This is a genomic window from Pseudomonas sp. 102515, assembly GCF_031085165.1.
Taxonomy (GTDB): domain Bacteria; phylum Pseudomonadota; class Gammaproteobacteria; order Pseudomonadales; family Pseudomonadaceae; genus Chryseomonas.
In genome coordinates this window covers 797,539-853,678 of record NZ_JAVHTY010000002.1, presented here as the reverse complement: position 1 = coordinate 853,678, position 56,140 = coordinate 797,539, and the positions used below count along the sequence as shown (strand labels likewise).

The window sequence follows — 56,140 nt, the reverse complement described above, 5'->3', positions numbered from 1 at the left end:
CTCGCGCTGAGCGGCCTGCAGATGCTCGAGGCCTTCGATCTGGGCCAGCCGGGCCAGGCGCTGCCGCGGCCACCACCAGCTCATGGCCATCTCCAGCAGGGCCATGGCGCTGCTGGCGAAGTTGCGGCGTAGCAGCCGGTCGCGTGCCCGCTCGTCGAGCTGCGGGAAGCAAAGTTCCAGATTGCGGCGAGCGATGGCCCGGCGCTGGCCGGCGATATGATAGAAGATCCAGCCGAGTCCCTGGGCGAGACGCAGCAGCACGGCATAGGGCAATTGCACCAGCAGCCAGAGCACACCCAGTCCCAGCCAGAGCGGCCAATACCGTGGATTGAGAAAGGCGAGGCGGAAAGACGGCCGCTCCATCGGAACTCCTGCATGAAAAGGTCGCGCCATTCTACAGGCCTCGCGCAGATTTCCCGTAGCCTTCACAGTCACGGCCCCCCACACCCGGTGAGGGTTGCGGCACGCGGGGCATCCCGCTATAAGTCCCGCCATCCAAGCACAAGTACCCACCATGACCGCAGCCGATCCTTCCGAAAGCGACTCCGTCTTCCAGCTCAAGGGCAACATGCTCGCCGTGACCGTGCTGGAGCTCCTTCGTAACGACCTGGGGCGCCTGGACCGGCAACTGGCCCAGAAGGTCGCCCAGGCACCCAACTTCTTCCAGGAAACGCCGCTGGTGCTGGGCCTGGACAAGCTCCCCGAGGATGCCGGCCCGCTGGACCTGGGCGCCCTCCTCGACCTTTGCCGCCGCCACGGCCTGCGCACCCTGGCCCTGCGCGCCAGTCGCCACATTGACCTGGCTGCCGCCAACGACTACGACCTGCCGATCCTGCCGCCCAGCTCCGGCGGCCGCGAGCGCCAGGTCGAACCGCGCGACCGTGAGCCGGTCAAGCCAGCGGAACCGGTCAAACCGGCCGTACCGCCCGCCCCCACGATCAATCCGACCAAGATCATCACCGCCCCAGTGCGCGGCGGGGTGCAGCTCTATGCCCCGGCCGGCGACCTGGTGGTGCTGGCACCGGTCAGCCCAGGCGCCGAGTTGCTCGCCGACGGCAACATCCATGTCTACGGACCCATGCGTGGCCGAGCGCTGGCCGGCGTAAAAGGTGATACTAAAGCGCGGATTTTCTGCCAGCAGCTGACCGCGGAACTGCTGTCCATCGCCGGCCAGTACAAGGTCGCCGAGGACCTGCGACGCCATCCACAATGGGGCAATCCGGTACAGGTCAGCCTGGTGGGAGATGTGTTGAACATCACCCGTCTTTAACGGATACTTCCGCGAATTTTTCGCACTTGGCGCCTAAGCCGCCAACGGCAACACGAAGCGCGACACTGCCTGCAATCTCGTCACCGAGGGCACCGAGTCGCTTCAGTTATTACTTTCGATCAAGGTGAATCAGTTTGGCCAAAGTACTCGTAGTCACCTCCGGCAAGGGCGGCGTCGGCAAGACCACCAGCAGCGCCGCCATCGGTACCGGTCTCGCCCTGCGCGGCCACAAGACCGTCATCGTCGACTTCGACGTCGGCCTGCGTAACCTCGACCTGATCATGGGCTGCGAGCGCCGCGTGGTGTACGACTTCGTCAACGTGATCAACAACGAAGCCACCCTGAGCCAGGCCCTGATCAAGGACAAGCGTCTCGAGAACCTGTTCGTGCTGGCCGCCAGCCAGACCCGCGACAAGGACGCCCTGACCCAGGACGGCGTCGAGCGCGTGATCAACGAACTCAAGCAGACCTTCGACTTCATCGTCTGCGACTCCCCGGCCGGGATCGAGAAGGGTGCCCACCTGGCGATGTACTTCGCCGACGAGGCCATCGTGGTGACCAACCCCGAAGTCTCCTCGGTCCGCGACTCCGACCGCATGCTCGGCCTGCTGGCCAGCAAGTCGCGCCGCGCGGAAAAGGGCGAGGAAGCCATCAAGGAACACCTGCTGCTGACCCGCTACAACCCCGAGCGCGTCACCAAGGGCGAAATGCTCGGCGTCGAGGACGTGGAAGAGATCCTCTCCATCCGCCTACTGGGCGTGATCCCCGAATCCCAGGCGGTGCTCAAGGCGTCGAACCAGGGTATCCCGGTAATTCTCGACGAACAGAGCGACGCCGGTCAGGCCTACAGTGATACCGTGGAGCGGCTGCTCGGCAAGGAAGTGGCCTATCGCTTCCTCGACGTGAAGAAGAAAGGCTTCCTGCAACGTCTGTTCGGGGGTGGTAGCGAATGAACATCTTCGACTTCTTTCGCGATCGGAAGAAGCAGAACAGCGCTTCGATAGCCAAGGAGCGGCTGCAGATCATCGTGGCCCACGAACGCGGTCGCCACGAGCAGCCGGACTATCTGCCGCAACTGCAGAAAGACCTGCTGGAAGTGATCCGCAAGTACGTGCCCATCGAGCAGGACCAGATCCAGGTCGAACTGGAAAACCAGGGCAGTTGCTCGATCCTCGAACTCAACATCACCCTGCCCGACCGCTAAGGCGAGCGAAGCAGGACAGCGGCGGCCCCAGGGCCGCCGTTGGCGTTTAAGCCATGGCGAAGCCTCGGCACCTGTCCTGCGCGGTGCCGCGATTCGCCGCCAGGCCCCCAGGAAGCCCATGCCCCTCTCCAACATCCGCATCATTCACCAGGACGCCGCCCTGCTGGTGGTCGACAAGCCCACCCTGCTGCTGTCGGTCCCCGGTCGCGCCGAAGACAACCGCGACTGCCTGGTGACCCGCCTGCAGGAAAACGGCTATCCCGAGGCACGCATCGTCCATCGTCTGGACTGGGAGACCTCTGGCGTCATCGTGCTGGCGCGGGATGCCGACAGCCATCGCGAGCTGTCCCGGCAATTCCATGATCGCGAAACGGAAAAGGCCTACATCGCCCTCTGCTGGGGCGAACCGGAGGCCAACAGCGGCCGCATCGAACTACCGCTGCGCTACGACCCGCCAACCAAGCCGCGCCATGTGGTGGATCACGAACTGGGACGCCATGCGCTGACCTTCTGGCAGGTACTGGAGCGCCATGGCCACTACAGCCGTGTGGAGCTCACGCCCATCACCGGCCGCTCCCATCAGCTGCGCGTCCATCTGCTGAGCATCGGGCATCCGCTGCTGGGCGATCAGCTCTATGCCGAGGGCGAGGCGCTGGCGGCCCAGCCACGCCTCTGCCTGCACGCCAGCCTGCTGACGCTGACCCACCCCCTTTCGGGCGAGCGGATGAGCTTTACCAGTCCCGCGCCTTTCTGAACGTCGGCGCTGGCATACTAAGGCACTCAGCCAGAGGAGTGCTGCTTGTCTCACTGGACGTCCTACTACACCGCTACCGCCGCGGGCGGTCCGCGCGAGACCTTGCTGCAGGCACTCTCATCCCGCTCAGATCCGCCAGGATTGGCGCTGGATCTGGGCTGTGGCACCGGGCGCGACACCCTCGTCTTGCTGGAACGCGGCTGGCAGGTGCTGGCGGTGGATGCCGAGGCCGAGGCGCTGAGCACCCTGCGCGAGCGCACGCCGGTCCTGCTGCAGACACACCTGGAAACCCGCCAGGCACGCTTTGAAACGCTCGAAATCCCTCCCTGCGACCTCGTCAATTCCAGCTTCGCCCTGCCCTTTTGCGAGCCAGCACGCTTCCCGCTGCTCTGGACCGGGATCACCGCGGCGGTGCGCCCGGGTGGCCTGTTCTGCGGCCAGCTGTTCGGCGAGCGGGACAGCTGGGCCAGCAAGGGCGTGACGGTCGTCGACGCCGCGCGCCTGCAGCAGCTGCTCCGGGACTGGCAAGTCCTGCTGCAGCGGGAAGAGGAAGAGGACGGCCATACCGCGGTCGGGCGCCCCAAGCACTGGCACATCCATCACCTGGTGCTGCGGCGGCGCTGAGTCCTGAGCTGCCATCAGGCCTGGGCGCTACGCTCGACTCCCCTCGGTCCAGAACCTAGACTGGACGCCTTGTCGTCCGGAGTCGTCCATGCGTACCGATCAGATCCAAGGCCTCATCGATTTCCTCGCCAGTTCGCCCACCCCCTTCCACGCCACCGCCACCCTCGCCCGCCGTCTCGAAGCCGCCGGCTATCAGCGCCTGGACGAGCGCGAGAGCTGGTCCGTGCAGCCGGGTGGCCGTTACTACGTCACCCGCAACGATTCCTCGCTGATCGCCGTGCGTCTGGGCGCCCAACCGCTGGAACGTGGCCTGCGCCTGGTCGGCGCTCATACCGACAGCCCCTGCCTCAAGGTCAAGCCGCAGCCGGAGCTGCAGCGCCAGGGCTTCTGGCAACTGGGCGTCGAGGTCTACGGCGGCATGCTGATGGCGCCCTGGTTCGACCGCGACCTGTCCCTGGCGGGCCGGGTGACCTTTCGCGCCAGGGGCCGGGTGCAGAGTCGGCTGATCGACTTCCGCAAGCCGCTGGCGATCATTCCCAACCTGGCCATCCACCTCAATCGCGAAGCCAACCAGGGCTGGGCCATCAATGCCCAGAACGAATTGCCGCCGATCCTGGCCCAGGTGCCTGCCGGCGAGCGGCGCGACTTCCGCGCCCTGCTGGCCGCGCGCCTGCAACAGGAGCATGGCATCGGCGAAGCCGAGGTGCTGGATTTCGAACTGAGTTTCTATGACGTCCAGCCGGCTGCCCTGGTCGGCTTGGAAGACGACTTCATCGCCGCCGCCCGCCTGGACAATCTGCTGTCCTGCCATGCCGGCCTGGAAGCCCTGCTGGCCGCCGAGGGTGACGAGAACGCCGTGCTGGTCTGCACCGATCACGAGGAAGTGGGCTCCACCTCCTGCTGCGGCGCCGACGGTCCCTTCCTCGAACAGGTGCTGCAGCGCTTGCTGCCCGCCGGGGATGCCTTCACCCGCACCCTGCAGCGCTCGCTGCTGATCTCGGCCGACAACGCCCATGGCGTGCACCCCAACTATGCCGACAAGCATGACGGCAACCACGGTCCGAAACTGAACGCCGGGCCGGTGGTCAAGGTGAACGCCAACCAGCGCTATGCCACCAGCAGCGAGACCGCGGCCTTCTTCCGCGACCTCTGCCAGCGCGAAGGGGTGCCGGTGCAGAGCTTCGTGGTGCGCAGCGACATGGGTTGCGGCTCCACCATCGGCCCCATCACCGCCGGACAGCTGGGCGTACGCACCGTGGACATCGGCCTGCCCACCTTCGCCATGCACTCCATCCGCGAACTGGCCGGCAGCCACGACCTGGGCCACTTGATCAAGGTGCTGACGGCCTTCTATTCGAGCAGCGAGCTGCCGCTCTGAAGCCGGCCTAGTCCGGCACCTCGACCCTGACCTGGATGGCGTCATGCCGCCAGAATTCCAGGTCGCAGTCGATCAGTCGCCCCTGCTGGTCGTGGTTGATGCGCGCGATGTGCAGCGCCGGACTGCCCTGGGCCACCCGCAGGGCCTGGGCCGCTTCCGGCAGCAGCGCCGTAGGCAGGATCTCGAAGCGCACCTCGCCGTAGCGGATGTCGTAGCGGTCGCGATACAGCTCGGTGAGGGAGCGCTGCAGGTCGTGCTCCAGCAGGCCCGGGAAATAGGCGGCATTGAGGTAGTGCTCGACATAGAGCACCAGTCGGCCGTCCACCCGGCGGACCCGGCGGATCTGATAGACGCTGGACAGCGCCGGCAACTCCAGCAGCCGACAGACCTCCGCCGAGGCCAGCATCTGCCGCGCCGCCAGCACCTCGGTGGCCGGTCGGCGACCCTGGGCTTCCACCATGGCATGGAAATGGGTACGGGCCAGGGGGTTGTAGGCCAGGCGCGGCGGCGCGACGAACCAGCCGCGGCGTTCCTCGCGATAGATCAGGCCCAAGGCTTCCAGCTGCAGCAGGGCTTCGCGCAGGGTGATACGAGTGGTGGCGAAGAGTTCACTCAGCTGGCGCTCGGAGGGCAGGCGCTCCATCGCCGGCAGCAGGCCATGGGCGATCTGCTCCTGCAGCGCCTGGCGAATGGCACCGGCACCCAGTGCACTTCTATGGACTAGACCAGTTTCGGATTGGTGCACCCAGAACGCCTCGGATAGGGTTTGGTTGGAGACTAAGACGGCCAGATGACCGCTTGGTGACGATTGCAGCGGCCGTGCCAGCGGTGAAACAGGGCGTATTGCCATCAAATCGTCATACCCCGGTCCTAGATTGGCCTGTGTCTTGCTGACCTAGACCAAGCCCTAATACCTGGAGCACCCGTATGACCCGTCTGCTTGCTTCCTTGTTGGCCTCTGCCGTTGCGCTACAGGCCGGTACCGCCTTCGCCGATACCGCCGATCTCAAATCCCTCGAAGCCGCCGCCCGCAAGGAAGGCGAGGTGAACAGCGTCGGCATGCCCGATACCTGGGCGAACTGGAAAGGCACCTGGCAGGAACTCGAGCAGAAATACGGGCTCAAGCACCAGGATACCGACATGAGCTCCGCCCAGGAGATCGCCAAGTTCGCCGCCGAAGGCGAGAACGCCTCCGCGGACATCGGTGACGTCGGTGCTTCCTTCGGCCCCATCGCCGTGCAGAAGGGCGTTACCCAGCCCTACAAGCCGAGCACCTGGGACCAGGTACCGAGCTGGGCCAAGGACAGCGACGGTCACTGGGCGCTGGCCTACACCGGCACCATCGCCTTCATCGTCAACAAGCAGACCGTCAAGGACGTGCCCCACTCCTGGGCCGACCTGCTCAAGGGCAACTACAAGGTCACCATCGGCGACGTCAGCGCCGCCTCCCAGGCGGTGAGTGGCGTGCTGGCAGCGGCCTATGCCAACGGCGGCGACGAGAAGAACATCAAGCCGGCGCTGGACTTCTTCGCCAAGCTGGCCAAGCAGGGTCGCCTGGCCTTCACCAACCCGGTGGTGGCCAACCTCGAGAAGGGTGAAGTGGAAGTCGGGGTGGTGTGGGACTTCAACGCCCTGAGCTATCGCGACCAGATCGATCGCTCGCGCTTCGAGGTGCTGATCCCCTCCGATGGCTCGGTGACCTCCGGCTACACCACCCTCATCAACAAGTATGCCAAGCACCCCAACGCCGCCAAGCTGGCCCGCGAGTACATCTTCTCCGACGCCGGCCAGATCAACCTGGCCCAGGGCTATGCCCGGCCGATCCGCGCCGAGCACCTGACCCTGCCGGCCGAGGTCCAGGCCAAGCTGCTGCCCCAGGCGCAATACGCCAAGGCCCGCCCCATCGCCGATGCCAAGGCCTGGGAAGAAACATCCAAGCGCCTGCCGCGGCTCTGGCAGGAACACGTCCTGATCAACATGCAGCAGTGACGTCATGAAGGTCATCCTGGTCGTGCTGGACGGACTCGCCCTGAGGGTCGCCGAACACGGACTCGGCTTCCTCCAGGCGCTGTGCCTGGCCGGCCGGGGTCGCCTCTACCGCCTGGAATGTGAGCTACCCTCGCTCTCCCGGCCACTCTACGAATGCCTGCTCACCGGGGTGCCCCCGGTGCGCAGCGGCATCGTCCACAACGGTGTCAACCGACTCTCGACCGAGACCAGCCTGTTCCATCTGGCCCGGGCCGCTGGTCTCACCACCGCGGCGGCCGCCTATCACTGGGTCAGCGAACTCTACAACCGCAGCCCCTTCGAGCCGGGCCGAGACAGGCATGTCAGCGATACCAGCCTGCCGATCCAGCACGGCCACTTCTATTACGCCGACCACTACCCGGATTCCCACCTGTTCGACGACGCCGAGCACCTGCGCCTGGCCCATGCCCCGGACATCCTGCTGGTGCATCCGATGAACATCGACGACGCGGGTCACAGGCACGGGCTCTCCAGCCCCGAATACCACAACGCCGCGCGACGGGCCGACGGCCTGCTGTCCCACTACCTGCCCGCCTGGCTGGACGCCGGCTACCAGGTGCTGGTGACCGCCGATCACGGCATGAACGACGACCGTAGCCATGGCGGGACGCTCCCGGAAGAACGCGAGGTTCCGCTGTTGGTGTTCGGCGAAGGCTTCTCCCTGGATGAGGCTACGCCGCACCAGGTGGAGATCTGCGGTACGGTCTGCAGCCTGCTGGGGCTGGCCCACGACAAACCCCTGTGCCGGGAGTTGCTCGCATGAGGCGGTCCTGGCTCGCCCTGCTGCTGATCCTGCCTTTCCTGCTGGTGTTCGGCGCCTTCCAGCTGGCGCCCCTGGCCTGGATCGCCTTCAACAGCTTCAACTCCAGCGACAGCGGCTGGGGCCTGGGCAACTACGCCGAGATCCTCGGCTCGCCCTTCTACCTGCAGGCCATCCGCTTCTCCCTGGAGATCTCGCTCTGGTCCAGCGTCTATGGCCTGCTGATCGCACTGCCCGGCGCCTATTCGCTGACCCGGGTGGACTCGCGACTGCGCGGCTTCGTGGTGGCCTTCACCAACATGACCAGCAACTTCGCCGGGGTGCCGCTGGCCTTCGCCTTCATCATCCTGTTGGGCATCAACGGCTGCCTGACCCTGGCGCTGAAGCAATTCGGGCTGATCGAAGGCTTCAACCTCTATACCAAGGGCGGCCTGATCCTCATCTACACCTACTTCCAGATTCCCCTGGGCGTGCTGCTGCTGTTCCCGGCCTTCGAAGCCTTGAAGCAGGACTGGCGTGACGCGGCGGCGCTGCTTGGCGCCGGCACCTGGCAATACTGGCGGCACATCGGCCTGCCGGTGCTCAGTCCGGCACTGGTCGGCACCTTCATCATCCTGCTGGCCAACGCCCTGGGCGCCTACGCCACGGTCTATGCGCTCACCACCGGCAACTTCAACGTGGTGCCGGTGCGCATTGCCGCCCTGGTTTCCGGCGACATCTACCTGGAGCCCAACCTGGCCGCGGCGCTGGCGATGCTGCTGGTGGCCTTCATGACCCTGATCACCCTCGTCCATCAATGGCTGCTGCGGCGGAGTCGTCATGTCCAGAGCTGAGCGCCTCTACCATCGGCTGGTGGTCTGGGGCCTGTTCCTGATCCTGTTCACGCCCCTGGCCGCTACCCTGGTCTATTCCGTGGCCACCCAGTGGTCGGCGACCCTGCTGCCGGCCGGTTTCACCTTCAAGTGGTACCTGCAGCTGTGGAGCGATCCGCGCTTTCTCGCCGCCTTCGGCCGCTCCCTGGCGATCTGCTTTGGCGCCCTGGCGCTGTCCTGCGTGCTGATCCTGCCGGCCATGTTCGCCGTCGCCTATCACTTCCCGCGGCTGGATGCGCTGATGAACGTGCTGATCCTCCTGCCCTTCGCCGTGCCACCGGTGGTCTCGGCAGTGGGCCTGTTGCAGCTCTACGCGAGCGGCCCGCTGCCGCTGACCGGCACGCCCTGGATCCTGGTGTTCTGCTACTTCACCATCGCCCTGCCCTTCATGTACCGCGCCATCAGCAACAACCTCCAGGCGCTGAATCTGCGTGACCTGATGGACGCCGCCCACCTGCTCGGCGCCAGCTCCTGGCGCGCCGCCCTGCTGGTGGTACTGCCCAATCTGCGCACCGGGCTGATGGTGGCGCTGTTCCTATCCTTCTCCTTCCTCATCGGCGAATTCGTCTTCGCCAATCTGCTGGTGGGGACCCGCTACGAGACGCTGCAGATCTATCTCTACAACCTGCGCAACGGCAGCGGCCACCTGACCAGCGCCCTGGTGATCTCCTACTTTTTCGCGGTCCTGCTGCTGACCTGGATCGCCAATCGCCTGAATCGGGAGCGGACATGAGCTATCTCGCGGTCAAGGGACTGCACAAGCGCTACGGCGCCAACACCCTGTTCGCCGACATCGAATTCCACGCCGGCCAGGGCGAACTGGTCACCCTGCTCGGCCCCTCGGGCTGCGGCAAGTCCACCCTGCTGCGCTGCCTGGCCGGCCTCACCGAGGTCGATCGCGGCGCCATCGTGCTGGCCGGCCAGGACATCACCCAGCTGCCACCGCAGCGCCGCGGCATCGCCATGGTGTTCCAGAGCTACGCGCTGTTTCCCAACATGACGGTGGAGCAGAACGTCGCCTTCGGCCTGCGCATGCAGCGCCTGGCACGGGACGAGGTGCAGCAGCGCGTGCAGGAGGTCCTGACGCTGGTGGAACTGCTAGGCTTCGCGGCACGCTATCCTCATCAGCTCTCCGGCGGCCAGTGCCAGCGCGTGGCCCTGGCGCGCTCGCTGATCGTGCGGCCACGCCTGCTGCTGCTGGACGAACCCCTCTCGGCGCTGGATGCCCGCATCCGTCGCCACCTGCGCGAGCAGATCCGCGCCATCCAGCAGGAGCTGGGCCTGACCACGGTGTTCGTTACCCACGACCAGGAAGAAGCCCTCACCCTGTCCGATCGCATCGTGCTGATGCGCGAGGGCCGCATCGTCCAGAGCGGCGATGCCGAGACCCTCTACACCGCGCCGGTAGACGCCTTCGCCGCCGGCTTCATCGGCAACTACAACCTGCTCAGCGCCGACCAGGCCAGTCGGCTCTTCGGCCAGACCTTCCAGGGGCAGGTGGCGATACGCCCGGAAGCCATACGGCTCGGCGTTGCCGGCGGGTTCGGCGGACGCATCGTCAGCCACAGCCTGCTGGGCAACGTGATCCGCTACCGGATCGCCACCGAAGCCTGCGAACTCAATGTCGACGTTCTCAACCATGGGCCGACGGCCTTGCAGCCGAACGGCACAGCCGTCACCCTGGCCGTCGATTCCGACAGCCTGAGAGAAGTGGCATGACCCTGGCGATTTTCGATCTCGACGAAACCCTTATCGACGGTGACTGTTCCAGCCTGTGGAGCCAGCAGATGGGCGTGCTCGGCTGGGTCGACCGCGAGTCCTTCGTGCGGCGCGACAGCGAGCTGATGGCGGCCTACGCCCAGGGCGAACTGGCCATGGAAGACTACATGGCCTTCCACCTCGAACCCCTGGTGGGCCGGACGCCCGAGGAAGTGGATTTCGAGGTCGGCCCCTGGGTCGAGGACGTCATCGAGCCCCTGATCTTCAGCGACGCCATGAAGTGCATCGCCGCCCACCGTGCGGTCGGCGACCGGGTGATCATCGTCTCGGCCTCCGGGGTGCATCTGGTGGCGCCCATCGCCGAACGACTTGGCGTGGAAGAGGTATTGGCCATCGACCTGCAGGTCAGCCACGGCGTCTACAGCGGCCAGGTGGAGGGCGTAATGACCTTTCGCGAAGGCAAGTTGACCCGCCTGCTGGAACGGCTCGGCGGCGACCGCAGCTGGCTGGCGACCGCCAGCTTCTACTCCGACTCGCGCAACGACCTGCCGCTGCTCGAAGCGGTGGGCAAGCCGCACGTGGTCAATCCGGACCCAGTGCTACGCGAACGTGCCACACAGGCCAGCTGGCCGATCCTCAGCTGGCGGTAACTCGCATCGCGGACGCTCCCACGGGTTGCCGATGTTTTCGTAGGTTGGGTCGAGACGGCTCCATCGTCGAAGCCCAGCATCGCCGGCTCCGAGCAAGCCCTGTCGGGCTTCGCTGCGCTCGACCCAACCTACGCCCAACCTAGGGCGGCGATCAGCAGACGCTTGCTGGCATCACTCCAGCCCTTCGTCCAGCACCAGCACCACCTTGCCGTTCACCTCGTTGCTTTCCAGAGCGGCAAAGGCGGCTTCGGCGTTCTGGGCGGCGAAGCGACGTTCCAGGTTGACGTGCAACTTGCCTTCGGCGAACAGCGGCCAGACCCTGGCTTCCAGGGATCTCATGGTCTTGGCCTTGAACTCCACGGATCGGTTGCGCAAGGTCGAGCCGATGATGCGGATGCGCTTGCCAAGCACCTTGCCCATGTCCAGCTCGGCCTGACGACCGCCCATGAGACCGATCAGCACCCAGCGGCCATCCTGGCCCAGCAGGTCCAGGTTGAGCGACGCATAGTTCGCCCCGACCGGATCGAGGATGACGTGGAAGGGGGCGAAATCGCGCAGGCCTTCCAGGTCGGTCTTGCGCAGCACCCCACCCTCGGCGCCGAGACGCTCGCAGTGGGCCAGGCGGTCCTGGGAACCGACGCTGACCCAGCAGGGATTGCCGAAGGCCTTGCACAGCTGGATGGCGGCCGAGCCGACGCCGCTGGCACCGGCGTGCAGCAATACCTTTTCGCCCGGCTGCAGCGCGGCCAGGTCGAACAGGTTGCTCCAGGCGGTCGCCCAGACCTCGGGCAGCGCCGCGGCCTCGATCAGCGACAGGCCGTCCGGTACGGACGCCGCCTGGCGTCCATCCACCACCACCTCGCTGGCCATGCCACCGCCGGCCAGGAGCGCGCAGACGCGATCACCCACCTGCCAGCGCGAGTCCGCGGTGGTCTCGCTGACCACCCCGGCGCATTCGAGGCCCAGGGTGGCCGGCGCGCCGGGCGGCGGCGGATAGTTGCCGGCCAGCTGCAGCAGGTCGGCGCGGTTGAGACCGGCGGCCGCCACCTTGATGCGAATTTCCCCGGGCGCCAGCGCGCGAGCGCTCAGTGACTGCCATTCCAGTTGCCCTTCGATACCTTGCAATGCGTTCACGGTGCCTCCATAGTGGCCCAGGCTTTGACGAAAAGCGCCTGCGCCGGCGGGTTCTGCGGGAGTCGAGCGGACCGGAAGACGCGGGGCTGTCACAGCCTTACCCTCCGATCGCCGCTACCCTTCAGACCGCCGTCAGACGACTTTCGTCAGCGCCCGTCATACTTCCCCTGGCCGCGGAACCGCCCGGGCCGGGAAGGGCCTATAGCCTATTCCTTTCCGTGCATTAGTCGAATACACATGAAGCAGCTCTTGTCCCGTACCGCCCTCGTTGTCCTGCTTGGCGTCAGCGCAACGCCCCTCTTCGCCAAGCCCAACGCGCCGGTAGGCGCCGAGAAACTGCAACCCGACCGTGACCAGGTCATCGCCAGCCTCAACATCGTCGAGCTGCTCAAGCGACACCATTACAGCAAGCCGCCGCTCAACGATGCCCAGTCGATCAAGATCTACGACAGCTATCTGAAGATGCTTGATCCCGGCCGGCTGTATTTCAATGCCGCCGACATCCGCGAATTCGATGCCTCGCGCACCCGCTTCGACGACTACCTCAAGCAGGGCAACCTCGAACCGGGCTTCGCCATCTACCGCCGTTATGCCCAGCGCATGACCGAGCGGCTGAACTATGGCCTGGGCCTGCTCAACACCGGCATCGGCAAGCTCGACTTCACTGTCGACGAATCCTTCGACACCAATCGCGAGAAGGCGGCCTGGCCGGCGGACACCGCCGCGCTGGAGGATCTCTGGCACCGCAAGCTCAAGGACGAGGTCCTGCGCCTGCGCCTGTCCGGCAAGACCGACCCGCAGATCCAGCAGCAGCTGACCAAGAGGTATAGGAATCAGCTGGCGCGCCTCAACCAGACCCGTGGCGAAGACGTCTTCCAGACCTACATCAACGCCTTCGCCGAGTCCTACGACCCGCACACCCAGTATCTCTCGCCGGAGAGCGCGGAGAACTTCGACATCAACATGAGCCTGTCGCTGGAAGGCATCGGCGCGGTGCTGCAAAACGACAACGACTACGTGCAGATCCTGCGCCTGGTCCCGGCCGGTCCTGCCGACAAGTCCAAGCAGATCGCCCCGGCGGACAAGATCGTCGGCGTCGCCCAGGGCGATGGCGAGATGGTCGATGTCATCGGCTGGCGCCTGGACGAGGTGGTCAAGCTGATCCGTGGACCCAAGGGCTCCAAGGTGCGCCTGGAGGTCATCCCGGCGAGCAATGCGCCGAACGACCAGAAGACCAAGATCGTCACCATCACCCGCGAAGCGGTCAAGCTCGAAGAGCAGGCGGCGCAGAAGCACGTGATCGACGTGCCCCACGAGGGCAAGCACTACAAGCTCGGCGTGATCGACGTGCCGGCGTTCTATCTGGACTTCAAGGCCTATCGCGCGGGCGATCCGAACTACAAGAGCACCACGCGTGACGTGAAGAAGCTCATCGGCGAGTTGCAGAAGGACAAGGTCGACGGCATCGTGCTGGACCTGCGCAACAACGGCGGTGGTTCGCTGCAGGAGGCTACCGAGCTGACCGGGTTGTTCATCGACCAGGGGCCCACGGTGCTGGTGCGCAACGGCGACGGCAAGGTCGAGGTGCTGGCCGACGACGAAGGTGGCGCCTTCTACAAGGGCCCCCTGACCGTGCTGGTCAATCGCCTGTCCGCTTCGGCCTCGGAGATCTTCGCCGGCGCCATGCAGGACTATCACCGGGCGCTGATCGTCGGGGGCCAGACCTTCGGCAAGGGCACCGTCCAGACCATTCAGCCGCTCAACCATGGCGAGCTGAAGCTGACCATCGCCAAGTTCTATCGCGTCTCCGGCCAGAGCACCCAGCATCAGGGCGTACTGCCGGACATTGACTACCCGGCGGTGGTGGACACCAAGCAGATCGGCGAGAGCGCCCTGCCCGACTCCATGCCCTGGGACACCATCGCCCCAGCGGTGACCGGTCTGAGCAATCCCTTCGCCAACTACCTGCCGGAACTGGTCAAGCGCCACGACGTGCGGGTGCAGAAGGATCCCGACTTCATCTTCGCTCGCGAGCGCCTGAAGCTGGCCCAGGAACTGGCGGCGGACACCACCGTCAGCCTCAACGAGCAGAAGCGCCGGGCCGAGCAGACCGCCCTGGACAATCGCCAGCTGGCCATGGAAAACCAGCGGCGCCAGGGCAAGGGTGAAGCCCCGCTCAAGGAGCTGAAGAAGATCGACGAAGACAACCCGGCGATCGACGACGACAAGACCAAGCCACAGGACGACGCCTACCTGATGGAGTCGGGTCATGTGCTGCTGGACTATCTCGACCTGAGCCAGACGCCACCCAAGCGCTGACATCAAAGCGTCATAGCTCTGTCGTGAAATGCCCGGGGGTCGCCAAGTGCGACCCCCGGGCATTTTCGTTTCTAGGTTCCTGCAGGCTTACCATGACGCTTAACGACCAGGCTGGGGTGTTGGATCGCATTCTCGCCAACCGCGAGTTGCATTCGCTCTTTCAGCCCATCGTTTCGCTGAGCGAGCGACGCATCCTGGGCTACGAGGCCCTCATTCGTGGCGCCTCCAATAGTCCGCTGCACTCCCCGCTGCCCCTCTATGCCACCGCGCGCCAGGCCGGTCGCCTGTCCGAACTGGAAATCGCCGCCCGCCAGCAGTCCTGTCAGACCTTTCGCGAACTGGCCCTGGATGGCCTGCTGTTTCTCAATGTCTGCCCGGAAACCCTGCTGGAGCCGGCGCATCAGTCGGGCCAGACCCTCAAGCTGTTGCAGCGTCTGGGGCTCTCGCCAGCCCAGGTGGTGATCGAGCTGACCGAGCAGGCGCCCATCGATGACTTCGCGCTGCTGGCCACCGCCCTGCACCACTACCGCGCCATGGGCTTTTCCATCGCCCTCGACGACCTGGGCGCCGGCTATTCCAGTCTCAGGCGCTGGTCGGAATTGCGCCCGGACTTCGTCAAGATCGATCGTCACTTCATCGAGTCCATCCACCGCGATGCGGTGAAGCGCGAATTCGTCGGCTCCATCCTGAAGATGGCCGAAGCCTCCCGCGCCCAGGTGATCGCCGAAGGCATCGAGACCCACGAAGAGCTCTCGACCCTGGCGAGCATGGGGGTGGATCTGGTCCAGGGCTATCTGCTGGGCCGTCCGACAGCCGCGCCGCCCCGCGAGATCCAGACCCTGCTGCCGGTGATGGAGGTCCGCAGTTCCGACCTTGCCGAAGAGTCGACCACCGTCGCCAGTCTCAGGGTGGAGCAGGTCGCGGTTGGCCAGGACATGCTCATTCCCGAGGTGCTGGAGCGTTTCCGTCTGCAGCCGAGCCTCAATACCCTGGCGGTGGTGGACGAAGATGATCGCCCGGTGGGCATCGTTCACCACCACGAGCTGAGTTCGGCGCTGCTCAAGCCCTTCGCCCACGAGGTGTTCGCGCGCAAGCCCATCGCCCGACTGATGAGCCAGGACTTCCTGGCGACCGAATCCGGCCAGTCGCTGCAACAGGTCAGCCGCCTGCTCACCGCCCGGGCACGCCAGCGCATCGAAGAAGACTTCATCATCACCGAAGGCGGTCGCTATGTCGGCGTCGGACGGGTGATGGACGTGCTGCGCCTGATCACCGAGCAGCGCATCCAGCAGGCCAAGCATGCCAACCCCCTCACCCAGCTGCCCGGCAACGTCCCCATCCAGCAGTGCCTGACCCGGCTGCTGGATCAGCAGCGCGAAGCGGTGGTGTGCTACGTCGACATCGACGGCTTCAAGCCCTTCAATGACCTCTATGGCTACGCCAAGGGCGACGAGGTGCTGCTCTCGCTGGCGCAGACGCTTTCCGAGCGCGTGGATCCGCAGCAGGACTTCGTCGGCCACATCGGTGGCGACGACTTCCTGGTGGTGCTGGGTTCAGCGGACTGGCGGCAGCGACTCAACGGCCTGATGGCGGGCTTCCAGGAGCGCTGCCGGCATTTCTATCGCAGCGAGCACCTGGAGGCCGGCTGCTTTCTGGCCTACGACAGAGACGGCCGCCGCCGCGAGTATCCGCTGTTGTCACTGTCCCTGGGAGTGGTGGAACTGGACCGGGAGGCCGGCCAGCGGGTGGATGCCAGCGGTGTGGCGGCCCTGGCCTCGGAAGCCAAGCGCAACGCGAAAATGGTGCCCGGCTACAGCCTGCACCTGATGCGCGCCTGACGCCTATTCCTGGCGATGGTCGGGATAGTGGTGATCGAACACCCGGGTCACCTCGGCCGCATGCCAACTGATGGCGTCGGTGACGGGTGGCGAGCCTTCCAGGGCACCCAGGCGCAAGGCACAGTCGAAGAAGCCTTCACGCGGGATACGGGTGCCACTCTGGCTGACCACCAGGGCACTACGCAGCGGCCGCCCCGCGCGCCGATCGAGGGCGGCCAGGTATTCCAGCGCCGTGGTCAGGGTCACCATGGCCGGCTGGGGCAGCCCCAGCCGTTCGATCACCGAGCGGTAGGTCAGCAGGCTGCGGCTGCGCCGCGCGCTCTCCAGTTCATCCAGCAAGGCCAGCCAGTGCTGCCGACTGATGCGTACGCTCAAATCGCTCAATCCCGCAATTGATCGAGGACCACGCCGGGCGCCGGCCGCTCGTGCTTGTCGGGCAGCGCGGCCAGGGCCGCCTGCTGACTCGCGGTGCGGTTGGCGCGCCAGGCCCGAAAGCCGTCCAGTTCATCGCTGCAGGCCTTGCCGACCCAGGCCAGGACCGCAAGGTCGTCGAGCAGACCGAACATGGGCACCCAGTCGGGAATGAGATCGATGGGCAGGAGGAAGTACACCAGGCCACCGGCCACGGTCAACAGCGTCTTGCGGCTCACCCCGCGGTACTGGCCGCGCCACCAGGCCAGGAGTAGCTGGTGAAACAGACCGAGGGTCTCGCGGGCCTCGCCCAGCTTGAGCCCGCGCTTGCTGGTCTTGCGTGCTACACCCAGCAACAGGGCTGGCAGTCGCCCACGGATCAGCAGCCGCTGGGCGATACCAAGGTAGCGATCAAAATTCTTCGGCGGCTTCATGGGTACCTCATGCAGGAGAGGACAGAATGCAGGGACCCGTTTGGCACAGGTCTTTGCGCCCTAACTTGGATCGCACCGCTGCGTCAGGGTTTCCCGCGGCCCAATGTAAAACGCCCTGCAAGGCAGGGCGTCTGGCACAGCGGGAGCAGCTTACTTCTTGGCCGGGGCCTTTTCGGCAGCGGCCGGCGCCTCGGCGGCGGGAGCGGCCGGAGCGTCTTCGGCGTCCGCGGCAGCGGCGTCCTTGATGCCGAGCAGTTCCAGGTCGAACACGAGCACGGAGTTGGCCGGGATCGCCGGGCTCGGGCTCTGGGCACCGTAGGCCAGCTCGGAGGGGATGTACAGCTTGATCTTCTCGCCGACGTGCATCAGTTGCAGCGCCTCGACCCAACCCGGAATCACGCCGTTGACCGGCAGGTCGATCGGGGTGCCACGCTTGATGGAGCTGTCGAACACGGTGCCGTCGACCAGCTTGCCCTCGTAGTGCACGGTGACCACATCGGTGGGCTTGGGCTGCGGGCCGTCTGCCTTCTTGACCACTTCGTACTGCAGGCCGGAGGCGGTTGTGATCACGCCAGGCTTCTTGCCGTTCTCTTCGAGAAACTTCTTGCCGGCCTTGGCGTTGTCTTCGCTGACCTTGGTCATCTTCTCTTCGGCGCGCTTCTGCAGGGCGGCGAAGGCTTCGGTCAGCTGCTGATCGGTCAGCTTCTGGTCCTTCTTGCCGACGGCGTCCTCGATACCCAGGGCGACGGCCTTGGGATCCAGGTCGTCGATGCCTTCCTGGGCCAGGCTCTTGCCCATGTTCAGGCCGATGCCGTAGGACGCCTTCTGGGCCGGGCTTTCCAGCTCGACCTTGGGCTTGGAGTCGCAGCCGCTCAGAACCAGACCCACCAGGGCCACCGCTGCTGCCAACCGATACTGTTTCATGTTGATTCCTTATCCGTGCGCATTGTGCGCGTTCAAATAACTGATCGAGCTTACAAGGAGACCTGCTCGCTTGCCATCGTCAGGCCTCTAAATGGCTGCAAAGGATAAGATTTCAAGCTTATGTCTGCCTGAACATCGCGTGAACGAGCGGCGGGCGACCCCTGCGACGTCTTGTCCGACGTGCCCGAGCAGTGGCGACCGGCGCGAGTCCAGGCGCTAGACTAGCGCCTTCTTCAGTGCCTGCCAGAGACCTCCATGTTCGAGCCCAACGATCTGAATCGCCCGCCCCTCGACCTCGCCCGCGAATCGCGCAAGGCCGGCGGCTACGGCCTGCTGTACTCGGTGCTGCTGGCGATCGGCATTCTGCTCTATCACCATTGGGTGCCCAGCGCCTTCCCCGGCAGCCTGCTGGAGATGTCCCTGGCACTGCCCATCATCCTGTTCGCCGGCAGCGCCGTGTACTATCTGACCATGGTGCGCAAGTGCGAGCGCCTGCAGCGCGAGGAAGACGAAAAAGCCGGCAAGGGCAAGGCCAAGCGCCGCTGACCGCGCTGAACGTCGCCGCCCGCGCCCGGTCGATTGCAGACCACGACCGGCGCTGGAGGCGCGATGCTGACCATCACCGATCTGCACAAGAGTTATCCGACGCCCCAGGGCCCGCTGCCGGTCCTGTGCGGCCTGGACCTCAGCCTGGCGCGGGGCGAGAGTCTGGCGCTCATGGGCGAATCCGGCAGTGGCAAGAGCACCCTGCTGCACCTAGTCGCCGGTCTCGACCGACCTGACCGAGGCCATATCCAGGCCGCCGGCCAGGCACTCGGCAACCTCAACGAGCGGGCCCTGGCCGCCTGGCGCCGCGAGGGCATCGGGCTGATCTTTCAGCAATTCAATCTGATCGCCAGTCTGACGGTGGCGGACAATCTCGCCTTCCAGGCACGACTGGCCGGGCGCCATGATCCGCGCTGGCAAGCCGAGCTGGCCGAGCGCCTGGGCCTGACCGCCGTGCTGGAACGCTATCCGGAACAGCTCTCCGGCGGCCAGCAGCAGCGCGTGGCCCTGGGACGTGCCCTCGCCTCCCGCCCACCCCTGCTGCTCGCCGACGAACCCACCGGCAATCTCGACGAGGCCAGTGGCGACCAGGCCCTGGCCCTGTTGCTGGAACTGGTCGCCGAGACCGGCAGCAGCCTGCTGATGGTGACCCACAGCGCGCGCATCGCCAGTCATCTCGATCGCACCCTGCAGCTGGAGCGCGGACGCCTCGGCGGCGCAGCCGTGGGCCAGCCATGAGGCTGCTTTACTGGAGTCTGCACAGCCTGGTCAGTCATTGGCGGCGGCATCCCCTGCAGCTGGCCGGCCTGGTCGCCGGCCTGTGGCTGGCGACCGCGCTGCTGACCGGGGTGCTGGCGCTCAATGCCCAGGCCCGCCAGAGCTATGCCCAGGCCAGCGCCCTCTTCGGCGCCGACCAGTCGAGTCTGGAAGCCCGTGACGGCAAGCACTTTCCCCAGGCGCTGTTCGTCGAGCTGCGCCGCCAGGGCTGGCCGGTGTCGCCCGTCCTGCAGGGGCGCCTGACCCTGGCCGAGCGCGAGGGCGCCCTGCCGCTGCTGGGCATCGAACCGGTCAGTCTGCCCAGTGATCGGGGCGTGGCGGCCAGCGCACCGCCTGAGGCCCTGTTCGACTTTCTCAGTCCGGCCGGGACCACCTGGATCGCGCCGGAAACGCTGCGTGAATGGCGGCTCCGGGCCGGTGAGGTGCTGCATCGCGCCGATGGCCTGGCGCTGCCACCGCTACAGCCGCGACCCGGCCTGGCGCCTGGCACCCTGGTGATGGACATCGGCCAGGCCCAGCGTCTGCTGGATGCGCCAGACCAGCTCTCCCGGCTGATCCTGCCAAGGACCTTCCAGCGTGCCCTGCCCACCTTTGACGGTGTCAGCCTGCAACGGGTGGAGAACGACCAAGGCGCCGAGCTGGACCGCCTGACCGACAGCTTCCATCTCAACCTGCTGGCGCTCGGCCTGCTGGCCTTTGCCGTCGGCCTGTTCATCGTCCATGCCGCGACCGGTCTGGCGCTGGAACAGCGCCGTGCGCTGCTGCGTACCCTGCGCGCCGGTGGTCTGTCGGCGGCGACCCTGGTGCTGGCGCTGACCCTGGAACTGGCGCTGATCGCCCTGGTGGCGGGTGCCCTGGGGGTTGCCAGTGGCTATCTTCTGGCAGCGCTGTTGCTGCCCGATGTGGCGGCCAGCCTGCGCGGCCTCTATGGGGCCGAGATCGCCGGCAACCTGACCCTGCGTCCAGCCTGGTGGCTGGCCGGACTCGGCCTCAGCCTGGGCGGTGCGCTGCTGGCCGGTGCCGACGGTCTGTGGCGCGCGGCGCGGCTACCGCTGCTGGCACTGGCCCAGGGCGAGGCCTGGCGCGCCGCCCATGGCCGTTGGCTCCGTCGCCAGGCGGTGGGTGCCTTTTTGGTGGGCCTGGCGGCGTTGGCCCTATGGCTGGGTGGCAACAGCCTGGCCAGCGGCCTGGCGTTGCTCGGCTGTCTGCTGCTGGCGGCGGCCCTGGCGCTGCCACCGCTGCTGAGCGCCTTGCTGGATCTGCTCCTCAGGCAGGCCCGGCGCCCCCTTTCGCGCTGGTTCCTGGCCGACGCTCGCCAGCAGCTGCCCGGGCTGTCCCAGGCGCTGATGGCGCTGCTGCTGGCGCTGGCGGCCAATGTCGGCGCCGGCAGCATGACCGAGGGTTTTCGCCGCACCTTCGATGGCTGGCTCGACCAGCGCCTGGCCGCCGAACTCTACGTGCGCCCGCAGGATGCCACCCAGGCCCCGGCCCTGCTCGACTGGCTGCCCCGACAACCCAGCGTGCGCGCGGTACTGCCGGTGTACGAACTGGAGACGGGGATTCAAGGCCAGCCGTCCACCCTGAGCGGTATCCTGGACGCTGATCTCTATCGTCGACACTGGCCGCTGCTCGATGCCGGTGACGAGGCCTGGACGCCGTTCTTCGCCGGTGATGGCCTGATGCTCAGCGAGCAACTGGCCCGTCGCCTGGGGGTGGTCAAGGGGCAACGGGTGGAGCTGCGGGGCAGCCAGGGTCGCTGGTCCGCCCCGGTGCTCGCCACCTATGCCGACTATGGCAATCCGCGTGGCCACCTGCTGTTGTCCCAGGCGCGGCTACGGGCGCTATGGCCGGAAGCCACCCCGGTGCGCCTCGTCATCCGCATGGCGCCTGCGCAGGTAGAGGCCCTGCGCAGCGAACTGCAGCAGCGCTTCGGGCTGGACGCCAGTCACTCCATCGACCAGGGTCAGCTGCGGCGCTACGCCGATCAGGTCTTCGAGCGCACCTTCAGCGCCACCGCGGCGCTCAATGCCCTGACCCTGGCGGTGGCCGGTCTCGCCCTGTTCATCGCCCTGCTCGGCCAGGCGCAACGACGTCTCGGCCAGCTCGCGCCGCTCTGGGCGCTGGGCATCGAACGGCCGCGGCTGATCCTGCTCAGTCTGGGCCAGTTGCTGGGGCTCGCCCTGCTGACCCTGGCGCTGGCCATCCCGCTGGGTATCCTGCTCGCCTGGTGCCTGGTGGCGGTGGTGAACGTCCAGGCCTTCGGCTGGCGACTGCCACTGCAGGTCTTTCCGGGCCAGTTGCTGGCACTCTCCGTCATTGCCCTGCTGGCGGCCCTGCTGGCCGCCGCCTGGCCCCTGATTCGGCTGCAGCGCAGTCAACCGCTGGATCTGCTGCGAGAACTCAGTAATGAACGCTAGGGTCCTGCTGGTCGCACTCCTGCTGCTCACCGGTTGCGATCAGCAGCCGCCGTCCGAGGGCTTCGCCGGGCTCGGCCAGGGCAGCGAGAACTTCGCTCCGGTCGTGCCGGGCAAGGTCTTCAGCTTTCCGGCCGATCACGGCGCCCACCCGGATTTCCGCATCGAATGGTGGTACGTCACCGCCAATCTCAGCGATGCCGAGGGCCACCGCTACGGCGTGCAATGGACGCTGTTCCGCAACGCCCTGCGACCCGGCGCCGACCAACCCGGCTGGAGCAACGGCAACCTGTGGCTGGGCCATGCCGGTCTCACCAGCGAGACCCGCCAGTTCTCCGCCCAGACCCAGGGCCGCGGCGGGATCGGCCAGGCCGGGGTCACGGCCGCGCCCTTCGCCGCCTGGATCGACGACTGGCGCCTCGCCGGTGACCTGGCCGGTCGGGCGCAGGTCCAGGCGCAAGGCCCGGGCTTCGCCTATCGGCTGGAACTCGCCGCCAACGGCCCGCTGGTGCTCCAGGGGGAAGGCGGGGTCAGCCGCAAATCCGCCAGCGGCCAGGCGTCCTACTACTACAGCCAGCCCTTCTTCCAGGCCCAGGGCGAACTGCAGATCGAAGGCCGGCGCGTGCCGGTCAAGGGCCTGGCCTGGCTGGATCGCGAATGGAGTAGCCAGCACCTGGCCACGAACCAGCTCGGCTGGGACTGGTTTTCCCTGCACCTGGACGATGGTCGCCAGCTGATGCTCTATCGCCTGCGCCAGGCCGACGGCCAGCACTATCTGTTCGGCAACCTGATCGGCGCCGACGGCCACAACCAGCCCCTGCATCCCGGCGATATCCGCCTGGCACCGGAGTCCACCCACAGGGTCGCCGGACGCGAGGTGCCGGTACGCTGGTCCATCACCCTGCCGGGGCAGCAGCTGGATCTGCATATCACGGCGATCAACCCCGATGCCTGGATGGCCCTGGGCACGCCCTACTGGGAAGGTCCGGTCAGGGTGGAGGGCAGCGCCAAAGGAGTGGGCTACCTGGAAATGACGGGGTACTAGTGCAGCACGTTGGCAAGGAACTGTCGGGTGCGTGGCTCCTGTGGCGCGCCGAACAGCTGCGCCGGTGCGCCGCTCTCCAGGATGCGTCCACCGTCGAAGAACAGCACCCGGTCCGCCACCTCACGGGCGAAACCCATCTCGTGGGTCACCACGATCATGGTCATGCCCTCGCGCGCCAGATCCTTCATGATCGCCAACACCTCGTTGACGGTCTCCGGATCCAGTGCCGAGGTTGGTTCGTCAAACAGCAGAAGTTGCGGCTGCAGGGCCAATGCCCGAACGATGGCTACTCGCTGTTGTTGGCCGCCGGACAGCTCCGCCGGATAGGCATCGGCCTTATGCGCCAGTCCTACCCGTTCCAGCAACGCCCGCGCCTGGCGATCGGCCTCGGCGGCGCTGAGGCGCCCCAGCTTGACGGGCGCCAGGGTCAGGTTGCGTAGCACCGAAAGGTGCGGGAACAGGGTGTAGTCCTGGAATACCATTCCCACCTTCTGGCGAAGGGTCGCCAGGGCGCGACGGTCGCCGGCATGCACCGGTACACCGTCCAGCTCCACGGTACCGGCCGAGGGCTCCTCCAGGCTGTTGAGGCAACGGATGAGCGTCGACTTGCCCGAGCCGCTGGGACCTATTACTACCACCACCTCACCGGCCGTGACGTCGAGGTCCACGCCGCGGACGATCTGCTGCTCGCCAAAGCTCTTGGTCAACCCCCGTACTTTCAGCAGCGTGCTCACTGGGTCAGCGCCCGCAGGCTGGCATCCAGGCGCGCCTGACTCTGCGCCTGCCGCGTACGCCGGGCCTCCTGCCGCTCCCGCTCCAGGGTAAGACGTGCCCGCGCAGCCGCCAGGGTCCGCATGAGCGCAGGCTCGGCGGGACCTCCCGGCGATTGCCGCGAGGCGACGTTGGCAGTGGGGTCCAGGCTTTCGCTGACCCGGGCAGCATCCAGCCCCAGGGGCCGCCCAATCACCGCCTGGGCAGCCTGGTCCAGCATGGCGCCGTCGATAGCGCGAGCCGGCAGACCTGCATCCAGCGCCTGCCGCACCACGGCTCCAACGACATGATGCGCCTCGCGAAACGACAGCCTGCCGTCGCGCACGATGAGGTCGGCCAGACCCGTGGCCGTGGAGAAATCCAGGGCGCTGCGCTCCAGCCCACGCACGGCATCCGGTTCAGCCGTGCGCAGCACCAGGTCCAGGAGCCGCAAGCAACGCAGGGTTTCTTCCGCGGCCTCCCAGAATCCGCGGGTGCCTTCGCGATTGGCGTCACCGCTGTGGCTGAAGTGGGTGCCCTTGACCGTCATGGTGGCAGCCATCAGCAGTCCGGCGATATGGCCACTGCGGCCCTTGAGGTATTCCAACACGACCGGATTCTTCTTCTGCGGCATGATGCTGGAGGTGCCGGCGACGCTGTCGGGAAATTCCACCAGACCGAATTCATGGGTAGCCCAGACGAAATAATCCTGGGCTACCCGACTCCAGAACACCGCCAGCAGGCTCAGATGGGACAGGCCTTCGAGGATGAAATCCCGCGAGGCCACAGCGTCCAAGGCGTTGTCCAGGTAGCCGTCGAAACCCAGCAGATCGGCGGTGCGCGCCCGGTCGATGGCGAAGGGGGTGCCGGCGAAGGCCGCTGCCCCCAGCGGACTCTGATTCATGCTGTCGAGGGTTGCGGCCAGGCGCAGGCTGTCCCGCTCCAGCGCCTGGGCCACGCCGGCCAGATAGAAGCCATAGGTGATCGGCTGCGCCGGCTGCAAATGGGTATGTCCCGGCATCACCGTGGTGGCATGGCGCTCCGCGCCCTCCAGGGCAGTCGTACGGACCTGTTGCAGCGTCTCCAGCACCTCGGCGAGAACATCCCGCGCCCGCAGGCGGTCGAGGGTGGCGAGGATGTCGTTGCGGCTGCGACCGATGTGCAGGCGACCGCCGATATCCGCGCCCAGGCGCTCGATCAGCGCGGCCTCGTAATTGAAGTAGGCATCCTCGCGCAGCGGATCCAGGGGCACCGCCCCCGGGCCTGCCGTCTCCAGTTCGAGGATACCGCGGGCCAGGGCTGCAGCCTGGGCGCGGTCGATGAGTCCCTGCTCGGCAAGCATCACCACATGGGCCTTGTTGACGTCGCCCAGATAGGGAAAGCCTTCGGCGAAACCGGCGAGGCGCGGCGCGTAGATGAAGTCGCAGACCTCGGGCGCGGTGGCCTCTCGGAGCCGACGGCTGACCTTGGATTCTTGCATGGGATGCCTCTCTAGGATGGATTACGGGTCAGCGGACGACCCAGGCGCCGCTCGAGGTAGCGGCTGAGCCAGCTGAGCAGCGAGCAGATGACGAAATAGACGAGCAGCACCGTGCCGTAGACGGTGAAGGCGGGACTGGCGCCGGTCATCATGGTGGTGCGCTCGATCAGGGTCTGACCGGTCTTGAGGAACTCGCCCACTCCGACCAGCGCGCCCAGGGAGGTGGCCTGGACCAGCAGGGTGAGCAGCCCGGTGTAGGCCGGCAGGATGGCTTTGAGCGACTGCGGCCCCAGGATATGCAGGTAGATACGCCAACGCGGCAGACCCAGTGCCCAGGCACTCTTCCACTGGTGCCGGGGTACTGACAGCAAGCCACCACGGACGATTTCAATACCGTTGGCGCTGCCCCAGAGGGTCAGGCCAGTGGTGACCGCGGCGAAGGGCGACAGATCCAGCCCGAGCAGGGGCGCGCCAAAGAAGATGAAGAAGACGTTGACGATCAACGGGATCGAGCGGAACAGCTCCACATAGCCATGGATCAACCAGCCCAGCCAGCGCTGGGGCAAGGTAGCCAGCACCCCGAACACCACCGAAACCAGAGTGGTGAAGAGCAGCACGACCAGCGCCAGCTGCAGGGTCATCAGCAGGCCCTTGACCACGAAATTCCAGTTTTCCAGAAAGAAACTCATGGGCGCCTCACTGCCGGAACGGCCGTTGCAAATGAGCCGACAACCGCTGGGTTGCCAGCGCGAGCACCGCTACCAGCCCCAGGTAGAGCACACAGATGGCGCTGAACATCTCCAGGGCGCGGAAATCCGTGGCAATGCGATCCACCGCGACAAAGGTCAGCTCGGTCAACCCGATCGCCTGCAGGTAGGAAGAGTTCTTCAGCAGCGAGATGGCGGTATTGAGCACCGCCGGCAAGGCCGTGCGCACGGCGATGGGCAAGGCGATCAGGCAGAAGTACTGCCAGGGTTTGAGATTGAGCGCCAGACTCGCCTCGCGCATGCCCCGCTCCACCGTCGCCAGGCCGCCACGCAGATTCTCGACCTGATAGGCACCGGCCCAGAGCGACAGACAAAGCACTCCCGACCAGAACAGTGACAGGCCCAGACCTACCGCAGGCAGGCCGTAGAAGATGAAAAACAGCTGTACCAGGATCGGCGTATTGCGGATCACCTCGACATAGAGGGTGGTCAGCTGTGCCAGCAGCGGGACGCGAAACAGCCGCACCGCGCCGCCGACGACGCCTATCACCAGAGACAGTCCGATCGCCAGCAGCGAAACCTTGAGCGTCATCATCAGGCCGTCGAGCAACGCCGGCCACTGGGCCATGAGATAGTCGAGGTCGAAGTCCATGGCCGCGCTCCTAGTGGCTCTCTGCGGGACGCGGCTCTTCGAATACGCTCAGGTAGTAGCTGCGAATGTTTTCCGGGACCAGTCGCTCCACCCAAGGGCGAAACAGGTGTTCCTCGTGCATCCGCGCCACGGCGGCGCTGAGATAGTCACGCCATTGCGCCTCGTTCTTGCGCACGCCAATGGCCGCATCGGAAATCTGGAAAGGCTCACCCACCAGCCGGACGCTATCGTCATGGGCGGTCACCACCACCAGGGTCGCGCCATCATGGGTATAGGCATCGACCCGGCCCTGGCGAAAGGTCTGCAAGGCGTCGGCGGCGCTGTTCATGCGCAGCGTCTTGACCTCCGGCTCATGGTCCTCGAACCACTTGGCCTGTACCGAGCCTTTGAGCGTCGCCAGGGTCTTGCCCCGGAGGGCGGCGATAGAATCGATGCCGCTGTCCTTGCGCACCAGTACATCGCTGGCACCCCAGCGGTAGGGGGTGGAGAAATCGATTACCCGCTGCCGCTCCGGGGTCAACCCGAGGGTAGCGATCAACATGTCTACCTTGCGGCCGAGCAGCTGCGGCACGCGATTCTCGGCGGTCACACAGGTAAAGCTCACCTTGTCCCGCGAACCCAGGGCCCACTCGGCAATCTGCCGGGACATCTCCACCTCCACGCCGGCGAAATCGCCGTTGGTGTCCTGATAGCCATAGGGAGGCTGATCGCAGCGTACCCCGGCGCGCAGCAGGCCGGCCTCGGTGAGCGCGGCGGGCACGGTCGGCAAGGGGGCAGCCTGAGCGAAGCTGAAAACGCCGAGCGCCAGAACGGCCGCGAAAGACGCGCGATACGACATGTTGCCTCCTAGAAGAAAGGTGACTACCGCCGGCAGCAGCCGGAGACAGAACTATGAGGGCAGATCGGAAGATGCAGCGTGGGTCGTCGGTGCCTGGCGTTCATCGCGCCTTGGTTCTTTTGTAAGACTTATGGCGCCATGCTGGCAAATGCCAATACGCTAGGCAGCCATACGGATCTGATATGGGGTAGGCGAATGAACATGAAACAGGTGGAGGCTTTTCGCGCGACCATGCTGTCTGGCTCCATGACCGCAGCGGCCGAGGCCCTGCATACCTCGCAACCCAATAGCAGCCGGCTGATTGCCCAGCTGGAACGCAGCTGCAGTTTCCGCTTGTTCGAGCGTATCGCCGGCCGCCTGCTGCCCACCGAAGAAGGCACGGCGCTGTTCCGCGATGTCGAGCGCGCCTTCGTCGGTCTGGACAGCCTGCAAGCCTCGGCGCGTGCCATCGCCCAGGGCGGTACCGGGCGCCTGCGCCTGGCCGCGGTACCCTCGCTGTCACTCACCCTGCTACCTCGGGTCGTGCAGCGCTTTCGCGAGCGTTATCCACACGCCGCCATCACCATCCACACCAGCGATTCGCCGACGGTGGCGCACTGGGCAGCCTCGCAGTTCTGTGATCTGGGACTTGCATCCTATGTAGGCGAACAATTGCCGGGGATCACGGCGGAGCTGCTCAGCGACGTGCCTGGCGTCTGCGTCTTCCCGCGTGGCCATGGCCTGGGCCAGCTGGAGCGGGTGACGCCCGCGGATCTGGCCGGCGAGGAATTTATCTCGCTGGTTCCGGGCGACAGCGCTCGCACGCGCATCGACCGCCATTTTCAAGAGCCCGTGGAGCGACGCCGATTGAATCTGGAGACGCCCTATGCCGCCACCATCTGTGCCATGGTCGGCCTTGGTCTGGGCGTCAGCATCGTCAGCCCGCTGGTGGCTCAGGACTATCTCCATGCCGGTCTGGACTGGCGGCCTTTCCAGCCGGCGATCCGCTTCACCAGCTACCTGCTGCTGGCGGATCACCGCCCGGCGGGCACCCTGGCTCTGGCTTTCGCTGAGGAAATGCGCGCCACCCTTCACGAGGCGGTACGGCAATGGCAGTGACCGGAACTCCCAGCCCCGCTCCCGCCTCGAATCCCTATCTCCCCCTGCCGCTGCGCAGGGCTCGTTAGCGTGATAACCGAGGTGTGTCGATGAATGTCAAAGAGCTGAATCAGCAGATCAAGGCCGGCGCGGTAGAGGAAGTCAACCTGGTGTCCATGGAAGGCGGCTCCTACGTCATCCATGCGCTGGTGGAAGGCACCTCGGTACCTGTCGCCGATGACAAGGGCGCGACCCTGCACGTGGCCTCGGTGGAAGAAGCCCGGCGTATCCTCGACGACGTCAAGGATGTGCGCCTGTTCATCGCCCAGCCAGCGGTCTATGAAGAGATGGTCGGCCAGCCGGTGAGCCAGACCGACTCCCGCGAAGAGATACCGCTGCGCTCGAAGATCGAGAATCGCTGAGTAGTCCGCCTCTGCCGTCGCCGGCTGCCGACGGCGACGCCTCCCGTCAGGACCCGGACCACCTCGGCCGGCATCATCCTCTAGCGGTCTGGCCATGCCACGTACCTGCTCAGTGGCATTGTTATATTATAACAATGCCATGTTCGCTCGAGGATAACGCTATGTCCGTTGCCTGTCCTGCCCATGCGCCTGCTCGCTCCAATGAAGGGATCGCCTGCCTGGCCGGAGCCAAGGCCGCCCTGTACACCTGGGCGGCGACCGTCGGCACCCGCGACGTGGAAGCCATTCTGGCCCTCTATGCAGCGGACGCCATCCTGGTGCCTACGCTTTCCAACGAGGTACGGGACAACGAGGAAAGCCGCCGGGAGTACTTTCGCAACTTCTTCGCCAACGACGGGCTGGTGTGCGATGTGCAGATCTTCAAGAAGAGGGTCAGCAGCAAGCTAAGCACCGTGGTGGTCGGCGGTCTCTATGTCTTCCACTATCGCGACGGCGAACAGGTCATCAACGTGCCCGCGCGCTTCCTCTTCACCTTCGAACAGATCGAGGGCCGCTGGCTGATCACCGGCCATCATTCCTCCCGAGAGGCCTGAGCCAGAGCGGTTGCATTTTGTAAAACTGCAGTCCTTGCCGAACGTGCGCGAGTTCGAAATCCTGTGCTGGTGACCCGGGCCCCTCTGACGGTATGTGCCGCCATGTCGAGTCATAGTCTTGCAACTTGACTAAGGAGGGGCTCATGAACGCCCTGCATGCATTCTTCTTCGCCGACTTCCTCGGCACCGCCACCTGGATGTGGCTGACCTTCTTCGCCGTCGTCATCGCCCTGCTGGCCTTCGACCTGGGTGTCCTCCACAAGGAGAACAAGCCCATCGCGGTCAAGGAGAGCCTGCTGCTGTCCGCGGGCTACATCACCGCGGGCCTGCTATTCGCCCTCTTCGTCTGGCAACTCAAGGGCGCCGACGCCAGTCTCGACTACGTCACCGGTTTCCTCATCGAGAAGTCGCTGTCCATGGACAACGTCTTCCTCATGGCGGTGATCTTCGGCTTCTTCGCCATCCCGCGGGAATACCAGCACCGGGTGCTGTTCTGGGGCATTCTCGGGGTGATCGTGCTGCGCGCCATCATGATCGGCCTGGGCGCCGCCCTGATCCATCGGTTCGACTGGATCCTCTATGTCTTTGGCGCCTTCCTGGTGATCACCGGGGTCAAGATGCTGTTCGCCAAGGTGGACGAGGAGCCCAAGCTCGACGACAACGTCTTCATCAAATTCCTGCGCAAGAAGCTGCGGGTGACCGATGAGTTGCACGGCCAGCACTTCTTCGTGCGCCAGCCCGATCCCAGCGGCAAGACGGTGCTCTGGGTGACCCCGATGTTCCTGGCGCTGATCGTGATCGAGTGCGCCGACCTGGTGTTCGCGGTGGACAGCGTGCCGGCGATCTTCGCCATCACCCAGGACCCCTTCATCGTCTACACCTCCAACGTTTTCGCCATCCTGGGCCTGCGCGCGCTGTACTTCGCCCTCGCCGCGATGATCCACCGCTTCGCTTACCTCAAGTACGCCCTGGCGCTGGTGCTGGTGTTCATCGGCTGCAAGATCTTCCTGGTGGGCATCATCGGCAAGATCCCGCCGGCGATTTCCCTGAGCGTGACCCTGGGTCTGCTGGCTGGTGGCGTGCTGGTGTCGCTGTACAAGACCCGCAGCGAGGCCAAGCCCACCGCTGCCGGTCATGAGCCGCGCGGCCCCTTGAACAAGCCTTCGTGAAGGAGCGGACGATCATGACTACCAAAGCCATCCTCGGTCTTACCGGCATCCTCCTGCTGCTCGGCCTCGGCGGCTGCGACAGCGCCGAGAAGGCAGCAGACAGCTTCGCCACCAAGGTGGAAGAAGCCGCCCGCGAACAGGCGAGGGAAACCCTGGGCGGGACCCTCGACGAGCTGAACAAGAAGGTCGACGAGGCCCAGAACCAAGGCCGCGCCTGGCTGGATCAGCATCGGCCCGAGCAGGAAAAGCAAGAGGCAGCACCGCCCAGGGCCAACCGGTCGGTGGAGGGCGTTGAAGCCTGAGCCTCTGGTCGCAGAGGATCGTAGGTTGGGTTGAGACGGCTCCATCGTCGAAGACCAACAGGAGCAGCACCGAAGCCAGGCCTGTTGGGCTTCGCTGTGCTCAACCCAACCTACGGTGGTCCCTGGAGCAGCCTGACGTTCAAATCACCGCCAGGATCTCCTGCCGGTGCACCTTGCCGTCCACCGTCACCGCCACCTCATCCCCCTCCTCCCGGCCCAGCAATGCCTGGCCCAGGGGCGCGCGCGGCGAGATCACCAGCACCTCCTGGCCATCCAGCCTGACCTTGAGTCCTGCCGCATCCGGGCCGAGGAACAGCCAGCGATTGGCCGTCGCGGTGGTCAACTCGACCAGGGCGCCGACGCGAATGCCGTCATTCATGGCCCCGGGTGTCAGCGCCCGGTAGGCCGCCAGGGCCAGCTCGATCTCGTGCAGGCGACGGCGTTGACCATCCGCCAGATAGGCCGCTTCCAGGCCGCGGGTGTCGTACTTGTTCTCGGCCTTGCTTTCGCTGTGGGTGGCCGCCTCGTGGCTGGCCGCGAGCTGCTGGCTGATGACCTCGCGGTCGGCTTCCAGTGCCTGAAGAATGAGAATGAGCAGTCGAGTCTTGTCCATGAACCGGTCGCCGGGGCAAAGGGTGCGAGCCTAAGCCCTAACGCAGTGTCCCGCCAGCACCCCGGTGCGCCTGTCCGCCCGCGAGAACCCGCACGCGAACCGCCGGTCAGTACAGGGCAGGATGTAACAGGACATAACAGATGCGCACCCGTACCGGACTCACCCTCCTGGCCCGCGGCGGCTATGCCGCCCGTGGTCTCGTCTATCTCATCATCGGCGTCCTGGCGCTGCTGGCCGCGCGCGGCTCCGGCCAGCCGGCGGACAGCCATGACAGCCTGCAGGCCCTGCTCGCCCAGCCCTTCGGGCATTTCCTGGTCGGCCTGGTGGTGGTCGGCCTGGTGGCCTTCGCGGCCTGGCGCATCCTCCAGGCCGTGCGCGATGTCGATGACCATGGCCGCAAACCCAAGGGCCTGGTGATCCGCGCCGGCCTGCTGGTGGGCGGCATCACCTACGGCGCCCTGGCCTTCTTCGCCCTGGGCCTGCTGGTCAGCGGTCTGCGCCAGGGCGGTGGTTCGGGTGGGGAAACCAACGATCTGCTGCAGACGATCCTCGGCTGGCGCTATTCCAATCTGCTGGTCTACGTCGCCGCGCTGATCCCCCTGGGCGTAGGCCTCGCCCATTTCGTGAAGGGCTGGAAGGCCAGCTTCGAGCGTTATCTGGAAGCCAGTCCGGAACAGCTGCGACTGTTCCGGCCCATCGGTCGCTTCGGCCTGATCGCCCGGGGCGTGGCTTTCGTCGAGATCGCCGTCCTGCTGGTGATCAGCGGCTCACGCTACCAGGCACTGCATCCGCCGGGCATGAAGGACGCCCTGAACGGCCTGCAGAATCTGCCCTTCGGCGGACTGGTCCTGTCGGTGGTAGGCCTGGGCCTGATCGCCTTCGCCCTCTACAGCTTCGCGGAAGCCTGGTGGCGGCGTATCGAGATGGACCTGCCGGATGTGGGCGGATCGCTGCGCCAGGTGCTGCCGCCCTAGACCCGCGCCAGACGTTCACGCATCGCGCGCCAGTGACTGCCTTCCCAGAACAGCTTGTCGCAGTGCGGACGGTGCAGAAAATGCCGGTGGCGTTCCCGTACGCGCGGGGGCAGCCGGTCGGCAACCTCCGCCAGAGTGACCGCCTGTAGACTCGAGTTGCAGGCCAGGCAGCGGGAAAAGGGCAACGCCCAAGGGCGCAGACCCAGGCGCTGGTAGAGCTCCTGCAGTTGCGCCTCCGGGTGCACGGCATGGATATAGCAGCCGTAGAGCACCTGCCGCCGCTTGAGCAATCCGCGATCCCGGGTCAGCAGGACACGCGCCTCGCGCCGGGCGAGATCGGCCAGGGCAGGATCGGCATAGGCGTTGTCGTAAAGCGTATCGAAACCCGCCATGCGCAGGCGCCGCGCCAAAGCGCCGAGGTGCGCATCGGCGACGAAGCGCGGACGCGCTGATCCCGGATGGCCGGGAGCGGATTCACCGGAAAGGTTGGCCTGGGCAGGATGGACGACGACTTGGTCACCGTCTGCCAGACGCTGCGTCAGCGCAGCGGGCTGCCCATTGATCAGCAGCCGACCCACCTCGGTATGGGGCACGCCGAGCGCTTCGATCTGGTGTTTGACGCTCGCCACTGCGGCGCACTCGACCCGGATCACCCCGCCTCTATGGATCGGGGCCAGGAAGCGTTCGAGGGCGCCGTGGAAGCGAAAACTGGCCTGGGTCATGGCTCACTATGCCAGCGGCCGGCCCCGACCTGGAGTGGTTCCGATGGATGACCGTGCTAGGCCTCTACCTGACTCCACTGCTTGTTCAGCCGCTTGTCCGACACCGGCATCCGCGTGCCCAGCTGCTGGGCCCAGAGCGATACCCGATACTCTTCCAGCATCCAGCGATAGAGCTCCAGATTGGCGTCGCGCTTGCCCTCCTGGCCGTGCTTGGCGGCGCGGGCGCGGTACTGCTCCCAGAGCCCGGCCAGTTCGCCGCTCCAGACGCGATCGCGCTGCACCTGGCTGCCGAGCTTGTCGAAGCGCTGCTCGATGGCCTTCAGGTAGCGTGGATACTCCTTGAGCCATTCCAGCGGCGTATCCCGGACGAAACCGGGATGGACCAGGCTGGCCAGTTGCGCCTTGATGTCGTTCAGGGCCACTGCCTGGGCCAGGTCAATGCGACCCTTGAATTTCTTCTGCAGGCCATGCCAGAGCTTGAGGATCTCCAGGGCCAGGCGCGCGATCCGTTCGGCCTGTTCGGTCCAGCCGGCCTTGCGCCGCTCGGCCAACGAGGCCAGACCGGCGCCATCGCGGGGCAGTTCGGTCTCGTCGGCGAGGATGGCGGCGTCCAGGCTGGCCAGCAGGATGTCCTCCACCAATGCTTCCGGACGTCCCAATTCGCGGTGCAGCAGGCCCAGCTCGGTGAGCCCGGGCAACTTGCCGCGCAGGAACTTGGCCTGTTCCGCCAGTTGCTGCAGCAGCAGTCGCTGCAGGGCGCGGCGGTGCTGATAGCGGGCTTCGGCCTGGGTGGCGAAGCGGCCTTCGCGCACCGTACCCTGCTCGTCCACCAGCGCCGGATAGACCGTCATCGACAGCCCGGCCACCTGCTGCTGGGTCTTGGCCGCCACCTCGGCGAAGGCCTTGGCCTCCACCGGGCGCTGCTCCTGGCGTTTCTGCGTCGGCAGGGCCAGGGCCGCCTGGCTTTCCTGGGCGAAGCGCGCCGTCACCTCGGCCAGGTCACGCCCCTCGCCCAGCGGCTTGCCCTGGGCATCGACCACCTCGAGATTCATGCGCAGGTGCGGATCCAGGCCGGCTTCGGCCTGCGGCCAGGCCTCGTCGGGAATACGGGCGCCGGTCATGCGCTGCAGTTCGCGCCCCAGGGCCTCGTGCAGCGAGCCCTCGCCGAAGGGGATCTTGTCCAGCGCCGCACGAACGAAATCCGGCACCGGCACGAAGTTCTTGCGCAAGGCCTTGGGCAGGTTGCGCACCAGGGCCACGCAGCGATCATAGAGGAGTCCCGGCACCAGCCAGTCGAGGCGCTGGGGCGGCAGCTGCGGCAACAGCGGCGCCGGCACTCGCAGGGTGACGCCGTCACGCGGATGGGTCGGGTCGAATTCATAGGACAGCGGCAGGGTCAGCTCGCCCAGGCGCAGCGTGTCCGGGTATTGGGCAGCGGTGACCTCGCTGGCTTCGCGGGCGAGGACGTCTTCCTCACGCATGATCAGCAGCTCGGGCCGCTTGGCGCTCTCGCGGCGGTACCAGCTGTCGAAGGTGGCGGTCTGGTAGACGTCCGCCGGCAGGCGCGCGGCGTAGTAGTCGAACAGCGTCTCCTCGTCGGCGAGGATGTCGCGGCGCCGCGCCTTGGCTTCCAGCTCGTCCAGCCGCTCCAGCAGCGCCCGGTTGGCGGCCAGGCATTTGGCGCGGCTGTTGATCTCGCCGCGCACCAGGCCTTCGCGGATGAAGAGCTCGCGAGCGGCGGGCGGATCTATGGGGCCGAAATGCACCGGGCGGCGGCCGACCACGATCAGGCCATAGAGGGTGACCTGTTCATAGGCCACCACCTGGCCGCGCTTCTTCTCCCAATGCGGCTCCAGATGGGTCTTCTTGACCAGGTGGCCCGCCACCGGCTCGATCCAGTCCGGTTCGATCTTGGCCACCATGCGGGCGAACAGCTTGGTGGTCTCCATCAGCTCCGCGGCCATGATCCAGGTGGGTTTCTTGCGGCCGATGACGCTGCTGGGATGGATCCAGAAGCGCCGCTGGCGAGCGCCCAGGTAGTCGCCATCCTCGCTCTTCTGGCCGATCTGGCTGAGCAGGCCGGCGAGAATGGCCTTGTGCAGCGCCGCGTAGCCGCGGGCACGCACCGCCGCCTCGCTGGCCTCGGCCTGTTGCTGCGCCTTGGCATTGACGTGCTTGTCGGTGGTCGGCGCGGGTTTGTTACCGACGTCCGCCGGTGCCGGCGCCGGGCTGTCGGCCTTGCGCGCCTGGAGCCCCAGTTCGCGGCACAACAGGGTCAGCTGGCGATGGGCATCGCGCCATTCGCGCAGGCGCAGGTAGTTGAGGAAGTGCTTGCGGCACCAGCTGCGCAGGGCATTGGAACCCAGCGCCTGGCGCTGCTCTTCGAAACCATGCCAGAGATTGACCAGGGCGGCGAAGTCCGAATCCGGGTCCTTCCACTGGGCATGGGCCTGATCGGCCTGGGTCTGGCGATCCGCCGGACGCTCGCGCGGGTCCTGCACCGACAGCGCGCTGGTGACGATCAGCACCTCGGCGAGACTGCCCTGCTCGGTCGCCTCCAGCAGCATGCGCCCCAGGCGCGGATCGACGGGCAGGCGCGCCAGCTGCCGGCCCAGGGGCAGCAGCCGGCCTTCGACATCGACCGCCGAGAGCTCCTGCAACAGGGTGAAGCCGTCCTTGATCGCCTTGCCATCCGGCGGCTCGATGAAGGGGAAGTCTTCGATGCGACCCAGGCGCAGATGCAGCATCTGCAGGATCACCGCCGCCAGGTTGGTGCGCAGGATCTCCGGATCGGTAAAGGTCGGTCGACCGAGGAAGTCTTCTTCACTGAAGAGGCGAATGCAGATGCCCGGCTCGACCCGCCCGCAACGACCCTTGCGCTGGTTGGCGCTGGCCTGGGAAATGGCTTCGATGGGCAGCCGCTGGACCTTGGCGCGATAGCTGTAGCGACTGATGCGCGCGGTCCCGCTGTCGATCACGTAGCGGATACCCGGCACGGTCAGCGAGGTCTCGGCGACGTTGGTCGCCAGCACGATCTTGCGCCCGGGGCGCGGCTGGAAGATCTTCTGCTGCTCGGTCGGCGTCAGTCGCGCATAGAGTGGCAGCACCTCGGTGAATTTCAGCTGGGCCTTGCGCAGGACCTCGGCGCAATCGCGGATCTCGCGCTCGCCGGGGAGGAACACCAGCACATCGCCCGGGCGCTGACCGACGCTGCGCTCGTGCGCCTCGATCTCGTCCAGCGCCTGGAGGATGCCCTGGTCCACCGAGAGATCGTCCACCAGCCGTTCGCCGTCTTCGTCCACCTCGGCGCTGAGCGGGCGGTACCAGGTCTCCACCGGATAGGTCCGCCCGGACACCTCGACGATGGGCGCGCCGTCGAAGTGCCGGGCGAAGCGCTCCAGGTCGATGGTGGCCGAGGTGATGATCAGCTTGAGATCGGGGCGACGCGGCAGCAGGGTCTTGAGGAAGCCCAGCAGGAAATCGATGTTGAGACTGCGCTCGTGGGCCTCGTCGACGATGATCGTATCGTAGCGCTCGAGAAAGCGGTCGTGCTGGGTCTCGGCCAGCAGGATGCCGTCGGTCATCAGCTTGATCAGGGTGGCATCGGTGCTCTGATCCTCGAACCGCACCTGATAGCCCACCAGTTCACCCAACGGCGAACCCAGTTCCTCCGCCACCCGGGCGCCCACGCTGCGCGCCGCCAGCCGGCGGGGCTGGGTATGGCCGATCAGCCCCTGCACGCCCCTGCCCAGTTCCAGACAGATCTTGGGCAGCTGGGTGGTCTTGCCCGAGCCGGTCTCGCCGGCGATCACCACCACCTGATGGCCGGCGATGGCGCGCTTGATCTCCTCGCGCTTGGCGGCGATCGGCAGGGCGTCGTCGTAACGGATGCGTGGCACACTGGCACGTCGCGCCTCGACCTTGGCGCAGGACGCCTGGAAACGCTCCAGCCACTGGGCTTCGCGGACCGGATCGGGTTGTTTCTGCAGGGCCTGGAGCTGGCGCCTCAGGCGATGGCGATCGGCGTTGAAGGCCTGATCCAGGTTGGCGGCGAGACGGGCAACGGAGGGGGTATCGGTCATGAAACTCTTTCGACGGCGGTCGCTTGGACCGGTAAGTGTAAAAGAGTTGGGGGGTGCGGCGGGGCTTTACAAGAACGGCGGGCGGAAAACAGCCGGGTTGCCTGCCCCTGCGCGACACCTGGTCGCGCAGGGGCGGTCCCGCATCAGCGCTTGGCCTGGACGCTGGCTACGTTCAGCTTGGCCGGCGGCGTGCGCAGGGCCATGTCGAGGGACTGCAGGGCCTTCCAGGCGTCCTGTTGCAGATCGGCGGGGTCGGCGTGATCGAACTTGATCTTCTCGCTGGCGGCCGGCAGCGGCGGACGGGTGCCGTAGATCAGCGCATAGAACACCGAGGCGGTCAGGTAGGTGCCGGTGAAGGACGGGTGGCTGCCGTCGGGCAGGAACAGCCCGGGCGGCGGCTGATCGGCCAGGGCCTTCTGCCAGGCCTGGCCCACCGGGGCCAGCAGCGCGCCGGTCTCCTTGGCCAGGGGGGTGTAGACGCTGTCCAGCTGCGCCTGCATCGTCGGGTTGTTCTGCCGGGCCCAGGTCAGGTAAAGGATCGGCTGGGCGCCGTCCTTGCGCGCCAGGTCGGCGATCAGGCGCACGTACTGACGGGTGAGATCCGGATTCTTCACCGGCATCATGCTGTGATCCTGGATCACCACGTAGTCGTAGTTGGCCTTGGCCAACTCGTCCTGCACGTCGTGGCGCTTCCAGTGCTCCTCGAGGCTGGCACCACTGAAGGTCACATGCTTGACGTCCAGCGGGCGCGGCTGGCCGGCGTCGACAGACATTTGACGGACCATCGCCGGCAGGTCGTTGACGAAGGTGTAGCTGTTGCCCACGAACAGGACGCGGATGGGTTCACCGGCCTGGACCTGACCGAGCACGCTGGAGCCCAGCAGGAGGAGGCCCAGCACGGCCTGGCGTACGCTAATTCGCATGGTGTGTCCTCAAGGAAAGAGGTCGGAAAGATGACGGCAAAATGCCGCCTGCGGTTTATACCCGAACCTCTTGCGAAAACCATGCTTGAAGACCAGCGGCACCGCTACCAATCGACGAGAGGTAGCGGCGCAGGGGCCGTAGTGCGTCCTGTTACGCCTTCTTGAGTTCGGCGTCACGCAGTTCGCGACGCAGGATCTTGCCGACGTTGGTGGTCGGCAGGCTGTCGCGGAATTCCACCAGCTTGGGTCGCTTGTAGCCGGTGACGTTGTCGTGCATGTGCTTGAGCACCTGCTCGGTGGTGAGGGACGCACCGGGTTTGGGCACCACGAACACCTTGATCTTCTCGCCCGCCACCTCGTCGGGAATACCGATGGCCGCGCACTGCATCACCCCGGGCAGCTGGGAGAGCACCTCTTCCAGCTCGTTGGGATAGACGTTGAAGCCGGACACCAGAATCATGTCCTTCTTGCGATCGACAATGCGCAGATAGCCGTCCGGCTCGATCACGGCGATGTCGCCGGTACGCAGCCAGCCCTCGGCATCCAGTACCTCGGCAGTGGCCTCGGGGCGCCGCCAGTAGCCCTTCATGACCTGGGGGCCCTTGACGCACAACTCGCCGGGGGTGTCGAAGCCCTGGGCCACGCCATCGGCATCCACCACCTTGCAGTCGGTGCCCGGTACCGGCATGCCGATGGTACCCAGCCGACGACGCTCCAGCGGATTGAAGCTCACCACCGGACTGGTCTCGGTCATGCCGTAGCCTTCGCAGATGCCGCAGCCGGTGACCTCTTCCCAGCGTAGGGCCACGGATTGCTGCAGTGCCATGCCACCGGAGAAGGTCACCTTGAGCTGGGAAAAATCCAGCTGGCGGAAATCCTCGCTGTTGCACAGGGCGGCGAACAGAGTGTTGAGACCGACGAAGCCGTTGAAGCGCCACTGCCTGAGTTCCTTGACCAGCGCCGGCAGATCGCGGGGATTGGTGATCAGGACGTTGTGGTTGCCCTGGATCAGCATGGCCATGCAGTGGATGGTGAAGGCATAGATGTGGTAGAGCGGCAGCGGCGCGATCATGACCTGGGCACCGCCGCCCAGGTACTTGGTCATCAGCACCTGGCACTGCAGCATGTTGGCCACCAGATTGCGGTGGGTCAGCATGGCGCCCTTGGCGATGCCGGTGGTGCCGCCGGTGTACTGCAGCACGGCGACGTCTTCCGCCGCCGGGTCGGCGTCGACGAAATCGACGTGCTCGCCCTTGGTCATGGCATCGACGAAGCGGATGGACTGGGGAATGCGATAGGCCGGCACCATCTTCTTGACGTGGCGGACCACGGCGTTGACCAGCAGGCGCTTGAAGGTCGGCAGCAGGTCGCCGACCTCGGTGATGATGACGTGCCGGATATCGGTCTGTGGCAGCACCTGTTCGGCCAGGTGCGCCATGTTGGCCAGGCAGACCAGCGCCCGGGCGCCGGAATCCTTGAACTGGTGCTGCATCTCGCGGGCGGTGTAGAGGGGGTTGGTGTTGACCACCACCAGGCCGGCGCGCATGGCGCCGAAGACCACCACCGGGTACTGCAGCACATTGGGCATCTGCACGGCGATGCGATCGCCGGGCTGCAGGTCGGTGTGCTTTTGCAGATAGGCGGCGAACTGTCCGGACAATTCATAGAGTTCGCGGTAGCTCAGCGTGCGACCCAGATTGCTGAACGCCGGGCGCTCGGCGTAGGTCTGGCAGGCCTCGCGGAACACCGCCAGGACGTTGCGATAACGGTCCAGGTCTATGTCTGTCTGGATGCCCTCGGGATATTTGTCACTCCAGAAATTCGGCATCATGCAGCCCGCTCCCGCTCTATGGTTATTGTTCGTTGGCGTGCCGTGATCAGCGCTGAACCGGCCCTGCGAGCCTAGCAGCTTTGCCTAGCCCGCAACAGCATCAATATCCGCCCTTTACGTCACTTAATGACCGAAAATTCATTTATGGTCACGCTCTCTGCCGGCTTTTCCGGGAGGCGATTAGCCTCCGGCGGCGAGGCTGGGTAGAATGCCCGGCTTCGCGGCGTCCGCCGCCTTGTCACAGCTGCCGGAGCGCTTCATGAGCCTGACCGAAAACATCCCTTATGAAGCCCTCGAAATCGGCCAGAAGGTGACCGTGACCCGCACCATCGAGGAGCGCGATGTGCTGTTGTTCGCCGCTGTCTCCGGCGACTGCAACCCGCTGCACCTGGACGCCGATTTCGCCGCCAAGACGCTGTTTCGCGAGCCCATCGCCCACGGCATGCTCAGTGGCGCCCTGATCAGCGCCGCGGTGGCCTGCAACCTGCCGGGACCGGGCACCCTCTATGTCGACCAGACCATGACCTTCGAAAAGCCGGTCAAGCTGGGCGATACCCTGACGGTGGAAATCGAGGTGCTGGAAAAGCTGCCGAAGTTTCGCGTGAACCTGGCTACCCGGGTGTTCAACCAGCACGGTGACAAGGTCGTCGACGGCGTCGCCAAGGTGGTCGCGCCGCGCAAGTCGGTGCAGGTGCAGCAGGTCGAACTGCCCCCCGTCACCGTCGGCTGAGCCAGCCTCTCCGCGTCAACTCAGATCGGCCAGGCCTCGCTGCAGCGGGGCTCGCAGACTGAACTCGCTGAACGCCACTTCCATGCCACCCCGCTCCGGGGTGCCGCACACCGGGCCGACACGGTATTCCGCGGCCGCGGGCAGGCTGGCCAGGCGCAGCAGCGGCCAGCGCTGACCGTCGAACGAGGACTGGACCCGCAGGGTGCCCTGGGTCAGGGTGATCCTCAGCCACAGCTCCTCCCGCTCGCCCAGCGGTGCGCCCACGGCCAGATCCGAGCGCCCCAGGGTCAGGACGCTGAGCAACTGCGGGGTATCGTCGAAGTAGCCGATGCCGACGCGCAGCCACTGCTGCTCATCGATCCGCACCATCAGCCCGGCGTGGTCGCCCTGGTTCTTGCAGCGCGCCGCCACCCGCAGCTGGGCGGTGAAGCCGCTGGTGACCCGGGCGCCGAAGAAGTGGCCGCTGTGGCGCTCGGCGCCGTCGTGGGTCTGACGCCAGAAGTCACTGTGGCGATCGGTGATGACCCGGAGCCGCTCGGGCTCGGCCAGCCAGGTCTCGGGTTCATTGATCCAGTGGCAGATGTCGAACATGGGGCTCTCCTCGCGTGCTCGCGCTTGGAGTCCCGCCCGCCCCGCAAGTTCGTCTAGACCCCGCCCTTGAGAATGGCGGCGGCGATCTGGTTAAGGCCGATTTCCTGCTCCACCGCGCCGAGCTTCATGGCTTCCTTGGGCATGCCGTAGACCACGCAGCTGTCTTCGTCCTGGCCGAGGGTGCGGCCGCCGACGTCACGCAATTCCTTGAGGCCGCGGGCGCCGTCGTCGCCCATGCCGGTCATGATGATACCGAGGGCATTGCTGCCGGCGGCCCGCGCCACCGAGCGAAACAGCACGTCCACCGAAGGTCGATGGCGACTGACCGGCGGGCCATCGACCACGTCCACCTGATACTGGGCACCACTGCGCTTGAGCAGCATGTGACGACCACCCGGCGCGATCAGCACCCGCCCCGGCAGGACCCGATCGCCGTGCCGGGCTTCGCGCACCTCGAGTTCGCAAAGGCGATCCAGGCGCTCGGCGAAGGCGGCGGTGAAGCGCTCGGGCATGTGCTGGACCACCACGATGCCGGGACAGACCCGCGGCAGCGAGGTCAGCACCGCCTCCAGGGCCTGGGTACCGCCGGTGGAGGTGCCGAGGGCGACGATGCGCTCGGTGGTGCGCGCCATGGCCGGGCTGCCGCCGGCCGGCAGGATGGCGTCGGCGCTGAGCTTGGGTGTCGGCACCACCGGCACGCCACGGGGCGCCAGGCGCTTGAGGTTGGCCCGGGCGGCAGCCTTTACCGCGCTGGTGAGGTCATCCGAGGCGTCCTTGAGGAACTGCTTGAGGTTGGCCTGGGGCTTGGTGACGATGCTGACCGCCCCGGCGGCCATGGCCTGCAGGGTGGTGGCGGCGCCCTTTTCGGTCAGGGTCGAGCAGATCACCACCGGGGTCGGGCGCTCGGCCATGATCTTCTTGAGAAAGGTGATGCCGTCCATGCGCGGCATCTCCACGTCCAGGACGATGACGTCGGGCCACTGCTTGCGCATCTTGTCCTGGGCGAACACCGGGTCGGCGGCGACCCCCAGCACCTCGATGGCCGGATCCTCCGCGAGACTCTGGGCGAGCACCTGCCGCACCACGGCGGAGTCGTCGACGATAAGGACCTTGATCTTGTTCATGGAGTAAGTCTCGTAAGCGGCGGAACATAGGGTAGCTCCACCTGTTGCATGAGCACCCGGCCGTCGACGAGGTCCAGGGACAGTTTGCGATGGCCGGCGCCCCGGACATGGGTCCGCGCCGAGTGGATACCGGCTTTGGCCAGCTGCGCCAGCGCCGCCTCGACGTTGACGTCGCCGATGTTGCGGACGCGATCGCGCAGGAGCTGGGGAAACATGTTGCCGCCGCCGTAGAGGTGCACCTGGTAGCCGGGCAGATCACCGCCGTGGCGGGCGATCGCCCCCAGCAGCAACTGCAGGGACTCGTCGACATAGTGACCGTCGCCGGGCGCGCCGGGCGCGCCGGGCGCGGCGCGCTGGCGCGTGGGCAACAGCGCATGGGTCATGCCGCCGAGGCGCCGCCGCGGATGCCAGAAGACGAAGGACACGCAGGAACCCAGAATGGTCCGGATCCGCAACTCGCCCTGGCCGAAATACCATTCGCCTGGACGCAGAAACAGCTCCGGCGTGGCTGCCATGGCTAGAGCGGACGTTGATAGATGGATGGACTGACCATTTTCAGGACGTCGGTCACCCCGTTGAGGCTCTCGGAATGGCTGACGAAGAAGTAGCCGCCGGGCCGCAGGTGGCGGACCAGACGGGCCACCACCTGGCGCTTGGTGGGCACGTCGAAGTAGATCATCACGTTGCGCAGGAAGATGATGTCGAAGGTGCCCAGCTCCGGTAGCGAGTTGTTCAGATTGATCTGGCGAAAGGCGATCCGCGCGGTCAGGCGCGGATCCACCAGAAAGGTGCCGTCGTTGTCGCCCACGCCCTTGAAGCAGTAGCGCCGCAACAGCGCTGGCGGGATGTTCTCGGCTTCGGCGAGCGGATACTGGGCATTGCGCGCCTTGGCCAGCACCCGGCTGCTGAGGTCGGAGGCGACGATTTCCCAGGCGCGCTCGCCCAGCCCTTCAGCCAGGGTCATGGCCAGGGTATAGGGTTCCTCACCCGAGGAGCAGGCGCCGCTCCACAACCGCAACGGCTGGCGTCTTTCCCAGTTCGGCAGCACCTGCTCGCGCAGGAAGTCGAAGTGCTTGGGCTCGCGGAAGAAGTAGGTTTCATTGGTGGTCAGCAGATCGACCGCCATCTGACATTCCGCCTGGTCGCGCTGGATCAGCTGGAAATAGGCGTCATAGCTGGGCGTGCCGCGCTGGCGCACGCGTTTGGCCAGGCGACCGCTCACCAGCGGGCGCTTGGCATCGGACATGCTGATGCCAGCGACCCGGAAGATGAAGCTGCGGAACTGGCGGAATTCGCTGTCGGTCAGCGCGGGGAGTTCCATGGTCTAAGACTCAGGCAGCCGTCATGGCGGCGAGCTGGGCGAGATCGTCTGCGCCCAGGACCCGATCCATGTCGAGCAGGATGACGAAACCCGCACCCTGCTTGGCCATGCCGAGGATGAAGTCGGTGCGGATCGAGGCGCCGAAGCGCGGCGCCGGCTCGATGCCGTCGGCGGCGATCTCCAGCACCTCGCAGACCGCGTCCACCACGATGCCGAACACCTGGGGGCCACCGTCGACCTGGATCTCCAGCACCACGATGCAGCTGCGGCGGGAGGTCTCGGTCACCTCGTTGCGAAAGCGCACGCCGAGGTCCATGACCGGCACGGCGGCACCGCGCAGGTTGATGACGCCACGGATCGCCGGCGGCAGCATGGGCACCGTGGTGACCGCGCCGTACTCGATGATCTCCCGCACGCAGCCGGTGTTCACGCCGTAGAGATCACCGGCGAGCTGAAAGGTCAGAAACTGGCGCAATAGCATCAGGCTTGCTCCTCGAAACGGGCGAAACCGGCCGGCACGCTGCCACGGGGCGCGCGACGGGGCGAGTCGATCAGCACCGAGGCGCGCTCCGCCAGGCTCGGACCCGAGCGCTTGGTGCCGGGACGGGCGACCTGCTGCGCCACCGGCGAACCGCTCAGGGTGAAGTATTCCATCATCTGCTGGAGCTGCTCGGCCTGGCCGCTCATCTCTTCCGCGGTGGCGGCCAGCTCTTCGGACGCCGAGGCGTTCTGCTGAGTGATCTGGCTCAGTTGCAGCATGGCGCCGTTGATCTGCTCGACCCCAGCGCTCTGCTCTTCGGAGGCCGCGGTGATCTCCTGCACCAGGTCGGAGGTCTTGTTGATGGAAGGCACCATCTCGCCCAGCAGCGAGCCGGCGCGCTCGGCGAGGGCCACGCTGCTCTTGGCCACGGTGCCGATTTCCTGGGCGGCGACCTGGCTGCGTTCGGCCAGCTTGCGCACCTCGGCGGCCACCACGGCGAAGCCCTTGCCGTGCTCGCCGGCGCGGGCGGCTTCGATGGCGGCGTTGAGCGCCAGCAGGTTGGTCTGGTAGGCGATGTCGTCGACGATGCCGATCTTGTCGGCGATGGTCTTCATCGCCACCAGCGTCTCGCGCACGGCCTGGCCGCCCTCGTCCGCTTCTCGCGCGGCCTTGCCGGCCATGCCGTCGGTGACCTTGGCGTTCTCGGTGTTCTGGGCGATGGAGGCCGACATCTCCTCGATGCTGGCGCTGGTTTCCTCGACGGAGGCTGCCTGTTCGGTGCTGGCCTGGCTCATGCTCTGGGCGGTGGCCGAGACCTCTTCGGAGGCGCTGGCCAGGCCATCGGCCGAGCTGCGCACGTCGCTGATGATCTGCGCCAGGGTGGTGGTCATGGTGCGCACGGAAGCCAGCATGCTGGTGGTATCGCCCTCGCGGGTCACCACCTCGACGCTCAGGTCACCGCGGGCGACGCGCTGCACCACCTCGGCGGCATAGGCCGGTTCGCCACCCAGCTGCCGGATCAGGCTGCGGGTGATCAGGTAGCCGAGCAGGACGGCGATCAGGGTCGCCACCGCACCGATCACCAGCATCAGGTTGCGCGCGTCCACATAGGCAGCGGTCGCCGCTTCGCCGGCTTCCTGCATACGCTGGGCCTGCAGGTCGTTCAGGGCGCCGAGGGCGGCGACCAGCTCGTTGTTATTGGGGGCGAAGACGTTCAACAGGTAGTCCCGGGCCTGGCCGCGGTCGGTATCGAGCAGGCGGAAGAATTCACCGTACTTGTCCTGCAGACGCTGGCGCGCGTCCGTGGCAGCGGCCAGCTTCTGCTTGCCATCCTCGCTGGTGATCTTCTTTTGCAGATCGGCGAGGATCTCTGCGTTGCCGGAGCGAACCTTGGCGATGTCTTCCCTGGTCTTGGCCAGGACGCGCTCATCGTCCAGCAGCAGCAGGTTGCGCATCAGGCGGCCGCTGTCCAGGGTGTTGCGTACCAGGGTGTTGGCCTGGACGGTCATGGGGAAGCGGAACTTCGACATGTTGTCGGCCGAGTCCTTCATGGTGCCCATGTTCAGCAGGGCGACGCCCATGACCAGCAGCAGCATCAGGATGGCGGCCCCGAAACCGATCGCCAGCTTGGTCGAGACGCGAAGTTTATTCAGCATGGTGAAAGCGCCTCCGGCGCCGGTTACGACTGTATCGATTAGGAGGCGCCGGTTACCGTCGCCCGTGCAATGCGGGGTCTTTCAGCTGGCGGCCTGGGCCAGACTCGCCAGTTCGTGTACGTCCAGTACCCGGGCCACGTCGAGCAGGGTCACGAAGCCCCCCTCGGACTTGACCATGCCGGCGATGAAATGCGGCGCCAGGCGACTGCCAAAGGCCGGCGCCGGGCGGATGTCCGCCGCGGCGATCTCCAGCACCTCGCTCACCGCGTTAACCACCACGCCCAGCACCTGGGTGTCTTCGCCATCGCACACCTCCAGGATCACGATGCAGGTGCGCGGGCCGACCCGGGTCGGCTGGCCACCGAAGCGGGCCTCCAGATCGACCACCGGGACCACGGCGCCGCGTAGGTTGATCACGCCGCGGATGCAGGCCGGCATCAGCGGGACCTGGGTCAGCTGGCCGAACTCGATGATCTCGCGCACCGCGAGGGTATCCACCGCATAGGTCTCACCATCCACCACGAAGGTCAGGTGCTGATGGCCGTGGTGCTCGTGGGCGATGTCGCCAAGGGTCAGGGCAGTCATGAGGACACTACTCCGGGAAGCGGACGTAACCGTCCGGCAGGCCGCCCGCGGCCATCTGCGGACGACGCGGGGCCGGCTGGGACGCGCGGGTCGCGGCCGGACGCGTCTGCTCGATGGCACGCTCCAGGTCCTGGACCGCACGACCGTCGCCGGTGTGGAAGAAGCCCATCAGGCGCTGCAGCTGCTCGGCCTGACCGCTCATTTCCTCGGCGGTCGCGGCCAGCTCTTCCGAGGCCGAGGCGTTCTGTTGGGTGATCTGGTTGAGTTGCAGCATGGCGCTATTGATCTGAGTGACTCCGCTACTCTGTTCTTCGGACGCCGCAGCGATTTCCTGTACCAGATCGGAGGTCTTGCTGATGGACGGTACCATTTCGTCGAGCAGTGACCCGGCGCGCTCGGCCAAGGCCACGCTGCTCTTGGCCACGGTGCCGATTTCCTGGGCGGCGACCTGGCTGCGTTCGGCCAGCTTGCGCACCTCGGCGGCCACCACCGCGAAGCCCTTGCCATGCTCGCCGGCGCGGGCAGCCTCGATGGCGGCGTTGAGCGCCAGCAGGTTGGTCTGGTAGGCGATGTCGTCGACGATGCCGATCTTCTCGGCGATGGTCTTCATGGCCACCAGGGTCTCACCCACCGCTTCGCCGCCTTCGTTGGCCTCGCGCGCGGCCTTGCCGGCCATGCCGTCGGTGACCTTGGCATTCTCGGTGTTCTGGGCGATGGAGGCCGACATCTGCTCGACGCTGGCGCTGGTCTCCTCGACCGAGGCCGCCTGTTCGGTGCTGGCCTGGCTCATGCTCTGGGCGGTGGCGGAGATCTCTTCCGAGGCACTGGCCAGGGCATCGGCCGACAGGCGCACGTCGCCGATGATCTGGTTCAGCTTGCCGACGGTGCCGTTGATCGACTCCTTGAGTTCCAGCAACTGCCCCTGGTAGTCACCGCGCACGGTGCGGCTCAGGTCGCCCTGGGAGAGGCCGGCCATCACGCCCATGGCTTCGTTGACCGGCGCGACGATGGCATCGAGGGTGCCGTTGATGCCGGCGACGATGCGGCGGAAATCGCCCTGGTGGGCACTGGCATCGGCACGGGTATCGAGACGTCCGGCCATGGCGGCCTGGCTCAGCTGGTTGGCGTCTTCGACCAGGCGCTGGATATTGCCACGCACCTGTTCGAGGTTGTCGTTGATCACCGCCTTCTGTCCGGGGAAACGCTCCAGCTGTACCGAAAGATCGCCTTCGCCAAAGCTCTTGACGCAGGCCATGGCCTTGCTGGAATCGCTCAGGTGCCCGGCGACCATGCCGTTGACCCCTTCGGCCATGCTGCGATACGCACCCTGGAAGCGCTCGGCCGGAATGCGCACCACGGTTTCGCCGCGGTCGTGGGCAGCCGACATGCTGCTCATTTCGCTGATCAGACCGCGCAGGGTGGTGACCATGTTCTGCATGGCCGCCATCAGGCTGGTCTTGTCGTCGCTGCGCAGCTTGATGTCGTCGGGCAGATCGCCGGCGGCCACGCGACCGGCCAGGGTCGCCACGGCCGCGGGCTCACCGCCCAGCTGACGCAGCAGATTGCGGGTGATGAAGAAGCCCAGCAAGGCCACCGCCAGCAGGGTCGCCAGGGCGATAGAGAGGGCCAGCCAGGTGGCCTCGACCTTGGTCGTCTGGGCGACCTGCACGCCTTGCAGTGCCAGGGTCTGGTTGTAGCTGACGTGCTCGTCGAGGGCCTTGTTGATGGCGAGCATCACGTCGGTGCGGCTGCGCATCAGGGTCTGGGCCTCGTCGTTGCGATTCTGCCGTGACAGAGCAACAACCTGCTCGCCCAAGGCGAACAGGGCATTGAAGGCGGTCCGATCGGTCGCCAGCAGTCCGCGATCCCGATCATCCGAGACCAGCGCCTCGTACTTGACGAGGCTCTGGCCGATACGCTCCTTCGCGGCAGCGATATCCTGCTCCACCGTGGTCATGGCCTCGGAGCTGGTCGACAAGACGTGGCGATAGATGCCCACCACGTAGTCGGAGCGGCTGTCGTTGACCTCACCGAGCGCCTTGAGGCTGGGAACGGTGTTGTCGTTGCCGTAGTTGGCCGCCTGGAACACCTGGTCGATTTCGTATTGCCCGGTGCCGGCCAGCACGAGGATGCCCAATAGCGCGGACAGCACCAGCAGCAGCATTTTCTTGATGACGGTCATGTCGATGGTCTCAAAAAGGCCACCCGCAGGTGGCCATTGGATAAGGGTCAGGATTCGAAGGGGACGTAGCCGTCAGGTACGCCGCCCGAGGTGCCATTGCGTAACGCTTTGCCCGGGACCCGCATGGCCTTGGGCCGCGAAGCCTCCAGCGCGCGCTCCAGGTCCTGGACCACCCGGCCTTCGCCGGTATTGAAGAAGCCCATCAACCGCTGCAGCTGCTCCGCCTGGGTACTCATTTCCTCGGCGGTGGCGGCCAGCTCTTCGGACGCCGAGGCGTTCTGCTGGGTGATCTGGCTCAGTTGCAGCATGGCGCCGTTGATCTGGCTCACCCCGCTGCTCTGCTCTTCGCTGGCGGCGGCGATTTCCTGCACCAGGTCGGAGGTCTTGCTGATGGACGGCACCATCTGGTCCAGCAGGGTGCCGGCGCGCTCGGCGAGGGCCACGCTGCTCTTGGCCACGGTGCCGATTTCCTGGGCGGCGACCTGGCTGCGTTCGGCCAGCTTGCGTACCTCGGCGGCCACCACCGCGAAGCCCTTGCCATGCTCGCCGGCGCGGGCAGCCTCGATGGCGGCGTTGAGCGCCAGCAGGTTGGTCTGGTAGGCGATGTCGTCGACGATGCCGATCTTGTCGGCGATGGTCTTCATCGCCACCAGGGTCTCGCCGACCGCCTGACCGCCCTCGCCGGCTTCACGGGCGGCCTTGCCGGCCATGCCGTCGGTGATCTTGGCGTTCTCGGTGTTCTGGGCGATGGAGGACGACATCTGCTCGACGCTGGCGCTGGTCTCCTCGACCGAAGCGGCCTGCTCGGTGCTGGCCTCGCTCATGCTCTGGGCGGTGGCCGATATCTCTTCCGAGGCGCTGGCCAGGGAGTCGGCCGACAGGCGCACGTCGCCGATGATCTGGTTCAGCTTGCCGACGGTGCCGTTGATCGACTCCTTGAGTTCCAGCAACTGCCCCTGGTAGTCACCGCGCACGGTGCGGCTCAGGTCGCCCTGGGAGAGGCCGGCCATCACGCCCATGGCTTCGTTGACCGGCGCGACGATGGCATCGAGGGTGCCGTTGATGCCGGCGACGATGCGGCGGAAATCGCCCTGGTGGGCACTGGCATCGGCGCGACTGTCCAGGCGACCCGCCATGGCCGCCTGGCTCAGCTGGTTGGCGTCTTCGACCAGGCGTTGGATGTTGCCGCGGACCTGTTCGAGGCTGTCGTTGATCACCGCCTTCTGCCCGGGGAAGCGTTCCAGCTGCACCGACAGATCGCCTTCGCCGAAGCGCTTGACGCAGGCCATGGCCTTGGCGGAATCGCTGAGGTGACCGGCGACCATGGCGTTGACCCCTTCGGCCATGCCACGGAAGGTGCCCTGGAAGCGCTCCACGGGGATGCGGGCATCGGTGTCGCCGCGATCATGAGCCGCAGACAGCTGCACCATCTCCGCCACCAGCAGCTGGATGTTGTCACGGACCTGTTCGAGGTTGTCGTTGATCACCGCCTTCTTGCCGGGGAAACGTTCCAGCGGCGCGGCCAGATCGCCCTCACCGAAGCGCTTGACGCAGGCCATGGCCTTGGCGGAATCGCTGAGGTGGCCAGCGACCATGGCGTTGACGCCATCGGCGACGTTGCGGAAGGCGCCCTGGAAGCGCTCCAGCGGAATGCGTGCCTCGGTCTCGCCGCGATCGTGCTCGCTGGCCATGGTGCTCAGTTCCTGCACCAGACCGCGCAGGGTCACCACCATACGCTGCATGGCCGCCATCAGGCTGGAGTCGTCGCCCGCGCGCAGCTGCAGATCGTCGGGCAGGTCGCCCGCGGCGGTGCGGTTGGCGACCTTGGCCACCTCGGCCGGCTCGCCACCCAGCTGACGCAGCAGATTGCGGGTGATGAAGAAGCCGAGCAGGCCGACCACAAGCAGGGTCGCCAGGGCGATGCCGATGGAGAGGACGGTGGCCCGGCCCATGGTATGGCCGGCGATCTGCGCCTGCTCGCTGCCCAGTTTCTGGTTGTAGGCGCGGTGCGCGTCGAGGGTATCGCCGACGTGGTCGATGACCTTGCGCTTCTCGCCGAGAATGCGTTTGACGTCCTCGTCCTGACTGGCGCGGGACAGCGGCACCACGATGGCCACGAGATCGTTCAGCTGGGCGATCGCCTCGCGATCGTCCTGCAGCATGCGCCGATCGGTGTCGTCGGAAATGAGCGGCTCATAGTCCTTGAGCGCCTTCTCGGTCAGCTGTTGGGCCTGGGTCAGCTCCTTCTCGGCATCACGGGTGGCTGCTTCGCCATCCGCAGCCAGATGGCGGTAGATGCCGGTGATGATGTCGGCGGAGTGGGCGTCGATGGCATCGATACCCAGAATCGAAGGGACGGTATTGTCGTTGCCGTAGTTGGCGCGCTCATACACCTGGCTCAGTTGCTGGTAGGCGATGCCGGCCAGCAGGATGATGCCCAGTAGCGCGGAAAGGACCAGCAGGAACATGCGTTTGGTAACGGTCATGGGATCGAATTCTCCAGTCGATCAGGCCAGCACGGGAGCGGCCACGGGCGCGGATGATGCCTCGCCAATCAGGCCGGGCACGTTGAGGATCAGCGCCACGGCGCCGGTACCCAGGATGGTGAAACCACCAAGGCTGCGGTTGTGGCCGAACAACGGACCGAGCGGCTTGATCACGGTCTGGAATTCGCCGAGCAGTTGATCGACCACCAGGCCGGCGCGCTGGCCGGCATAGCGCACCACCACCACGTTCTGCCGCCGCGGCGGCGCTTCCTCGATGGCGAACAACTGGCGCAGGCGCAGCACCGGCAGCACCTCGCCGCGCAGGTCGAGGTAGTCGTTGCCGTTGGCCTGGACACTGGCCGTCTCGGTCAACTCGATGCACTCCTCCACCGCTTCCAGCGGCACCACATAGGTGGCCTTGCCGACACCGATGAGGAAGCCGTCGATGATCGCCAGGGTCAGCGGCAGGCGGATGGTCACGGTGGTGCCGCGGCCTTCCTCGCTGGTGAGATCGACGCTGCCGCGCAGGGCGGTGATGTTCTTCTTCACCACGTCCATGCCGACGCCGCGGCCGGACAGGTTGCTGATCTGCTCGGCGGTGGAGAAACCCGGTTCGAAGATCAGGTTGAACACGTCCTTGTCGGCCAGCACCTGGCCTTCGGCGATCAGGCCGCGCTCGGTCGCCTTGCGCAGGATGCGCTCGCGCGACAGACCGCCGCCGTCGTCGGTGACCTGGATGACGATGCTGCTCGCCTCGTGATAGGCGTTCAGCCCCACGGTACCCTGGGCCGGCTTGCCGCGCGCCAGGCGCAGCTCGGCGGACTCGATGCCGTGGTCCATCGCGTTGCGGATCAGGTGGGTCAGCGGATCGCCGATTTTTTCCACCACGGTCTTGTCCAGCTCGGTCTCGCCACCGCTGATGCGCAGGGCGATGTCCTTGCCGATTTCCTTGGAGACGTCGCGGACCACGCGCTGGAAGCGATTGAAGGTGGTACCGATCTGCACCATGCGCAGGGTCAGGGCGGTGTCCCGGACCTCTTCCACCAGGCGCGACAGCACCCCGGTGGACTCCACCAGCGCCGGCAGGCCGCTCTGCTGGGCGATCAGCTGGGTCCCGGCACCGGCGATGATGAGCTCGCCGATGAGGTCGATCAGCTGATCGAGCTTGGTCGCGTCGATGCGGATCAGCTGGCCTTCGCCAGCCGGCGCGCGCTGCTCCTTGATCTTGCGCTGCTTGTTCAGGGCCGCATCCACCACCGGCGGATTGACCAACTGGGCTTCCACCAGGGCTTCGCCGATGGGCTGGCGCGGCGTCGCCGGATCGGCCTGCCGGCGCAGCACCTCGTCCAGCTCGGTGGCGGTCAAGGTGCCGCAGCGCACCAGGATCTCGCCCAGGCGCAGGTCTTCCTCGGCCAGGTCGTCGATCAGCTGGCAGTAGTCGCTGCTGCGGCTATGCGGCGGAAGAATGCGGATCTGGCTGTCTTCGCGGACGAATTCGAACGCCGCTTCGATGGTCGCCTTGTCGGCGTCGCTGTCGAAGGCGACCTCGAAGCCCAGGTAGCAGGTCTCCGGATCCATTTCCGCCGCGGCCGGGATGGCATCGGTCAGGGTGACGATGTTGACGATGCGGCCAAAGCTGTTGAGGTAGCGGACGAAGGCCAGCGGATCCATGCCGTTGCGCAGCATGTCCGGACCGAAGCGCAGCGACAGGTGCCAGTGGCCGGCGGCCACGCCATCGACCGGTGCCGCCAGAGTACGGGCGGCGGTGACCGGCTGGGTCGCCTTGGCGCTCGGCTGCAGATAGTGCTCCAGGCGCTGCACCAGCACGGCGCCGGCGGCCTGGAAGTCGGCCTCGGGCTCGCTGCCGGACGCTACCCGGGCGATCAGGCCGTTGAGGTGGTCGCAGACCTCCAGGAACAGCGCCGACAGGGTCTCGTCGAACGCCAGCTCATTGCTGCGGATCCGGTCGAGCACGCTTTCGGCGACGTGGGTGAAGGCCACCACATGGTCCAGCCCGAACAGGCCGGCCGAACCCTTGATGGTGTGCGCGGCGCGGAAGATGGCATTGATCAGCTCGACGTCATCCGGCGCCTGCTCGATCTGCAGCAACGCCGCTTCCATCTGCTGCAGCAATTCCTCGCTCTCGGCGATGAAGGTCTTGAGGATCTCGTCCATGTTCATGCGGCAACACCTTCCGCGGCGGCCGCGGTAAAGAAGTCGGCGAGACCTGCCAGCTCGAGCAGTTCGGTCACGGCGGGGCTGGGGTCGACCAGTTCCAGGCTGCCGCCCAGACGCTGCGCCTCGCGGTGGGCCAGCAGCAGCAACTGCAGACCGGCGGAGTCGAATTCATCGACCTCGGCCAGTTCCAGCGCCACGGTGACCCCGGCGGTCAGGGGCTCCATCAGCAGCGGCTTGCTGTCGGCCGCGGTGTAGATGGTCAGCGGCCCGGTGAGGGGCAAGCGGGTACGAACGACATCGTTCATGGGGGCAGCCTCCAGGGCCATCAGGGCATGATCAGCTTGGAAACCGCCGCCAGCATCTGCGCGGGCTGGAACGGCTTGACCATCCAGGCCTTGGCACCGGCGGCCTGGCCGGCGGCCTTCTTCGCGGCGTCGGACTCGGTGGTGAGCATGATCACCGGGGTGAACCGGTAGGCCGGCAGCTTCTTGGCCGCGGAGACGAAGGTGATGCCGTCCATGTTGGGCATGTTCACGTCGCTGATGATCAGGTGCACCTTGCGACCGTCCAGCTTGGTCAGGGCATCGCGGCCGTCGCAGCCTTCGATGACGTCGTAGCCAGCGCTTTTCAGGGTCATGGACACCACTTGGCGGATGGAGATGGAGTCGTCGACGATCAGAATGGTCTTGTTGCTCATGACAGCTTTCCTTAAAAGAAGGTGATATCGGATTCGGCAGCGGCGGCGGCCGGTCGCTTGCCGTGATGCACGGCGACCTGCTCGGCCATGGTGTAGGTACGGGCCAGTTCGGCGAGCCAGCCCTTGGTGTCCAGGGGTGGCAGCGGCTGACCGCTGGCGGCCAGGGCGCGACGGTCGATCACCAGGCGCTCGAGGCGGGCCTGGTCGTCACGGATGTGGCCAAGCATCTGGCTGACGCGATCCTGGAATTGCAGGGCGACCAGCACCTCGGCGATGGCGCCACCGACGGCAGTGGCGTTCTCGGCCAGGGCATCGCTGCGCTCGACCACGTCACGTGTAGTGCCGCCAAAGGCGCCGATGACCTGTTCGATGGTCTCGCCGGACTGGTTCAGGGTGCCGGTGTCGCGTTCGGCATGGAGCTGCGACAGTTCCAGGGTGCGGGCGATGGCGCCGTTCACCGTTTCCACGGTTTCACCGATCTTCTGCCCGGTATCGCCGGACAGGGTGGAGAGCTTGCGCACCTCGTCGGCGACCACCGCGAAGCCACGCCCGGCCTCACCGGCACGGGCGGCTTCGATGGCGGCGTTGAGCGCCAGCAGGTTGGTCTGGCGGGCCACGTCGCCGACGTCCTTGGCCATGCTCTTGAGCTGCTCGGTCAGCCCGGCCAGGCCGTTGACCTCGTGCAGCAGCGCGCCCTTGCTCGACAGCGCCTCACGCAGCGATTGCAGGATGCCATCCAGCTGGTTCTGGCTGCTGGCCATGAGATTGACCAGGCGATCGCCGCTGCCGTGATCGGCGCCGGCGACGCTGTGGATGCGGCCGGCCAGTTCGGCGAAGCGACTGGTCAGGCTGACGATTTCCTGCTCGGTATGGGCCCGCGCGGCTTCGATCTGTTCGGACCACACCGGCAGGACGGCCACGCAGAGGGCTTCCAGGGCCTCGTCACGGCCGCCGGCAGGGCTCTGGCTCACGGCCTGCCCGGACGCGCGCGCGGCCTGCCCTACCTGGGCGCGACGCAGTTGCCAGAAACCCAGGCCCACGGCCAGTGCCAGCTGGGTAGCACTCAGGACCAGGGTGGCCGAGGTCACGCCGCCAGCCAGCAACGTCGCTCCGGTACCGCAGGCACCAAGCAATGCAGGGGTGAATGTAAGGTCGATGAGCGAGGGCGAAGAAGGGGCGTGTTCCACAGGAAGATACCGGTCTAGACGCCAGCGAAGGCGGGAAGGTGTGACCGGGTTATCAGCTCTGAAACGCTAAACTTTAGCCGCGGACGGATAACTTGTTGTAGTAGCCTAGTGCCACTACGGGTTTTTCCGCCAGTTTTTTTAGAGTTCATCCCGCCGTTTGGCCCGTGCCAGACGGCCTGCCATGGCTCCGGCCTCCTCCAGAACCTCGCGCACATAGCCCAGATGGCGGCTCGCCGCCTCGCGCGCCGTTTCCGCTTCACCCGCGACAATCGCCTGGTAGAGCGACCGGTGCTGCTCCAGCAGGCGTTCGCGGGTTTCGCCCCGTTGCGCCTGCATGCCACCGATATTGGTCACCATGTGATGGCGCAGCAATTCGAACAGGCTGCGGATGCTGTGCAGGTAGACGGCGTTGTGACTGGCTTCGGCGATGGCCAGGTGAAAGGCCGCATCGGCCTCGCCCTCCTCTTCCCGGGTCAGGGTCTCGCGCCGGCGGTAGCAGTCCTCCAGGCGCTCCCAGGCCAGGGTCAGTCGTGCCAGATCCGGTTCGGTGGCGCGCTGCGCGGCGTAGTAGGCGCAGGCGCTCTCCAGGGTGTGACGAAACTCCAGCAGATCGCGCCGGGTTTCCTCGCGGCTTTCCAGCAGCGGCAGCAAGGGATCGGTGAAGGCGCTGTTGAGCGCCTCGGTGAC

General features: G+C 66.3%; 54 protein-coding genes and 2 pseudogenes (2 of these 56 running past the window's edge). 25 read left to right on the top strand and 31 right to left on the bottom strand.

The genetic code is table 11. The annotated features are described in order from the left end of the window. Positions 1–363, bottom strand: the beginning of a protein-coding gene (locus tag RCF34_RS11035; RefSeq protein ID WP_308708188.1) for a lipid A biosynthesis lauroyl acyltransferase. It extends 573 nt beyond the left edge of the window; only the first 363 of its 936 coding nucleotides appear in the window; its start codon is at positions 361–363; its stop codon lies off the left edge, out of view. A 151-nt stretch (positions 364–514) separates the two neighbouring features. On the opposite strand from RCF34_RS11035, the gene minC reads away from it, so the two are divergent. From minC to RCF34_RS11005, 6 genes are all read left to right on the top strand, one after another. Continuing rightward, on the top strand, positions 515–1,270 hold the full coding sequence (gene minC / locus RCF34_RS11030; RefSeq protein ID WP_308708187.1) for a septum site-determining protein MinC: 756 nt from the start codon (positions 515–517) through the stop codon (positions 1,268–1,270). 134 nt (positions 1,271–1,404) lie between these two features. After that, positions 1,405–2,223, top strand: coding sequence for a septum site-determining protein MinD (gene minD, locus RCF34_RS11025; RefSeq protein ID WP_133859342.1), 819 nt, complete (start codon positions 1,405–1,407; stop codon positions 2,221–2,223). Next, positions 2,220–2,474 (top strand): cell division topological specificity factor MinE, encoded by a 255-nt coding sequence (minE, locus tag RCF34_RS11020; RefSeq protein WP_017642793.1) that lies wholly within the window; start codon positions 2,220–2,222, stop codon positions 2,472–2,474. The genes minD and minE overlap by 4 nt, the downstream gene beginning before the upstream one ends. A gap of 118 nt (positions 2,475–2,592) precedes the next feature. Continuing rightward, the gene (locus RCF34_RS11015) at positions 2,593–3,228 is read left to right on the top strand and encodes an RluA family pseudouridine synthase (RefSeq protein ID WP_308708186.1); all 636 of its coding nucleotides are present in this window, start codon (positions 2,593–2,595) and stop codon (positions 3,226–3,228) included. A gap of 45 nt (positions 3,229–3,273) precedes the next feature. Continuing rightward, positions 3,274–3,852: a class I SAM-dependent methyltransferase gene (locus RCF34_RS11010; protein WP_308708185.1), complete on the top strand. Its 579-nt coding sequence runs from the start codon at positions 3,274–3,276 to the stop codon at positions 3,850–3,852. Positions 3,853–3,940: 88 nt separating this feature from the next. Further along, entirely contained in the window at positions 3,941–5,230 is a 1,290-nt protein-coding gene (locus RCF34_RS11005; protein WP_308708184.1) for a M18 family aminopeptidase, read from the top strand. Positions 5,231–5,237: 7 nt separating this feature from the next. Here RCF34_RS11005 and RCF34_RS11000 read toward each other — a convergent pair whose 3' ends face one another. Then, positions 5,238–5,936 (bottom strand): UTRA domain-containing protein, encoded by a 699-nt coding sequence (locus tag RCF34_RS11000; protein ID WP_308708270.1) that lies wholly within the window; start codon positions 5,934–5,936, stop codon positions 5,238–5,240. A gap of 221 nt (positions 5,937–6,157) precedes the next feature. Between RCF34_RS11000 and RCF34_RS10995 the strand changes: the two genes are divergently transcribed. Genes RCF34_RS10995 through RCF34_RS10970 form a run of 6 tightly spaced genes read left to right on the top strand, consistent with a single transcriptional unit; the run spans position 6,158 to position 11,259 of the window. After that, complete coding sequence (locus RCF34_RS10995; protein ID WP_308708183.1) at positions 6,158–7,219, top strand: ABC transporter substrate-binding protein; 1,062 nt, start codon at positions 6,158–6,160, stop codon at positions 7,217–7,219. 4 nt (positions 7,220–7,223) lie between these two features. Beyond that, positions 7,224–8,021 (top strand): alkaline phosphatase family protein, encoded by a 798-nt coding sequence (locus RCF34_RS10990; protein WP_308708182.1) that lies wholly within the window; start codon positions 7,224–7,226, stop codon positions 8,019–8,021. After that, on the top strand, positions 8,018–8,851 hold the full coding sequence (locus tag RCF34_RS10985) for an ABC transporter permease subunit (protein WP_308708181.1): 834 nt from the start codon (positions 8,018–8,020) through the stop codon (positions 8,849–8,851). Before RCF34_RS10990 ends, RCF34_RS10985 begins: the two co-directional genes overlap by 4 nt. After that, positions 8,838–9,623: an ABC transporter permease gene (locus RCF34_RS10980; protein ID WP_308708180.1), complete on the top strand. Its 786-nt coding sequence runs from the start codon at positions 8,838–8,840 to the stop codon at positions 9,621–9,623. The genes RCF34_RS10985 and RCF34_RS10980 overlap by 14 nt, the downstream gene beginning before the upstream one ends. After that, on the top strand, positions 9,620–10,609 hold the full coding sequence (locus RCF34_RS10975; protein ID WP_308708179.1) for an ABC transporter ATP-binding protein: 990 nt from the start codon (positions 9,620–9,622) through the stop codon (positions 10,607–10,609). Before RCF34_RS10980 ends, RCF34_RS10975 begins: the two co-directional genes overlap by 4 nt. Then, positions 10,606–11,259 (top strand): HAD family hydrolase, encoded by a 654-nt coding sequence (locus RCF34_RS10970; RefSeq protein ID WP_308708178.1) that lies wholly within the window; start codon positions 10,606–10,608, stop codon positions 11,257–11,259. The genes RCF34_RS10975 and RCF34_RS10970 overlap by 4 nt, the downstream gene beginning before the upstream one ends. A gap of 171 nt (positions 11,260–11,430) precedes the next feature. On the opposite strand, the gene RCF34_RS10965 is transcribed toward RCF34_RS10970, so the two are convergent. Further along, positions 11,431–12,393, bottom strand: coding sequence for an NAD(P)H-quinone oxidoreductase (locus tag RCF34_RS10965; RefSeq protein WP_308708177.1), 963 nt, complete (start codon positions 12,391–12,393; stop codon positions 11,431–11,433). Between the two features lie 237 nt (positions 12,394–12,630). On the opposite strand from RCF34_RS10965, the gene RCF34_RS10960 reads away from it, so the two are divergent. Both RCF34_RS10960 and RCF34_RS10955 read left to right on the top strand, forming a co-directional pair. Then, positions 12,631–14,712 (top strand): carboxy terminal-processing peptidase, encoded by a 2,082-nt coding sequence (locus RCF34_RS10960; protein WP_308708176.1) that lies wholly within the window; start codon positions 12,631–12,633, stop codon positions 14,710–14,712. Between the two features lie 92 nt (positions 14,713–14,804). After that, positions 14,805–16,550, top strand: a complete 1,746-nt coding sequence (locus RCF34_RS10955) for a bifunctional diguanylate cyclase/phosphodiesterase (protein ID WP_308708175.1) — start codon at positions 14,805–14,807, stop codon at positions 16,548–16,550. A 3-nt stretch (positions 16,551–16,553) separates the two neighbouring features. Here RCF34_RS10955 and RCF34_RS10950 read toward each other — a convergent pair whose 3' ends face one another. The 3 genes from RCF34_RS10950 to RCF34_RS10940 form a co-directional block, all read right to left on the bottom strand. Beyond that, entirely contained in the window at positions 16,554–16,925 is a 372-nt protein-coding gene (locus tag RCF34_RS10950; RefSeq protein ID WP_308708174.1) for a hypothetical protein, read from the bottom strand. A 5-nt stretch (positions 16,926–16,930) separates the two neighbouring features. Then, complete coding sequence (locus tag RCF34_RS10945; protein WP_308708173.1) at positions 16,931–17,395, bottom strand: DUF1232 domain-containing protein; 465 nt, start codon at positions 17,393–17,395, stop codon at positions 16,931–16,933. A gap of 150 nt (positions 17,396–17,545) precedes the next feature. After that, positions 17,546–18,319, bottom strand: a complete 774-nt coding sequence (locus tag RCF34_RS10940; RefSeq protein ID WP_007162159.1) for an FKBP-type peptidyl-prolyl cis-trans isomerase — start codon at positions 18,317–18,319, stop codon at positions 17,546–17,548. 255 nt (positions 18,320–18,574) lie between these two features. Between RCF34_RS10940 and RCF34_RS10935 the strand changes: the two genes are divergently transcribed. The 4 genes from RCF34_RS10935 to RCF34_RS10920 all read left to right on the top strand — a co-directional run bounded on the left by RCF34_RS10935 (position 18,575) and on the right by RCF34_RS10920 (position 23,101). After that, on the top strand, positions 18,575–18,865 hold the full coding sequence (locus RCF34_RS10935) for a hypothetical protein (RefSeq protein WP_183630413.1): 291 nt from the start codon (positions 18,575–18,577) through the stop codon (positions 18,863–18,865). A 63-nt stretch (positions 18,866–18,928) separates the two neighbouring features. Beyond that, entirely contained in the window at positions 18,929–19,603 is a 675-nt protein-coding gene (locus tag RCF34_RS10930; RefSeq protein ID WP_308708172.1) for an ABC transporter ATP-binding protein, read from the top strand. Beyond that, positions 19,600–22,059, top strand: a complete 2,460-nt coding sequence (locus tag RCF34_RS10925) for an FtsX-like permease family protein (protein ID WP_308708171.1) — start codon at positions 19,600–19,602, stop codon at positions 22,057–22,059. Before RCF34_RS10930 ends, RCF34_RS10925 begins: the two co-directional genes overlap by 4 nt. Next, entirely contained in the window at positions 22,049–23,101 is a 1,053-nt protein-coding gene (locus tag RCF34_RS10920) for a lipocalin-like domain-containing protein (protein ID WP_308708170.1), read from the top strand. Before RCF34_RS10925 ends, RCF34_RS10920 begins: the two co-directional genes overlap by 11 nt. Here RCF34_RS10920 and RCF34_RS10915 read toward each other — a convergent pair. Genes RCF34_RS10915 through RCF34_RS10895 form a run of 5 tightly spaced genes read right to left on the bottom strand, consistent with a single transcriptional unit; the run spans position 23,098 to position 27,528 of the window. Continuing rightward, complete coding sequence (locus RCF34_RS10915; protein ID WP_308708169.1) at positions 23,098–23,835, bottom strand: amino acid ABC transporter ATP-binding protein; 738 nt, start codon at positions 23,833–23,835, stop codon at positions 23,098–23,100. The two genes, RCF34_RS10920 and RCF34_RS10915, sit on opposite strands and share 4 nt — an antisense overlap. Then, positions 23,832–25,331 (bottom strand): argininosuccinate lyase, encoded by a 1,500-nt coding sequence (gene argH / locus RCF34_RS10910; RefSeq protein WP_308708168.1) that lies wholly within the window; start codon positions 25,329–25,331, stop codon positions 23,832–23,834. The genes RCF34_RS10915 and argH overlap by 4 nt, the downstream gene beginning before the upstream one ends. Before the next feature lie 11 nt (positions 25,332–25,342). After that, positions 25,343–26,020: an amino acid ABC transporter permease gene (locus RCF34_RS10905; protein WP_308708167.1), complete on the bottom strand. Its 678-nt coding sequence runs from the start codon at positions 26,018–26,020 to the stop codon at positions 25,343–25,345. Between the two features lie 7 nt (positions 26,021–26,027). Continuing rightward, a complete protein-coding gene (locus RCF34_RS10900) occupies positions 26,028–26,690 on the bottom strand; it encodes an amino acid ABC transporter permease (RefSeq protein WP_308708166.1) in 663 nt (220 codons plus the stop codon). Between the two features lie 10 nt (positions 26,691–26,700). Continuing rightward, complete coding sequence (locus RCF34_RS10895) at positions 26,701–27,528, bottom strand: transporter substrate-binding domain-containing protein (RefSeq protein ID WP_308708165.1); 828 nt, start codon at positions 27,526–27,528, stop codon at positions 26,701–26,703. Between the two features lie 195 nt (positions 27,529–27,723). Here RCF34_RS10895 and RCF34_RS10890 point away from each other — a divergent pair, with 195 nt between their 5' ends. The 5 genes from RCF34_RS10890 (at position 27,724) to RCF34_RS10870 (ending at position 31,091) form a co-directional block, all read left to right on the top strand. Continuing rightward, positions 27,724–28,626: a LysR substrate-binding domain-containing protein gene (locus RCF34_RS10890; RefSeq protein WP_308708164.1), complete on the top strand. Its 903-nt coding sequence runs from the start codon at positions 27,724–27,726 to the stop codon at positions 28,624–28,626. An 89-nt stretch (positions 28,627–28,715) separates the two neighbouring features. Beyond that, positions 28,716–29,027: a DUF6482 family protein gene (locus RCF34_RS10885; protein ID WP_308708163.1), complete on the top strand. Its 312-nt coding sequence runs from the start codon at positions 28,716–28,718 to the stop codon at positions 29,025–29,027. A 161-nt stretch (positions 29,028–29,188) separates the two neighbouring features. Beyond that, positions 29,189–29,620: a DUF4440 domain-containing protein gene (locus tag RCF34_RS10880; protein ID WP_308708162.1), complete on the top strand. Its 432-nt coding sequence runs from the start codon at positions 29,189–29,191 to the stop codon at positions 29,618–29,620. Positions 29,621–29,763: 143 nt separating this feature from the next. Continuing rightward, complete coding sequence (locus tag RCF34_RS10875; RefSeq protein ID WP_308708161.1) at positions 29,764–30,789, top strand: TerC family protein; 1,026 nt, start codon at positions 29,764–29,766, stop codon at positions 30,787–30,789. Positions 30,790–30,803: 14 nt separating this feature from the next. Next, entirely contained in the window at positions 30,804–31,091 is a 288-nt protein-coding gene (locus RCF34_RS10870) for a hypothetical protein (protein ID WP_308708160.1), read from the top strand. Between the two features lie 139 nt (positions 31,092–31,230). Here the strand turns inward: RCF34_RS10870 and RCF34_RS10865 are convergent, their stop codons facing one another. After that, complete coding sequence (locus tag RCF34_RS10865; protein WP_308708159.1) at positions 31,231–31,704, bottom strand: GreA/GreB family elongation factor; 474 nt, start codon at positions 31,702–31,704, stop codon at positions 31,231–31,233. A 140-nt stretch (positions 31,705–31,844) separates the two neighbouring features. Here RCF34_RS10865 and RCF34_RS10860 point away from each other — a divergent pair, with 140 nt between their 5' ends. Further along, the gene (locus RCF34_RS10860) at positions 31,845–32,678 is read left to right on the top strand and encodes a DUF1206 domain-containing protein (RefSeq protein WP_308708157.1); all 834 of its coding nucleotides are present in this window, start codon (positions 31,845–31,847) and stop codon (positions 32,676–32,678) included. Here the strand turns inward: RCF34_RS10860 and RCF34_RS10855 are convergent. The 4 genes from RCF34_RS10855 to RCF34_RS10840 form a co-directional block, all read right to left on the bottom strand. Continuing rightward, complete coding sequence (locus tag RCF34_RS10855; RefSeq protein ID WP_308708156.1) at positions 32,675–33,400, bottom strand: Mut7-C RNAse domain-containing protein; 726 nt, start codon at positions 33,398–33,400, stop codon at positions 32,675–32,677. The two genes, RCF34_RS10860 and RCF34_RS10855, sit on opposite strands and share 4 nt — an antisense overlap. Before the next feature lie 56 nt (positions 33,401–33,456). After that, positions 33,457–37,482 carry an ATP-dependent RNA helicase HrpA gene (gene hrpA, locus RCF34_RS10850; RefSeq protein WP_308708155.1) on the bottom strand — a complete coding sequence of 1,342 codons (4,026 nt, stop codon included), beginning with the start codon at positions 37,480–37,482 and terminating at the stop codon, positions 33,457–33,459. A 143-nt stretch (positions 37,483–37,625) separates the two neighbouring features. Continuing rightward, entirely contained in the window at positions 37,626–38,405 is a 780-nt protein-coding gene (locus tag RCF34_RS10845; RefSeq protein WP_308708154.1) for an SGNH/GDSL hydrolase family protein, read from the bottom strand. A 151-nt stretch (positions 38,406–38,556) separates the two neighbouring features. Then, positions 38,557–40,236, bottom strand: a complete 1,680-nt coding sequence (locus tag RCF34_RS10840) for a long-chain fatty acid--CoA ligase (RefSeq protein ID WP_308708153.1) — start codon at positions 40,234–40,236, stop codon at positions 38,557–38,559. A gap of 259 nt (positions 40,237–40,495) precedes the next feature. On the opposite strand from RCF34_RS10840, the gene RCF34_RS10835 reads away from it, so the two are divergent. After that, positions 40,496–40,966 carry a MaoC family dehydratase gene (locus RCF34_RS10835; RefSeq protein WP_308708152.1) on the top strand — a complete coding sequence of 157 codons (471 nt, stop codon included), beginning with the start codon at positions 40,496–40,498 and terminating at the stop codon, positions 40,964–40,966. Positions 40,967–40,981: 15 nt separating this feature from the next. Here RCF34_RS10835 and RCF34_RS10830 read toward each other — a convergent pair whose 3' ends face one another. From RCF34_RS10830 to RCF34_RS10765, 15 genes and pseudogenes are all read right to left on the bottom strand, one after another. Then, positions 40,982–41,557 (bottom strand): DUF1349 domain-containing protein, encoded by a 576-nt coding sequence (locus RCF34_RS10830; protein WP_308708151.1) that lies wholly within the window; start codon positions 41,555–41,557, stop codon positions 40,982–40,984. Between the two features lie 53 nt (positions 41,558–41,610). After that, entirely contained in the window at positions 41,611–42,681 is a 1,071-nt protein-coding gene (locus tag RCF34_RS10825; protein ID WP_308708150.1) for a chemotaxis response regulator protein-glutamate methylesterase, read from the bottom strand. Continuing rightward, on the bottom strand, positions 42,678–43,196 hold the full coding sequence (locus tag RCF34_RS10820; protein WP_308708149.1) for a chemotaxis protein CheD: 519 nt from the start codon (positions 43,194–43,196) through the stop codon (positions 42,678–42,680). The genes RCF34_RS10825 and RCF34_RS10820 overlap by 4 nt, the downstream gene beginning before the upstream one ends. A 2-nt stretch (positions 43,197–43,198) precedes the next feature. Then, positions 43,199–44,002, bottom strand: a complete 804-nt coding sequence (locus tag RCF34_RS10815) for a protein-glutamate O-methyltransferase CheR (protein WP_308708148.1) — start codon at positions 44,000–44,002, stop codon at positions 43,199–43,201. Positions 44,003–44,012: 10 nt separating this feature from the next. Continuing rightward, positions 44,013–44,483, bottom strand: a complete 471-nt coding sequence (locus tag RCF34_RS10810) for a chemotaxis protein CheW (protein WP_027597645.1) — start codon at positions 44,481–44,483, stop codon at positions 44,013–44,015. Further along, positions 44,483–46,138, bottom strand: coding sequence for a methyl-accepting chemotaxis protein (locus RCF34_RS10805; protein WP_308708147.1), 1,656 nt, complete (start codon positions 46,136–46,138; stop codon positions 44,483–44,485). Before RCF34_RS10805 ends, RCF34_RS10810 begins: the two co-directional genes overlap by 1 nt. Positions 46,139–46,219: 81 nt before the next feature. Further along, positions 46,220–46,723 carry a chemotaxis protein CheW gene (locus tag RCF34_RS10800; RefSeq protein WP_308708146.1) on the bottom strand — a complete coding sequence of 168 codons (504 nt, stop codon included), beginning with the start codon at positions 46,721–46,723 and terminating at the stop codon, positions 46,220–46,222. Between the two features lie 7 nt (positions 46,724–46,730). Further along, positions 46,731–48,905 carry a methyl-accepting chemotaxis protein gene (locus tag RCF34_RS10795; protein WP_308708145.1) on the bottom strand — a complete coding sequence of 725 codons (2,175 nt, stop codon included), beginning with the start codon at positions 48,903–48,905 and terminating at the stop codon, positions 46,731–46,733. 47 nt (positions 48,906–48,952) lie between these two features. Further along, a pseudogene (locus tag RCF34_RS23000) lies at positions 48,953–49,813 on the bottom strand (methyl-accepting chemotaxis protein); the annotation flags it as partial. A 57-nt stretch (positions 49,814–49,870) separates the two neighbouring features. Further along, positions 49,871–51,391: pseudogene (locus tag RCF34_RS22995) on the bottom strand (MCP four helix bundle domain-containing protein); the annotation flags it as partial. A 21-nt stretch (positions 51,392–51,412) separates the two neighbouring features. After that, positions 51,413–53,572, bottom strand: coding sequence for a chemotaxis protein CheA (locus tag RCF34_RS10785; RefSeq protein WP_308708143.1), 2,160 nt, complete (start codon positions 53,570–53,572; stop codon positions 51,413–51,415). Further along, positions 53,569–53,874 (bottom strand): lipid asymmetry maintenance protein MlaB, encoded by a 306-nt coding sequence (locus RCF34_RS10780; RefSeq protein ID WP_058792877.1) that lies wholly within the window; start codon positions 53,872–53,874, stop codon positions 53,569–53,571. Before RCF34_RS10780 ends, RCF34_RS10785 begins: the two co-directional genes overlap by 4 nt. Positions 53,875–53,894: 20 nt before the next feature. Next, the gene (locus tag RCF34_RS10775; RefSeq protein ID WP_308708142.1) at positions 53,895–54,266 is read right to left on the bottom strand and encodes a response regulator; all 372 of its coding nucleotides are present in this window, start codon (positions 54,264–54,266) and stop codon (positions 53,895–53,897) included. A gap of 11 nt (positions 54,267–54,277) precedes the next feature. Then, a complete protein-coding gene (locus RCF34_RS10770) occupies positions 54,278–55,453 on the bottom strand; it encodes a methyl-accepting chemotaxis protein (RefSeq protein WP_308708141.1) in 1,176 nt (391 codons plus the stop codon). 138 nt (positions 55,454–55,591) lie between these two features. Next, on the bottom strand, positions 55,592–56,140 hold the 3' portion of the coding sequence (locus RCF34_RS10765; protein ID WP_308708140.1) for an FCD domain-containing protein. Its footprint extends 219 nt past the window's final position; 549 of the gene's 768 nt are visible here — the last part of the coding sequence; the start codon falls outside the window, past its right edge — the gene reads right to left on this strand; the stop codon is at positions 55,592–55,594.

Coding starts and splice junctions, on each gene's coding strand:
- RCF34_RS10985 (WP_308708181.1), top strand. CDS start 8,018: ATGAGGCGGTCCTGGCTCGCCCTGCTGCTGATCCTGCCTTTCCTGCTG.
- argH (WP_308708168.1), bottom strand. CDS start 25,331: ATGCAAGAATCCAAGGTCAGCCGTCGGCTCCGAGAGGCCACCGCGCCC.
- RCF34_RS10835 (WP_308708152.1), top strand. CDS start 40,496: ATGAGCCTGACCGAAAACATCCCTTATGAAGCCCTCGAAATCGGCCAG.
- RCF34_RS10995 (WP_308708183.1), top strand. CDS start 6,158: ATGACCCGTCTGCTTGCTTCCTTGTTGGCCTCTGCCGTTGCGCTACAG.
- RCF34_RS10945 (WP_308708173.1), bottom strand. CDS start 17,395: ATGAAGCCGCCGAAGAATTTTGATCGCTACCTTGGTATCGCCCAGCGG.
- RCF34_RS10870 (WP_308708160.1), top strand. CDS start 30,804: ATGACTACCAAAGCCATCCTCGGTCTTACCGGCATCCTCCTGCTGCTC.
- RCF34_RS10815 (WP_308708148.1), bottom strand. CDS start 44,002: ATGGAACTCCCCGCGCTGACCGACAGCGAATTCCGCCAGTTCCGCAGC.
- RCF34_RS10960 (WP_308708176.1), top strand. CDS start 12,631: ATGAAGCAGCTCTTGTCCCGTACCGCCCTCGTTGTCCTGCTTGGCGTC.
- RCF34_RS10780 (WP_058792877.1), bottom strand. CDS start 53,874: ATGAACGATGTCGTTCGTACCCGCTTGCCCCTCACCGGGCCGCTGACC.
- RCF34_RS10970 (WP_308708178.1), top strand. CDS start 10,606: ATGACCCTGGCGATTTTCGATCTCGACGAAACCCTTATCGACGGTGAC.
- RCF34_RS10795 (WP_308708145.1), bottom strand. CDS start 48,905: ATGACCGTCATCAAGAAAATGCTGCTGCTGGTGCTGTCCGCGCTATTG.
- RCF34_RS10935 (WP_183630413.1), top strand. CDS start 18,575: ATGTTCGAGCCCAACGATCTGAATCGCCCGCCCCTCGACCTCGCCCGC.
- minE (WP_017642793.1), top strand. CDS start 2,220: ATGAACATCTTCGACTTCTTTCGCGATCGGAAGAAGCAGAACAGCGCT.
- minC (WP_308708187.1), top strand. CDS start 515: ATGACCGCAGCCGATCCTTCCGAAAGCGACTCCGTCTTCCAGCTCAAG.
- RCF34_RS10855 (WP_308708156.1), bottom strand. CDS start 33,400: ATGACCCAGGCCAGTTTTCGCTTCCACGGCGCCCTCGAACGCTTCCTG.
- RCF34_RS10940 (WP_007162159.1), bottom strand. CDS start 18,319: ATGAAACAGTATCGGTTGGCAGCAGCGGTGGCCCTGGTGGGTCTGGTT.
- RCF34_RS10890 (WP_308708164.1), top strand. CDS start 27,724: ATGAACATGAAACAGGTGGAGGCTTTTCGCGCGACCATGCTGTCTGGC.
- RCF34_RS11015 (WP_308708186.1), top strand. CDS start 2,593: ATGCCCCTCTCCAACATCCGCATCATTCACCAGGACGCCGCCCTGCTG.
- RCF34_RS10840 (WP_308708153.1), bottom strand. CDS start 40,236: ATGATGCCGAATTTCTGGAGTGACAAATATCCCGAGGGCATCCAGACA.
- RCF34_RS10825 (WP_308708150.1), bottom strand. CDS start 42,681: ATGAACAAGATCAAGGTCCTTATCGTCGACGACTCCGCCGTGGTGCGG.
- RCF34_RS10845 (WP_308708154.1), bottom strand. CDS start 38,405: ATGCGAATTAGCGTACGCCAGGCCGTGCTGGGCCTCCTCCTGCTGGGC.
- RCF34_RS10925 (WP_308708171.1), top strand. CDS start 19,600: ATGAGGCTGCTTTACTGGAGTCTGCACAGCCTGGTCAGTCATTGGCGG.
- hrpA (WP_308708155.1), bottom strand. CDS start 37,482: ATGACCGATACCCCCTCCGTTGCCCGTCTCGCCGCCAACCTGGATCAG.
- RCF34_RS10905 (WP_308708167.1), bottom strand. CDS start 26,020: ATGAGTTTCTTTCTGGAAAACTGGAATTTCGTGGTCAAGGGCCTGCTG.
- RCF34_RS10900 (WP_308708166.1), bottom strand. CDS start 26,690: ATGGACTTCGACCTCGACTATCTCATGGCCCAGTGGCCGGCGTTGCTC.
- RCF34_RS10975 (WP_308708179.1), top strand. CDS start 9,620: ATGAGCTATCTCGCGGTCAAGGGACTGCACAAGCGCTACGGCGCCAAC.
- RCF34_RS10885 (WP_308708163.1), top strand. CDS start 28,716: ATGAATGTCAAAGAGCTGAATCAGCAGATCAAGGCCGGCGCGGTAGAG.
- RCF34_RS10955 (WP_308708175.1), top strand. CDS start 14,805: ATGACGCTTAACGACCAGGCTGGGGTGTTGGATCGCATTCTCGCCAAC.
- RCF34_RS10865 (WP_308708159.1), bottom strand. CDS start 31,704: ATGGACAAGACTCGACTGCTCATTCTCATTCTTCAGGCACTGGAAGCC.
- RCF34_RS10920 (WP_308708170.1), top strand. CDS start 22,049: ATGAACGCTAGGGTCCTGCTGGTCGCACTCCTGCTGCTCACCGGTTGC.
- RCF34_RS10930 (WP_308708172.1), top strand. CDS start 18,929: ATGCTGACCATCACCGATCTGCACAAGAGTTATCCGACGCCCCAGGGC.
- RCF34_RS11005 (WP_308708184.1), top strand. CDS start 3,941: ATGCGTACCGATCAGATCCAAGGCCTCATCGATTTCCTCGCCAGTTCG.
- RCF34_RS10980 (WP_308708180.1), top strand. CDS start 8,838: ATGTCCAGAGCTGAGCGCCTCTACCATCGGCTGGTGGTCTGGGGCCTG.
- RCF34_RS10810 (WP_027597645.1), bottom strand. CDS start 44,483: ATGCTATTGCGCCAGTTTCTGACCTTTCAGCTCGCCGGTGATCTCTAC.
- RCF34_RS10785 (WP_308708143.1), bottom strand. CDS start 53,572: ATGAACATGGACGAGATCCTCAAGACCTTCATCGCCGAGAGCGAGGAA.
- RCF34_RS10775 (WP_308708142.1), bottom strand. CDS start 54,266: ATGAGCAACAAGACCATTCTGATCGTCGACGACTCCATCTCCATCCGC.
- RCF34_RS10860 (WP_308708157.1), top strand. CDS start 31,845: ATGCGCACCCGTACCGGACTCACCCTCCTGGCCCGCGGCGGCTATGCC.
- RCF34_RS10895 (WP_308708165.1), bottom strand. CDS start 27,528: ATGTCGTATCGCGCGTCTTTCGCGGCCGTTCTGGCGCTCGGCGTTTTC.
- RCF34_RS10880 (WP_308708162.1), top strand. CDS start 29,189: ATGTCCGTTGCCTGTCCTGCCCATGCGCCTGCTCGCTCCAATGAAGGG.
- RCF34_RS10990 (WP_308708182.1), top strand. CDS start 7,224: ATGAAGGTCATCCTGGTCGTGCTGGACGGACTCGCCCTGAGGGTCGCC.
- RCF34_RS10875 (WP_308708161.1), top strand. CDS start 29,764: ATGAACGCCCTGCATGCATTCTTCTTCGCCGACTTCCTCGGCACCGCC.
- RCF34_RS10800 (WP_308708146.1), bottom strand. CDS start 46,723: ATGACTGCCCTGACCCTTGGCGACATCGCCCACGAGCACCACGGCCAT.
- RCF34_RS10805 (WP_308708147.1), bottom strand. CDS start 46,138: ATGCTGAATAAACTTCGCGTCTCGACCAAGCTGGCGATCGGTTTCGGG.
- RCF34_RS10820 (WP_308708149.1), bottom strand. CDS start 43,196: ATGGCAGCCACGCCGGAGCTGTTTCTGCGTCCAGGCGAATGGTATTTC.
- RCF34_RS10830 (WP_308708151.1), bottom strand. CDS start 41,557: ATGTTCGACATCTGCCACTGGATCAATGAACCCGAGACCTGGCTGGCC.